Genomic DNA, 57,671 nt, shown 5'->3' with positions numbered 1-57,671 from the left:
CGCGGGTCGTCCGTCCAGGAATCCTCCCAGACGTGCAGTTGCAGCAGGTCGATCGACTCCAGCCCGAGATTGTCCAGGCTCTTGTGCACGTACTCCTCGATGTGTTCCGGAGGGAAGACGTCATCGAGGGTGGAGTCCCGGGTCGATGGCCACCGCATGTCCTTCGGCGGCACCTTCGTGGCCACGTACAGCCGGGTGCCGGGGTTGGCCCGCACCAGGTCGCCGAGCACCTGCTCGCTGTGCCCGCGCCCGTACACCCAGGCCGTGTCGAAGAAGTTGCAGCCCAGGTCTACGGCGCGCTGGAGGGCGGCGAACTTCTCGTCGTCCTCGACGCCGGTCCAACCGTGGAGGCCGCCGCCGACCCCCCACATGCCGTACGAGATCTCACTGACCTGCCAGCCCAACCGACCGAACCTGCGATAGTGCATGGTCACCTTCCTGCTGCGAGGGGATGGTGGGGACGGGTCCGCCCCAGGTCCGCACCGCCTGCCGGTAGTCCGAGCCGTCGATCGCGAAGGCGCGCGTCAACTCGTCGGGGATGCCCACCGGAGGCCGGACCAGGCCCGCCGTCCACCTCGGCTCGGCACCCCGGGCGCGCTTGGCGCCGTAGGTGCCCGAACCGAGGTGCACCAGGGGCAGCCCGCGCTCAGCCGCCAGACCGCGCGGGCGGTACATGGTCAGGTTGAAGTACGAGTACGCCGCCGCCAACTGGTCGAAGCCGGCCGCGCGGACGTACACCCCGTCAGGCCACAGGTAGTTGAGGCTGAACCCGACCACGTCGTCGCCGGCGAACTCCAGGAGCACCAGGCTGTACGCGTCCAGCGCCGGCACCTGGGACGCGAAGTAGCTGTGCATGTCGGCGTCGGTGTCCGGGCCGCCGTACTTGCGCTGGGTCGCGCCGAGCAGTGGCGCGATCACGTCCACGCATTCGGAGAGCCGGACCGTCTCCACCCGGTCCACTGCGTCGTCGTACCGTCGGCGTTCGCGTCGCCACTCCCGGCGGTCCGCCGCCTCGGCGGCCCGGTCGGAGACCTCGCCGCCCGGCGCGGGCAACACCGCCTCGGCCGACAGCATCGCCGCCACCGGACCGCGGCCGGCCGGGCCGACCGCCCGATGCCAGGCCGCCTGGTACGCGGCCAGGTGCTCCGCAGGGGTGTAGAGCAACGCGACACTGGCCGCCCCGAGCCGCCCGGCGAGTGCCTCCACCTCGGCGAAGAGCGCGGTCAGCACGGCGTCCCGCCGGTCGCCGGTCAACTCCCTGGAGATGGCGACAGCGCCGTGGTAGCCGGCCCGCGAACCCACCAGCAACGCGGGCAGGAACACCGCGTGCTCCTCGGCCGACAGCGGCCGGTCCAGATTCTCCTCAGCGATGTGACCCGGGCTGTACGCCAGGTTCATCGACGGAACGCCCGCGCCGGCCCAGAGATAGGTAGCCACCGCCGCCACCGTGGCACCCGTGGCGTCCCGGGCCACCAGATAGGTGGTGACGAACGACGGGTCGGTCTCGGCCCAGGCCATCCACGGGTAACCGAGGTAGAACCCCTCACCCTCGGCGAGGCCGTTCCACACCTGCTCGCCGATCTCGCGGACCGACCGCAGGGCCGTGACCGACACGTCGTCCCTCATCAGCCGTCCTGGTCGCTACCGTCGTCGAGCAGTTCCAGCGCCACCAGGTCGTCGTACGTCTCCCGCCGACGGATCAACGACACCTGGTCGCCGTGCACCAGCACCTCGGCGGGGCGCAACTGGCTGTTGTAGTTGCTGGTCATCGTCATGCCGTAGGCGCCAGCCGTGAAGATCGCGAAGTGGTCGCCGGCCTTCAGCGCCGGCAACGACCGACCCCGGGCCAGGTAGTCGCTCGACTCGCAGATCGGGCCCACCACGTCGTACGTCGTCAGACCCTCGACGCCGGACACGTCACGGGAACTGGGGACCGCCGCCGCGGGTGGCTGCACAGGCCACATGAAGTGGTAGCTGTCATACATAGCCGCGCGGGCGATGTGCGTCATGCCGGCGTCGATCACCGCGAGCTGTTGGTCACCGGCCTGCTTGAGATAGCGGACCGTGCTGAGCAGAATTCCGGCATTGGCGGCGATGGTGCGGCCCGGCTCGAATATGACCTGACCGCCCTGCCGGGTGAACCCGGTGAGCCGGTGCACGATCACCTCGGCGAAATCGTCCCAGCTCGGCGCGGTGCGGTCGATGTACTCGGCCGGAAAACCGCCACCCAGGTTGAGCGTCGTGATCCGGTGCCCGGCCGCCTCCATCCGGGCGACGAGAGCGAGCAGCCGATCCAGGGCGATGGCATAGACCTGCGGGTCGAAGATCGGGCTGCCCAGGTGGATGTGGAAGCCCTCGACCCGCAGCGCCTCGTCGGCGGCGGCACGCGCGAACAGCGCGCCGGCCCGATCGATGTCGACGCCGAACTTGCCGCCCCGGGTGCCGGTGGTCGTCCGGGCCGGGGTGCGCTGGTCAGGCGCGACATCGGGGTTGACCCGGATCGCCAGCCGAGGACGTGCGCCCTCCTCGCGGGCGATCCGGGACAGCAACTCGACCTCGGCCTCGGACTCGACGTTGATGCAGCGGATGTTGCGGCGGACCGCCTCCCGAAGCTCGGTCTCGGACTTGCCCACCCCGGCCAGCACCGTCCGCTCGGGGTCGATCCCCGCCACCATCGCCCGGTGCAGCTCGCCCCCGCTGACCGCGTCGATGCCGGCGCCCTCCCGGCCCAGCAGCCGGAGCAGGTGTACGTTACCCAGCGCTTTCGCTGAGAAGCAGACCAATGGGCTGACCGCGTCGAAGGCCTTGGCGAATCGGCGGTAGTGATCAATCAGGGTGCTCGCGGAGTAGACGTATGTTGGTGTGCCGTACCGCTCGGCAACCGAGGTCAGCGACACCCCTTCACACCAGAGGGAACCGTCGCGATAGGTGAACTCATCCATCAAATCCTCATTCGGGAGATCAGCGCTCAGGATATAGCCCACCCAACGAAGATCTACCCCTTATCTGTACTCGTACAGATCCTTCTGTTCGAGAGCACGAATCCGCTGGTAGTCCTCCTCCAGCCGGCTCGGATCATCCGCGATCAGGTAGAGATGGCCGGGCGAGGTGAACAGGTCGATGGTCCGGTGCACCGGGGTGCCGGGCAGCAGATCCAACGCCGACCCGCAGAAGACCGAGGGGATCTCGGCAAGTCGTTGCGCCGCGCCCTCGGCGACCGCGCCGTCGTAGGGCGCCACCAGGCAGACCACCATCAGGGCCCGCTGCCGCTGGTAGCCGGCGCCGATCCGCCGGGCGAAGCGGTCCGGGTCGGTGTACCGCTCGACGGTCAGCGACAACTGGCTCACCCCGGTGGCCCGCTCGGGCCCGGCCGGGGTGACGCCACCCTCCAGCCGCGCCCCGGACTCGATCAGGACCGGTCCCCGGTCGTCGACGAGCAGCTCGGTGTGCGCCGGGCCGGTACGCACGCCCAGCGCGTCCAGCACCCCCTCGACGAACGGGCGGAGCACGCCTTCGATCGCACCGGTCCCATCCAGCAGGACCTGCCTGTCGTACACCGGGCGGCCGTCGATGAAGAAGCGGTCGTCGCGCCAGATCTCGTGGATGTGGTGGCGGCCGTCGAGGCTCACGCTGTTGACGAAGTACTGCTGGCCGACCAGCTGCTCCTGCACCAGCAACGAGTCGTTCGGCTGGCCCATGGCGTTCGTCGCGCCGAGCAGCTTCGCCGTCGCCGCCCGCGCCTGGGCCTCGTCCGCGCAGAAGTACACCCCTTCCGAGCCGGCGCTGGCGGCCGGCTTGACCACCACCGGCAACACCCGGCTGGTGGCGAGCCAGTCGTCCAACTCCTCGACGCTGCCCACCCGCGCGCCGAGCGGCACCCGCAGACCCGCACGGGCGACCGCGTTCATCATCGCGGGCTTCTCCCGCCGGGGACGGTCCGCCGAGCGGACGTTGCCGGGCAGCCCCAGCAGTTCCGCGAGGTCGTCGGCGACGTTGACGCCCCACTCGCTGCCCGCGATCACCTCGACCGGACGCATCGGTGCGAGCAGTTCGGCGGCGGCGCCGAGGGCCTGCGGGGATTCGCCGCGCACTGTCAACACGGCAAGGAAGTCGTCGCGGCGCAGACCGGCGGCGTACCGCTCGTTGATGGTTCCGGTGAGGACCGCGACACAGCGCCGACCCTGCCGGTTGAAGGCGGGTGCCAGCAGCGCGCCGGTCGAGAACGGGTCGACGATCACGACGACCCCGCCCGCGGCCACCCCGACGCCCGGTGGAGCCACGACGGTCTCCGTGACGAAGGAGGCCCGGTACGGGCGCAGGTCGAGGCCGCGCGCCGGGCTGAGTACGTCGAGCCGCATCGGCAGCGGATCCGCCCAGGTGCCCGGTCGATCCGGTGGCTGGGCGTAGCAGAGGCTCAGCGCCGGCTCGCTGAGCCGTTCGGTGTTGAGGACCAGTTCCGCCTCGTCGCAGCCGTCGTCGTCGGGGTCGAGGTGGTGCAGCGGCACCGGCACGAACCCGAGTCGGCTCTTGAAGGTGAACAGCCCGGCCTGGGCGATGTGGCCGTACAGGGTGGGGTCGGTGCCGAGTGAGATCCAGGCGAACTCACGCCGGCGGGCCTCCTCGAACGCGGCCAGATAGAGCGCCCGACTGATCATCGCCTGGCGGACCTGCGGCCGCGCGGCGGAGAAGGCGATCCGCATGGCCGGGTCGGACGCGGCGACGCGGCAGACGACACCGGCGATCAACTCGTTGCCGGCGCGCGCCGCGACGAGGAAGAAGTCGGCGAGCCCGGTCTCTGTGGCGTCGACCCAGTGCGCCGTCGGCAGGCCGTGCGGCATGGCGGCGATCTGCGCGTCGTACACGGCCAGGAACTCGGCGAACAGCTCCGGGGTGACTCGGGCGTGCACCTCGATGGTGAGCCCCTGCGTGTCGACGTACCGCCGCACGTCCCTGAAGTTGCGGCGCTCCGCCTTGGAGAGCCCGGCGAGGAAGTCCTCCGCGCTGGGCGGGGTGGGTTGCCCCCAGGTCACCCACCGTGGCTTGATCCGGAAGCCGGCGGCCTGAAGACCCGTCCAGTGCTCCCGGGGTGGGTCGGTCACGACGACCACGTCCGCGTCGTCCGCCCACCGTCTGTCCAGTGCCTCCTGCGCCGTCACCATGCATCTGCGCAGGCCGTAGTAATCTTCCGCGCCGTTTCCGGACACGTGTCCCCCCGCTTTTTCCGATCCCCACCCCGGGCGTTCTTCGACCGCGCTGTCCCGTCACGCTCCGCTGTCGGCTGTGGCCAATGAATCGACGTTGCTCAGCGTAGCCCGCATCGACAAGACGGCCGCGAACGCGATCAGGGCGGCCGTCGGGGACAGCAGCCGCGCCTCGGTGGGGCCGAGCCAGCCCAGGACGGCGCCGGCCGCCAGCGTCCCGGCCGCGCTGCCCACCGCCATCATCGTGGCCGCCAGGGCGAACGACTCGTTGATCACCGTCTTGGGCACCAGGCTGCCGAGCAGGCCGAACTCCTCCGAGCTGAGCGCCGCCAGGGGGAGACCCGCGAGGAACAGGCACACCGCGAGCACCGGGACCGACGTGGCGAAGACCAGCGGGACCATGCACGCGAACGCCACCGCCAGCAGTACGAGGTAGCGGTTGACCGGCAGTCGGGTGTGGTGTCGCGCGCCGTAGACCAGCCCGCCGAGGACGCTGGCCGCCGGGGGCAGGGACAGCAGCGCCACGCCGGTCGCCGCGGCGTTCCCGTGCGCCGACACTGTCGCCGGCACTGTGACCTCGAGTACGGCGAACGCCGCGGCCGCCCCGCCGGCAGCCACCAGGATCGCCACCACGCCGGGAATGCGCCACGGCCTCCGCCCGCCCCGGGGATGGCTCTCTCCACCGTCGGTCCCGCCCGGCTCGGCGTCGTCGGCCTCCCTGCGCATCGTCGCCACGGCGGGTGCGGTGCCGTACAGGAGGGAGCCGACAACGAGCATTCCGCCGGCCAGCAGCGTCGTGGTGAGTGCACTGAAGACGCCTGTCAACAGGCCGGTCACTGCGGGGCCGATCACGAAGAAGACCTCGATCAACACCGCCTCCAACGCGTTGGCGGTGTTCAGTGCCGGCCCGGGCGGCAGGATCAACGCCCAGGCCGCGCGGACGGTCGAGCCCACCGGTGCCATGGTGAGCGCGACGGGCGCGACCGAGCCCACCAGCAACCAGGCCGGGCCGCTGCTCGCGACGACGAAGACGGCCAGTGCCACAGCGTGCAGCGCCGCCAGTGTCAGCAGCACCACCCGCAGACCGCGTCTGTCGATCAGCCGGCCGTGCAGCGGCCAGGCGACGGCCAACGCCGCCGAGAAGACGCCGAGGGCCGTCGCGCCGGCCGTGTAGGAACCGGTTTTGGCGCTGATGTGCAGGAATATCGCGAGCGGTTCGATGGCCACCGGTAGCCGGGCGAGCATCGCGGGCAACATCACCCGGGGAACGCCGGGCGTACGCCAGAGTGCGGCGTAACGCCCGACGGCCTCACCCAGCGACATCAGTCACCAGTTCAGACAACGGGGACGGACTCCTTCTGCGTGCGCGGCCGGTAGATGCCGTCGTACTGGTCGATCAGCGAGCCGTTCAACGCCTCGGTGAGCCGCAGGCGTTGCTCGAACAGCTGGTAGTAGGAGAGGTGGTTCGACGGCATCGGCGAGAGGTAGACGCTGATCACTTCCGGCGTCTTCTCGATGTCGAACGATAGTCGATCCGCCTTCTTCCGGAAGTCCGCGGTGCCGGGGAGCAGGGTCCGGTTGAAGACATTGAAGTAGTTTGTGGCCTCGGTGCTCGCCTCGTTGAGCCGGGCTTTCAGCTGCAGGCACCGGTCGAGGTACATGTCGATCATCGCCTGGTCGTCGTCGTCATGCCCGATCAGCATGTTGAAGGTCAGATAGCGGACGCCGAGATCCAGCATCGAGGTGACGATCTGCAACTGCTCCTGGAAGGGCCGCAGCTTGTTGAACTTCTTGGTGGGCTCGTCACCGAGGTACTCGAGCGGGATCTGCACCCGGTAGCAGCCGATCCAGCGGTCCCCGCTGGTGTCGTTCCAGAACAGGGTCTCCATCAACTCCCGGTCGACCTCACCCAGGTCGAGGAACTTGCCGAACTCCAGTCCGTTGGCGAACTCCCAGGAGAAGCCCATCTCGCGGGCCATCCGGAAGATCTCCAGAGTGTCCTCCCGGCCGCTGTCGTGCAGCAGCGTCCCCCGACCCGAGCGCTGGATCCGGGAGAGCGTGTTGTCCTCCTGGAACAGGATGTTCGAGATCCCCATCGACTTCAGGTACTCGAAGTGCCGCCGCACCACCTCCGGCTTCATGTAGCGGTAGTGCCCGCGCATCGGGGTCGCGCAGAACGAGCAGGTCCGATAGCAGCCGCGCGAGGTCTCGAAACAGGTGAACGGGGCCCGCACCGTCATCGGCGGTTGGCCCTCGCCGGTGTCGTCGTACACCGACAGGTCGTCGATCAGGTCGAGCGCCATCGGCGGCAGCTCGGCCAGGTTGAGTTGGGCGCCACCCATGATGACGAGCCCGTCGCCGACCCGTCGCGTCATCACCATCCCCTCGATGGGCTGGCCGGTCGCGCGGGCCTGGATCAGCTTGGCGAAGGTGAGCTCACCCTCAAGCTGGATGACCACGTCGAAGCCGTTGGCCAGATACCAGTCCGGTCGGGCGGTGACGTCCATCCCCCCACCGACGATCAGCGCGTTCGGGTTCACCTGCTTGAGGAACGTGGCGAACTCGGTCACCACCCGGGCGGAGTTGGTGAAGTTGTTGGAGATCCCGATGATGTCGGCGGCACGCGCCTCGTCCGCGTACGCCTCGAACGGGCCGCCGTAGCGGTGGCAGTCGATGGTGCGTGGCCCGTACTGGAACGAGGCGTAGTGCTCAGGTTCGCCATCGTCGACCTGGGTGTCGACGATCTTGAACTCCGCGTCAACCCCCCACTCGCGCAGGTAGGCGCGCGCGCCGGCCGCCAACGTGACGAGTGCGCTCTTGGGGTTGCGGACCCGCACCGGACTGATGGTGGTGTCCTCGTCGCGGAACGACTGCCCGGGGTACGGGGCGTACAACAGGGTGACACGCATGGCCCTAACCTCCTGGTCAGCCCGCGTAGATGCCGTCGTAGAGACGGTGCATCTCGCGATCGTTGAGCATGGTCGTCATCTCGAGACGCTTCTGGTAGATGTCCCAGTAGGTGAAGTGGTCGGTGTTGATCGCCGACAGGAAGATCCCGATGACCTCCGGGTTCTCGTCGATGTCGAACTGGAGCAGGGAGTGCAGGGTGGTCCAGTCCCGGGCACCCGGCAGCAACGACAGGTTGAACACGTTGAAGTACGGCTTGTACTTCCCCCGCCCGACGGCGGTCAGTTCCTCCTTCAACCGCAGGCAGTAGTCGGTGAACATGTCGATGCCCTCGCGGTCGTGCTCGGGATAGCCGATGAACAGGTCGTACGTCTGGTGGCCGACGCCGTGGTCGGTGAGCATCGTCGCCAGCACGTCCACCTGCTCGTCGAAGCCGAGCAGCTTGGGGAACCGGCGCTTCTTGACGTTCATGTTGTCCAGCGGGATCTGCACCCGGTAGCAACCGACCCACCGACCGTCGACCATCTTGCTGCCGAGCAGCGCGTCGGCGAGTTCGTGGTCGAAGCTGCCGTTCTGCATGAACTTGCCGAACTCGATGCCGTTGGCGAACTCCCAGGCGAAGCCGTAGTCCCGGAACATGTGGAACATCGCGAGCACGTCTTCGCGCCCGGAGTCGTACAGGTAGCGGCCGGTGCCGTTCTGTTGAATCCGGGACAGCGGGTTGTCCTCCTGCCACACGATCGTCCTGATGCCGTACTCCTGGAACGTCTTGAGGTGCTTCTCCATCGTCGGCAGGCTCATGTAGCGGTACCCGCCGCGGGACGGGGCCGTGCAGAACGAGCACCGCCACGCGCAGCCGCGGGACGTCTCCCAGCAGATGAAGCTGCCCTGCACGCCCTCCGGCGGCGGCCCTTCCGCCGTGTCCGTGTAGACCGACAGGTCGGGGATCAGATCCAGGGCCATCGGCTCGATCGAATCCATCGGTATGGTCTCGCCGGTGTCCACCTTGGTGGGGATCAGCCGGCCCCGCACCGAGATGTTCGGCACGGTGCCCAGGTCCTGCTTGCGGTTGAGCGCGTCGATGATCCGGGCGAAGGTCAGCTCGCCCTCGCCACGCACCACCACGTCCGCGCCACGGGACAGGTAGTACTGCGGGCGGGCGGTGCAGTCGACACCGCCCACCACGACGATGGCCTTCGGGTTGACCCGCTTGATGTGCTGCGCGAGGTCACTGACGATGTGCGCGCTGTTGGTGAAGTTGCAGGTGATCCCGTGCACCTCGGCCGAGCGGATCTTCTCGTCCGCCTCCTCGAACGGGGTGCCGTACCGGAAACAGTCCATGATCCGGGGGCCGTACGGCAGGGACTTGTACTTCACCCGCTGCCCACCGAGCTGAAGGTCGATGATCTCGATGTCGCAGGAGTAGCCAAAGTGCGGTGCGTACGCCCGCAGCCCGGCGGCGATTGTGGTCAGCGCGCTCTTCGGGTTGAGTGGCCGCTCGGTGTTGATCGGCTCGCTCTCCCCCTGGAAGATCTGCGAGGGGAACGGGGCGTAGTAGAGGTTCACCTTCATGGCGTCTCCTGGGCCGGTCGGTCGCGGTTCACTGGGCTGTCGCGGTGGACAGGTGCGGACGGTTCACTGACAGGAAGGTCCTCGCGAGGCGGTCGACCATCGTGTCGACCAGCACGTCCCGACCCGTGCCCCAGTTGAGGCCGAGGTCCCGAGCCAGCCGGGCGGCGTGGACCGTGTCGGTGCCGACCAAAGCGTCGTGGCACACCCCGGTCAGTGCGTCGGTCGCCGCGGCGCTGCGGGGCCGAAGAACAGCGAGACAGCGGGCTGTCTCGTCATCGCCGACAAGGTCGGCGGCCCGGTCGAGGAACCGGTCGTACGGGACTTCCGGCAGCGCGCCCGCCTCGGCGCGGAGCCGGGACAGCAGCTCGGTCACCGGCACCGACGTCGGCGCCACCACGTTCAGCACGGTGCCCGGCGGCACCGGCTGGTGCGGGTCGGTCAGCGCGGCGACCACCCGGGCGACCAGGTCGACCGGTGTCCAGTCCACGTGCAGGCGGGTCGGTGGCCGTACGCCGAGCCGGAGGCAGAGCCGCAGGATCATGGTGACCGAGGACCGGGGGTTGGCGTGGCCGGTCCGAGAGTGGGCGGCGACCTCGCCGAGCCGGACGACGGCGGCGGGGACACCCTGCTCGGTGGCCGCCCGTAGCAGTTGTTCGCCGACCCACTTGGACTGGCTGTAACCGTCGGGTGGCAACGCCGACCACTGCGGCAGGAACGACTCGGTGAGCGGTGTGCCGGGGGCGTGGCGCACAGTGGTCGTCGACAGCGAGATGATCCGCTTGCGGACGTGGGTGCCGGCGAGGTGGATGAGGGTACGCAGGCCGTGCACGTTTGTGGCCCGTAGGTCGACGTAGTCGCGGAGAGTGTCGACCCGGCCGCCGGCGTCGACGATGGTGCCGACCTGTCGACAGAGCCGCCGCCAGTCGGCGGCCACCAGCCCGAGGTGAGGTTTGTCCAGGTCACCGGCGAGGGCCGACCATCCGATCAGCTCCGCTGGCCCGTAGCCGGCGGCCGACAGCGCTGACCTGACCCGGTGTCGGGCGGCCTCGTCGTCGGTGGCGCGGACCAGGCAGACGATCGTTCGACCACCCTGCGCGGTGAGGGCGGCCAGCACGTGCGAACCGATGAAGCCGGTCGCGCCGACCAGCAGGATCGCCCCCGGGTCGTCGGGCCGTCGGACCCGCACCCGGCCCAGTTCACCGAGGCGCAGATCGTCGGCCAGTTCGTGCGGCGTGACAACGGGCGGGGGCAGCGGGCTGCCTCGGCGGACCAGTTCGGCCTGTGCCGCGATGGTGGTGGAACGGATCAGGTCGCGGACGTCCAACCGGATCGCGAAGGCGCGTTCGAACTCCACAGCGAGCCGGGCCGCGCCGAGTGACGTACCACCGAGGCAGTAGAAGTCGTCGTCGTTGGCGCTGAAGCCCAGCACTCGCGTCCAGATCTCGGCGATCCGCGCCTCGACGCTGCCCACCGGGTAGGCGGCGTCGGTGTCGGCGGCCTTCGGCGCGGCGCCCGCCAGTCGGCGGCGCAGCCGCTCCTGGTCGACCTTGCCGTTGGAGAGCAGCGGCAGGGTGGCGAGTCGGACGAACCTGGCGGGCACCAGCGCGGCGGGCAGCGCGGTCCGGGCGTGCTCGCGCAGCGCCTCCTCGGTGACGGCCCGCTCGGCCGAGTAGAAGCAGACCATTGTCGCCGCCGCGCCGGCCTCGTCGACGATCACCTTCACCTGGTGTACGCCGGGCAGCGTGGTGAGCGCGTGCTCGATCTCGCCCAGGTCGACCCGTATCCCGGCGATCTGGACCTGGGCGTCCCGGCGGCCGCTGAACATCAGCAGGCCGTCCTCGCGCACCCAGCCAAAGTCCCCGGTGCGGTAGAGCAGGTCGCCGGCGACCTCGTCGAACGGGTTCGGGACGAATACCTGTCGGGTCCGCTCCGCGTCGCAGTGGTACCCCGCGCCCAGGCAGACGCCGGCGAGGTGGATCTCGCCGATCTCGCCCCGGGGGGTCGGCTGACCGTGCTCGTCGAGGAGCAGCACTGAGGTGTTGGGCAGGGGCAGACCGAGGGGGATGACCTGGCTGTCGTCGTCCTGCACGGCGTGGAAGACCGAGCCGATCGACGCCTCGGTCGGACCGTAGGTGTTTGTCACCCGGATGTCGGCGAACATCCGTCGGAAGGCCTGCACGGTGTGCGGTTTCGCGGCTTCGCCACCGATGAAGACCTGGCGCATCGACGCCAGCAGGTGCCAGTCCTGTGGCCGGTGTTCGAGGCGTTCGACGAGCAGGTCGAAGATGCTGGGGACGAAGTCCGTCATGGTGACGCCGTGCCGGTGGATCTGGGCCAGCGTCGCGTCGAAGTCGAGGATGCCGGTGCGGTCCGGGATGACCACGGTGCCACCACGGGTCAGCGGCCACAGCAACTGCCAGATCGACGAGTCGAAGGTGTGCGCGGAGTTCTGGAGCACCACCGCACCATCGGCGGCGAACCGTTCGGTCATGGACAGGAAGCGGTTGACCAGCCCGTGGTGCAGGTTGACGGCGCACTTGGGCAGACCGGTGGAACCACTTGTGAAGAAGGCGTAGATGGGGTCTTCCGGCCGGGGTCGGTCGGTGGCGGGCGCGGGGCTGCGGGGTGGGGCCGGATCCGTCCGCACGTCGATCACCGGCAGGGCGGGTGCGCCGCTCGGTGGTGACCCGACGGTGGCGACCGGGTTGAGGCCGTCGAGCATCCGGACCTGGCGCAGCGCCGGCCAGGCCCGGTCGAACGGCACGAACGCGGCGCCGGACCGCATGGTGCCGAGCATGGCGACGAGGAGCCCGACCCGGTCGTCGAGCAGGAGCGCGACGAAGTCACCCCGCCGGGCGCCAACGGCGAGCAGATCGGTGGTGACCGCGTCGGCCAGCCGATCCACGTCCCGATAGGTGAGCGTGCCGGTGGGATGGACGACCGCTGTGGCGTCGGGATGCCGGCGGATCGTCTCGTCGATGAGGTCGACGACTGTCTGGTCGATCGGACGTGGCCGGACCGGCCCGTTGAGGAGAGCGCCGACCTGGGCAGGACTGGGCCGCAGGCGCTCTGTTCTGGTGACGGTCAAGGTTTTTCTGAGGACACCACGGAGGCACCTCTCCCGAGCAGTTCACAATATGCCGTAGCGGCGACACCGTAGGCACGATTGATAGTCCCCGTTGACTGCATCGCATCGTAACTATGACCTTTTGAAATTGTCTATGCATCGATACCGGTGATTTACCACCGAAGAACAGGGCGAAGCGTCAAAATCGGTCAGCGTCGAACCCGCCGCCGGTCGGCCGCCGGTGGCGGGTCCTCGCGGGCGGGCGCGAACGTCCGGCGGCTAGCAGGCAAATCCCAGTGCTGTCAGGGATTCTCACCAACCGGGATCGACAACCTTGGGTGTCGGGCGGGGTGTCGCCGCCCCGTCCGAGCGGACCCGCCGCTCAGTGCCTCTGGATCTAGTCTGCAATCCTGGAATCAGGTACGGTCCCTCTGCCGTCACCCTGTCCTCCCGTTACTTAGAGGAAACAAAGGGGCATAACTGTGAATATCCATAAGCCGTTCCGAGTCATCGGTCTCGTTGTTACTGTCGGTGCGCTTGCCCTCAGTGCCGGATGTGCCAAGAAGGATCAGGGCGAGGTTCAGACCAGCGGGGTCAAGCTCATCAAGGCCGGCACCCTGACCATCTGCACCCACCTGCCGTACCCGCCGTTCCAGTCCAAGGACGCCAGCGGCAAGGTGGTGGGATTCGACGTCGACGTCATGGATCTGGTCGCCAGGAAGTTGGGCGTCGAGCAGGCGATAGTCGACACGCCGTTCGAGGGGATCAAGTCCGGTCAGGACCTGAACACCGGCAAGTGTGACGCCGCCGCCGCGGGCATGACGATCACCGAGGAGCGGCAGAAGGTGATGGACTTCTCCGCCCCCTACTTCGACGCGACCCAGGCGATGCTGGTCAAGACCGGCAAGTCGTACAAGTCACTGGACGACCTGAAGGGCCGGAAGGTCGGCGTGCAGGCGGCGACCACGGGCCGTGACTACGCCCGCAGGTTCGAGAAGGAGAAGAGCCTCCAGCTCGTCGAGTTCGAGGACCTCGCTGCCGAGCAGCAGGCTCTCGCCACCGGGCAGATCGAGGCCGCCATCAACGACCTGCCGGTCTGGGCCGAGTACATCAAGGAGAACCCGGGTGGCTTCGAGGTGGCGGCCGAGTTCGACACCGGCGAGCAGTACGGGATCTCGGTGAAGAAGGGCGGCAACCCGGAGCTGCTCAAGACGATCAACGAGGAGTTGGCCAAGGCGAAGCAGGACGGCACGTACGACGCGCTCTACGAGAAGTGGATCGGTAAGAAGCCGGCCGTCTGACCTGAGCCCCGTCCGCGCCGCCCCCTGGTTGGCGCTCCACCCCGGCCCTGTCCCAACCGGCGGTTGGGTCGCCGGGACCCGTCCGGGTACGTTAGCCTAACGATCGTTTAGGCGGTCGGCGTGCCCGCACGGTAACCGGCCGGGGTGGCGGCAGTAGGGGGTCGGCGTGACGCTCGACGGTGAGGCACTGGAGCAACTGCGCAAGCGGGCCAGGTCCGGCGGCGCGGACAAGTACCACGCTGCCAACGCGGCCAAGGGCAAGCTCTTCGCCCGTGAGCGGGTCGCGCTCCTGGTCGACGAGGGCTCGTTCGTCGAGGACGGCCTCTACGCCAACACGATGGCCGAAGGGTTGCCCGCCGACGGCGTGGTGACCGGCACCGCCACCATCGACGGCCGACAGGTCTGCCTGATGGCCAACGACTCCACGGTCAAGGCCGGCAGCTGGGGCGCCCGCACCGTCGAGAAGATCATCAGGATCATCGAGCGGGCGTACGGCGCCGGCGTGCCGATGGTCTACCTTGTCGACTCGGCCGGTGCCCGGATCACCGACCAGGTCGATCTCTTCCCCGGCCGGCGTGGCGCCGGCAAGATCTTCTGGAACCAGGTCCGCGCCTCGGGCTCGATCCCGCAGGTCTGCGCGCTGTTCGGCCCGAGTGCCGCCGGTGGGGCGTACATCCCGGCGTTCTGCGACGTGGTGGCGCTCGTCGACGGCAACGCCAGCATGTACCTCGGCTCAGACCGGATGGTCGAGATGGTCACCGGCGAGAAGACCACCCTGGAGGCGATGGGCGGGGCGAAGGTGCACACCGCCGAATCCGGCGTGGGGCACTTCCTCTGCAAGACCGAGGCCGACGCGCTCGACGTCGTGAAGACCTACCTGTCGTACCTGCCGGCGAACTGGACGCAAGCGCCGCCGACCGCACCGGCGCTCGCCGCGCCAGCGAAGGCCGACCTGGCCGCGCTGGTGCCGGCCAGCGAGCGGCAGGCGTTCGACATGCGACGGTACGTCAAGGGCCTGCTCGACGAGGGTTCCTTCTTCGAGGTCCAGGCGCTCTGGGCCAAGGAGTTGACCATCGGCTTCGGCCGTCTCGACGGTCAGGTCGTCGGCGTGGTCGGCAACAACTCCATGTTCAAGGGCGGCGTGCTCTTCGTCGACTCGGCAGACAAGGCAACCCGGTTCGTGCAGCTCTGCGACGCGTTCAACGTGCCGCTGCTGTTCCTCAGCGACGTGCCCGGCTTCATGGTCGGCAGCGCTGTGGAGAAACAGGGCATCATCCGGCACGGCGCAAAGATGATCACCGCGATCTCCGAGGCGACAGTTCCGAAGATCTGCGTGGTGGTCCGCAAGGCGTACGGCGCGGGCCTCTACGCGATGGCCGGTCCCGGGTTCGAGCCGGACGCCACCATCGCGCTGCCGACCGCGAAGATCGCCGTGATGGGCGCCGAGGCGGCAGTGAACGCGGTCTACGCCAACAAGATTGCCGCCATTGCTGACGAGGAAGAGCGGGCGGCCTTCGTCGCCGCCAAGCGGGCCGAGTACGAGCAGGACATCGACGTCGTCCGGCTGGCCAGCGAGCTGGTGGTGGACGCCATCGTCGAGCCGCACGACCTGCGCAGCGAGCTGGTCCGTCGCTTCGCGGCGGCGGGTACCAAGGATCGGCACTTCTCCCGCCGTCGGCACGGCGTCACCCCGGTCTGATCACCGACTCAGGCCGCCCGCACAGCGACCCGCTCCCGGCGTCACGAGCGCCGAGGCGGACCGTCCTTACAGGAGGATGAGATGGACTTCCGGCTCACCGACGAACAAGCGGCGCTGCGCGAGAGCGTGCGGGAATTCGCCCGCGAGGTGGTCGCCCCGGTCATCGCCGAGCACTACGAGCAGCACACCTTCCCGTACGAGGTGATCCGGCAGATGGGCAAGATGGGCCTGTTCGGCCTGCCCTTCGGCGAGGAGCACGGCGGCATGGGTGGCGACTACTTCGCGCTCTGCCTGGCCCTGGAGGAGTTGGCCCGGGTCGACTCCAGCGTGGCCATCACGTTGGAGGCGGCGGTCTCGCTGGGCGCGATGCCGATCTACCGCTTCGGCACCGAGGAACAGAAGGCGACCTGGCTGCCCCGGCTGCTCAGCGGCGAGGCGCTGGCCGGCTTCGGTCTCACCGAGCCGGGCACCGGCTCGGACGCCGCCGGCACGCAGACCCGGGCGGTGCTGGACGGCGACGAGTGGGTGATCAACGGTTCGAAGGCCTTCATCACCAACTCGGGGACCGACATCACGGCCATGGTCACTGTCACAGCGGTGACCGGCACGAACCCGGACGGCTCCAAGGAGCTGTCGACGATCATCGTGCCGACCGGAACGCCCGGCTTCACCGTCGCGCCCGGTTACTCAAAGGTGGGCTGGACCGCCTCGGACACCCACGAGCTGACCTTCGACGACTGCCGGGTGCCGGCCGCCAACCTGCTCGGTGCCCGGGGTCGGGGTTTCGCACAGTTCCTGCGGATCCTCGACGAGGGCCGGATCGCGATCGCCGCGCTCGCCGTAGGCCTCGCGCAAGGCTGCGTCGACGAGTCGATCAAGTACGCGAAGGAGCGGCACGCCTTCGGTCAGCCGATCGGCGCCAACCAGGCCATCCAGTTCAAGATCGCCGACATGGAGCTGAAGGCACACACCGCTCGCCTGGCGTACTACGACGCCGCCGCACGGATGCTGGCCGGCGAGCCGTTCAAGCGGCAGGCCGCCATCGCCAAACTGCACGCCAGCACCATCGCCGTGGACAACGCCCGGGAGGCCACCCAGATCCACGGCGGGTACGGCTTCATGAACGAGTACCCGGTGGCCCGGTTCTGGCGGGACTCCAAGATCCTGGAGATCGGCGAGGGCACGAGTGAGGTGCAGCGCATGATCATCGCTCGGGATCTGGGCCTCTGAGTGGTCCAGCCGAACTGATCGGCCGGTCGTCCCGGACGGACTGTCCGTACGGCTGTCGGGTTTCGGCGAGTGGGCGTCAGTAGCCCGACGTTCGACTGCCGACGGTCGGAGTCCATCCGTACTCTTCGTGCCCATGACTCCGGATCATGACTGGTCGCGGAGCCCGGCTGGGCGTACCACTCTGCCGGAGCTGCTCCGCGGGCATCGACGCGCCGCCGGCCTCACTCAGGCCGAGCTGGCGTCCCGGGCCGGGGTGGGTGTGCGTACGGTGCGTGACCTGGAGCGTGGCCGGTCGAGCCGGCCACAACGCACCACTGTCGAGCTGCTCGCCGGTGCGCTGGCGCTGACCGGCACCAGCCGGGCGGCTTTCCTGGCCGCGGCCCGCGGCGCCGGTGTCGAATCGCCCTCGTCGGACGCCACCTCGACGGCGTTCCCGGTCGGCGGCAACGCCGCCTCGGCGGCCGCACCCGCCGACCCGTCGGTAGCGCTCCCGCCACCGGTCGCGTTGATCGGCCGGGAGCGCGACCTCACCGAGCTGGCCGGAATGCTGACCGCGGAGCGGGGACCCCGGTTGGTGAGCCTCGTCGGGTTGGCCGGCGTCGGCAAGACGGCCCTGGCGACATCGGTGGCGCACCTGGTGGCCGCCGCCCACCCGGCCGGTGTTGCCGGGGTGCTGGTGGGCGAGGGCGCGGACGGTCCGGACGTGCTCGCCGCCTCGATGTCGGTGCTCGGCGTGGCGCGCCTGTCCGAACTCGTGGCGCTGCTCGCCGGGCGGCCGACGCTGCTGGTGATGGACGCGGTGGAGCGTTCCCCGGGTCCGGTGGCCGCGACAGTGCACCGGTTGCTCGGCGCACTGCCCTCGCTGCGGGTGCTGGTCACCGGGCGACACCCGGTGGGCCTGCCCGGTGAGCGGGTCTGGCCGGTCGCGCCGCTCGACGTGCCACCACCGGAGGCCGAGCACTCCGGGCTCGAATCGTGGCCGGCGGTCGCGTTGTTCACCGCCCGGCTCGCTCAGGTCCGCCGTGAGCCACCCGTGCCCGCCGAGCTGCCGGCGCTCGCCGCGTTGGTGCGCCGGTTGGGCGGCCTGCCGTTGGCCATCGAGCTGATGGCCGCCCGGGGCCGTCTCCTCGACCTCACCGAACTGCTCGACCGGTACGGCGACCGGGTGCTCGACCTGGCCACTCCCGTCGAAGGGTCCACCCACCCGGCCTGGGACGCACCGGAGGCGCTCGGCAGGCGGACCAGCGGACCCGACACCCGTGCGGCGGTCTCGGTCGCCGTCACACTGCGCGACGCGGTGGCGTTCAGCTACCGCCTGTTGGCGTCGGACGAGCAGGCCGCGCTGCGGCAGCTGGCCGTCTTCGGTAACCGGTGGTCGGTCGAGTTGGCCGAGGAGATGCTCGCCGACGAGGCGGACCGGGACGGCACGGTGGCGATCGACCCGGTTCCACTGTTGGACCGCTTCGTCGAGTTGGGGCTGCTGAGCGTACGCGAAACCGGGTCGTTCCGATTCCGGCTGCTCGACGCGGTCCGCGACTACGCCGTCGAGCAGGCGGCCGGTGGAGGTGAGCTGACCTGTATCCGGCGTCGCCATGCGGAGGTCATCGCGCGGCTGGTGGCCCGTACCGCCAGTGACCTGATCGGCCCACGGTTACCCGACGCGGTGCACCGGCTGGACGAGATGAGCAGTGACATCAGCTCGTCGTTGGCCCACGCGGCTACCGACGACCCGTTGACAGCACTGCGGCTGGCGGCCTGTCTGACCCGCTGGTGGCGGTTCCGCGGACGCGACGTCGCCGGGCGGCAGTGGCTGCGTCGGCTGCTGGCGGACCCGAGGACCGCCGACGCTGATCCTCTTCTGCGTGGCTGGGCCGCTCTCGGGGTCGCCCGGCTCGCGGCGGAGCACGGCGCGGGCGCCGAGGAGTTGTCGACGGCCGGTGCGGCGTTGGACACCTTCCGGCAGGCCGGCGACGTCACCGGGGAGCTGGAGGCGCGAAACGTGCTCGGCACCCTGCTGATCTCCGTCGGGCGGCAGGACGAGGCTCGCGAGCAGGCCGAGGCGCTGCTGCGGTTGGCCGCCCGCAACGGGCGGACCCGGGACCTGGCGGTGGCCCAGAACAGCCTCGCCTGGCACGAGATCCGCGCTGGAGATCTGGCTGCGGCCCGCCGCCGGCTCGCCGCGGTGGACCGACTCGCCGCCGAGAGTGGGGAGCAGCGACTGCGGGTGCTGGGCTGGGCCAATCGCGCCGAGGTCGCCCGGCTGGAGGGCTGGTACGCGGACGCCATCGATCGCGGCCGGCGGGCGATCGCGGCCCTGTCCGAGCTGGGTGACCCCGGGCGTCGCCGTCGGGTGCTCGGGACCGTCGGGCTGGCGCTCGCCCAGGACGGGCGGGTCGCGGAGGCGACCGAGGTGCTGACCGAGTTGCGCGCCGGGAGCGTTGAGGCGCTGCCGGCGCGGCCGACAGTGCCGCGACCGCGCTCAGACGACACGGCGCTGGCCTGGGGTGGGCCGGAGGCCGGGCTCTGTGCGTTGATCGAGGGGAACCTGGCGCTGCACCGGGGCGACCGGGAGTTGGCTGCCGAGTGGTTCGCGGCTGCCGCCGACCATGCGGGGCAGGATCGCCGCGACGTGGTGGAGGCGCTGGTTGGGCTGGCTGCGAGCACTGCGGACCCGTCGGTGCTCGATCGACTGGACCGGGTCTGTGTGGAGGGCGGCATCCGGCTGTTGCCGCAGGAGTCGGGGCTGCTCTACGCGCTCATCGCCGCCCGGGGCGGAACGGCCCAGTAGCCTGTGCCTTTCCGAGCGGATCGCGACGGGAGAGTGGCGCGGGCGAAGAGCCCCCTTTGGTGCTACCCCTCGCTGATCGCCCGCGCCGTCACCCCCCGGTGATCCCCGGTGCAGGAAGCCTGCCACCGGTGCGGTGGCAGAAAGTCGGCTTGGACCGAATCCTCCAACTTGGCTGGGTCAGTTCTGCCGGTCTTTCTGCCGCTGCCGCCGCCCGACGGCGAGGGTTGATCACTGCCGTCGGTTGGCGTTGTCGGTGGCGGCGACCTGCTCCGGGCTGACGTCGTCACTGCCGGCGGTGGCACACGGATGCGCGGCGTCACGGACCCGCCGCAACCCGTCGAGGAGGGCCGCCAGCGCCTCCGGGTCGAGTTGCCCGGTGAACCACTGCTCGATCATCTGTAGATGCCCGGGCAGCGTCTCGTTCAGGCGTTGCATCCCGGAGCCGGTGACCACCGCGTACGAGCTGCGTCGGTCGTTCGGGCAGGCCCGGCGGGTGAGTAACCCGTCGCGCTCCATCCGGTCGACCACCCTGGTCACTCCGCTGGTCGACAGGGAGGTCTGTGCGGCGAGGTCGGTCATGCGTAGTTGGTTGCCCGGTGACCGGGCCAGTCGGGTGATGACCTCGAACTCGACCGCGGAGAGGCCGTGCTCCTCGAGTTGGGCGTTGAACCGGGCCGACAGCCCGGCGTGTGCCTCGAAGAGCAGGCCGACGGCGGTGATCCGGGGATCGTCGAAGACGTTGGTCACCGGTTCATCATACCAGTGCTTGACACGGGGAATGTTGTTGCAGTTATAGTTGCTCAAGCAGTCGTTGGGCTACTAAACAATCTCCTGGAGGACAGCAGCATGACCAGCAGCATCGATGCGGTTACCCGCGACTGGGACGGCCTCACCATCCCGGCGGCCGGCACCTATGCGCTCGACGTGGCGCACAAGCGGGTCGGCTTCGTTGCCCGGCACATGATGGTGAGCAAGGTTCGCGGTGAGTTCAACGAGGCGACCGCCACCATCACCGTCGCCGAGGACCCGCTGCAGTCGTCGGTCGTCGCCACCATTCAGGCCGCCAGCGTCGACACCACCCAGGCCGACCGGGACGCGCACCTGCGCAGCCCCGAGTTCCTGGACGCCGAGAAGTTCCCGACGCTCGAGTTCCGCAGCACCGGGGTCAAGTCCCGTCGCGGCGGTGAGTTCGTGCTCACCGGTGAGCTGACCATCAAGGACGTCACCCGCCCGGTCGAGCTGGAGGTGGAGTTCGAGGGTGTCGGCCGCAGCCCGTTCGGCCAGGACATCTTCGGCTTCTCCGCGAGCACCGAGATCGACCGCGAGGAGTTCGGCCTGACCTGGAACGTCGCCCTGGAGACCGGGGGCGTGCTGGTCAGCCGCAAGATCAAGATTGAGATCGAGGGCGAGGCCGTTCGTCAGGCCTGATCCCCTGGGATCGCCGGAGAGCCAAGGGTTGTCCTCCCGGCGATCCGGCACGCAGGGCCCGCGCCGCACGTCGGCGCGGGCCCTGCGTCGTTCCCGCTCGTGGTAATTGTCACGGGTTGTTCGCAGCGCAATCGGGTCCAGCCGGTCGACGACGGGGTACAGATGGCGCCACGAGCGCGTCCGCCCGGTCGACGTCGGATCATCGCCGTCGGCCTCTGGCCCCGGTCAGGTGGGCGCTCTTACCGTGGATGCTTCACAAAGCGCTTCCGGGACGGCAGGATCCCGACCGCGCCGGCCGTCGGGAGGACACATGGGCAGGGACGTCTCAGAGGGCGCCTTCACCCGGGATGATCGCGTCCGATATCGGCAGAAGGTGCGGCGGTGCCTGGACGTCTTCGCCCTGATGCTGGACGACTTCGGCTTCGACGCCGACCGGCCGATGACCGGCCTGGAGATCGAACTCAACCTGGTCGACTCGGCCGCCGAGCCGGCGATGCGCAACGAGGAGATCCTCGCCGACATCGCGGACCCCCTCTTCCAGACCGAGTTGGGGCAGTTCAACCTGGAACTCAACGCCGAGCCCCGACTGATCGAGGGCACCGGCTTCGCCGACTACGAGCACGACCTGCGCGGCAGCCTCTCCCGCGCCGACGAGCGGGCCGCCAGATCCGACGCGAAGATCGTCCTGGTCGGCATCCTGCCCACCCTCACCGAGGGGCACCTGGTCGAGGACAACCTCTCCACCAACGAGCGTTACCGGGTGCTCAACGACCAGATCGTCGGCGCCCGGGGCGAGGACATCGAGCTGGACATTCGCGGCGTCGAGCAGTTGCGCACGCACACCGACTCGATCGCCCCCGAGGCCGCCTGCACGAGCCTCCAGTTCCACCTCCAGGTCGCCCCGGACAGCTTCGCCGACTACTGGAACGCGTCCCAGGCCATCGCCGGGGTGCAGGTGGCGGTCGGGGCGAACAGCCCCTTCCTGTACGGCCGCCAACTGTGGGCCGAAACGCGGATCGCCCTGTTCCAGCAGGCCACCGACACCCGCCCGGACGAGCTGAAGGCCCAGGGCGTACGGCCGCGGGTGTGGTTCGGCGAACGGTGGATCACCTCGATCTTCGACCTGTTCGAGGAGAACGTCAGGTATTTCCCGCCGCTGCTGCCGATCTGCGAAGACGAGGACCCGGTGGAGGTCCTGCACGCCGGCGGTGTGCCGCAGCTCGGGGAGTTGCGGTTGCACAACGGCACCGTCTACCGGTGGAACCGTCCGGTCTACGACATCATGAACGGCCGCCCCCACCTGCGGGTGGAGAACCGGGTGCTGCCGGCTGGTCCGACTGTGGTCGACATGCTCGCCAACGCGGCCTTGTACTTCGGGCTGGTGCGCGGTCTGGCCGAGGCCGACCGACCGATCTGGAGTCAACTCACGTTCAGCTCCGCCGAGGAGAACTTCCAAGCCGCCGCCCGACGTGGCCTCGACGCCGTGCTGCACTGGCCCGGCCTCGGCGACGTGCCGGTCACCAAGCTGGTCCTGGACCAACTGCTGCCCATCGCCGCCACCGGGCTGGACGGGTTCGGTGTCGCCCCGGCGCAGCGGGACCGGCTGCTCGGCATCATCGAGCAGCGCTGCCGTACCGGCCGCAACGGCGCCGTCTGGCAGACCGAGACGGTCTGGGCGGCGGAGCGGCACCACGGCATGGACCGGGCGGCCGCGCTACACCACATGGTCCAGCGCTACGCCGAACTCCAGCGCACCAACCAACCCATCCACACCTGGCCAACCAACTAACCCCCACCCCCACCACCCACCCCCACCACCCACCCCACCCACCCACCCCCACTCGCGTTGATCATGAAGTTATTGCCATGACACGCCGGTCAAGGTGGCAATAACTTCATGATCAACCGGGGTGGGGTCGGCCCTGGGGTGGGGGGTGGGGGTTAGTTGGTGGTGCGGCGGGAGGGGCGGGTGCGCCGGCTGTCGGGGGTCGGGGCCTCCGCTGCTGCTTCGGTGGGACGGTCTGGGTCCGTACGGGGGGCCGGCACGTGCGGTGCGGCGGTGGCCTCGCCGGGCAGTGAGCCTGCCCTGGGCGCCTGCGGTGCGGCGTCGGCCCTCCTGCGCCGCGCTGCGGTGCCGGCCGTCGACGCTGCGGTGCTGGCCGTTGACGCTGAGGTTGTGGTCGCCGAGCCGGAGACCGGTGGTGTGGGCTCGGTCTCGGCGACCGGGGCCGGGTCGGCAGCCGCGTCCCGAGTGACCGCACCCCGATCGGCCGGACGGCTCTGCTCGGCCGCGTGGCTCCGTTCACTTCGCTCGCCGAGGCGGGCGGCCAGCACCGAGCCGCCGATACCGGCGATCACCGCGTACGGGGCGATCAGCTGGGTGGACAGCTGCGCGGGGCCCAGCGTCGACCAGTGCGGCAGGGTGGTCAGGTAGGCGAGCGCGACGAGCACCGGACCCGCCGCGCCGGAGGCCGCCGCACCCACGCGGTGCCCGACCGAGCGGGCGGACCGCCGGGCTGCCAGTACGCCGATCAGCAGCGCGGGCACCAGTGCCAGCAGCGCGCCGGGCCAGTAGAGCTGGCCCCCGATCCAGTACCGGGCGTGGTCCGGGTCGAACTGCCAGGTACCGAGTTGCGCGCCGGTCAACCCTCGTCCGACGCGTACCCCGTCGATCACGGAGATCACCGCGAGCAGCCAGAGCCAGGCGGCCGTGGCGGTCACGTTGACAGCGGCGGCGCGGGAGCGAAGCGCCCAGATCGCGACGAGGACGCCGATCAGGATGCCCAGCGTCGCCTGCACGGCGGCAGTCCGTTGCGGAGCGCCGGTGTCCGCGCCGGTGGCGACCCGCGCGGGTACCGCGATCAACAGCACCGTGACCAGCCCACCCAGCCCGGCGCCAAGGGCCAGGGCCACCCGGCGCAGCAGGCCATTGCGATCGTGGACCGGCGGCTCGGCCGCCGGTGGTGGCGTGCCCGCCACCTGCGGGCGGGCGGTGTCGACGGCGTCGTCGCGTTCCGCAACAACGAGTCGGTGCGGTGAGGGCCCGTCAACCGGACTCTCGTGCTGCGGCCTCCGGTCGTCGAGCTGTGGGCCCTCGTGGCGGGCACCATCGTCGAGCGACGTCTCCGGAAAGATCACTGTCTTCGCGGGGGCGTTGCGCTGGTGCAGCCGCTGCGCGCAGACCGCGCCGAGGACCGTCGAGCTGGCGGCGAGCCAGGTGGCCCAGGCGAGGCCGTCCGCCCAGGCTGTGTCTGTCGCACCGGCATCGGTGGGCGTCCAGGTGATGACGCCGAGCCCGTAGCCGAAGCCCAGTTGTGCGGCACCGGCGCCGGCAGCGACCCCGATCGCCGTCGCGATCGATACTCCCCAGCCCTGTCTGGCCATGCCGGGCAGCGTAACGTCCCGTCGTCGGCGCGGCGAGTCGCAAAGACCCGCCGGTGTGGACCGCCGGTGCGGGCGGGTTGGGCGGCGGACGGTACGGTCGCCGGTGATGAGGCGGTGGGCGTTATGACGGATACGAACACGGGCCAGCAGAATGCCGCCGGTGGCGGTGCGGGCCGGGCCAGCGTCGTGCTCGGTGGTGGGTTGGCGGCGGTGCTGCTCGCCGCCGTGGGTGCGACCGGCGGTTGGTTGCTGGCCGGCGAGGACGACGCACCCTCTGGTGATCCGCTGGCCGTCGCGACCACTGCTGGCGCGTCGACCACCCGGGCCACCGCACCCCGACCGAGCACCGGGCGGCCGACACCGTCGGCGGTCCAGACCTCCGCCACCTCGACCAAGGGGGCCGGCCTGACCGTGCCGCCGGTGATCGGCGACGACTTCGAGCAGGCCCGGGAGACGCTGCGCAAGCAGCGGCTGGGTTGGCGGCTGGTCTTCGGTGGTGGCGTCGGCCGTACTGTCGAGAGCACCACACCGGACGTGGGCACCGAGGTCGTCCGGGGGACGACTGTACAACTACAGGTCGCCGGGCCGGCACCGGCCGCCGAGGTGCCGGACGTGGTCGGCAAGAGTTGCGCCGACGCCGCCGACGAGTTGGTCGACGAGGGCCTCTACCCGCGTTACCTCAGCGGACGTACTGGAAAGGTGAGCCGGCAGGAGCCCGCCGAGGACGGCCCGGCCCGGTGGAACGACCAGGTCAGCATCTGGTGTGGCTCCGACGGCCAGCCGACCACGAAACCCACGCCCTGATTCCAGGCCGGCGGGTTCGAGCCTCTGGGCCCTTGCCCGCCGCACGGTCTCGCCGACGGCCGGCGCGGCTCGGCACGCTGATCCCCACCGATGGCGGTGTGGGCGACTAGGTTGGCGGTCGAGGGCCATGACGCCCGTCCGGGTTCGGGAAAGGACGTGCGATGAGCGACGACCGCCAGGAGCCTCCCGCCGACGATCACGACGACGACCGGACCCGACCGCTGCCCTCCGCCGCTGACCGGTCGGCCCCGACCGGGCCCGCCGTCGGCGGACCGGACGAAACGGCACCGATCGACCGGACTGTTGCGGCTCGTCCTGTTCTTCCGCCCGACCAGACCATGCCGATCGACCGGTCCGCCGGCATCCGACCGGGTCCGCAGGCCGACCGGACCGCGCCGATACCACCGGCCTGGTCCGGTCGGGCCGAGGTGCGCTCGCCCCGACCGGATGACGCCGGCGGTGAGTGGTACGTCGAGGAGCAGGGTGGTCGGCGGTGGTGGTCGCCGATCCTCTGGGGCGTACTGGCGCTGCTGCTCGCCGGCCTGCTCGGTGGCGCGCTCTGGGTGGTGCTCGCTGAGCGGGATGACGACCGGGACGATCGTGGGCCCACCCCGTCCCCTCCGCCGACCAGTGCCCCCAGCGCCCTGCCGACCAGCGCAGCCCCGACATCGGCGGCGCCCACCAGTGAGTCGCCGAGCAGTTCGCCGACCACTGACGCGCCGGCCGAGCTGCCGGTGCCACCGCTCGCCGGCCTGCCGCAGGCCACCGCCGAAGGGTTGTTGGCGCGGCTCGGCCTGGCCTACCGGGTGGTGTACCGACCGTCGGAGCTGCCACCGGGGACGGTGGTGGGCACCGAGCCGGAGGCGGGCACGTCGGTGTCGACCGACGACGAGGTGTTGTTGATCATCTCGCAGGCCGAGCCGCCGACCGGGGCGAGCCCGACCACACCGAGCCCCACGGTGACGAGCACGTCGTGACCGCTGGTCACCACATTCGGCGGCGGGTGCCGACGAGGCCGATGCCGGCCAGCGAGATGGCGAGGCCGAAGATGCCGGACCAGAAGAGGGAGCGGCGGATGTCGGTGGCGCTGCGCCCTGCCGGAGCGGCCTCGGTGAGTTCCTGACGGCCGTCGGACTGGCCGCCGGCACCCAGGCCGGACACCGGCCCGGTCGGGTCGGGTCCACCGGCCTGGTCGGCCGGGGAGCCGGTGTCGATCCAGCCAGGTTCCTCGTAGACCGACTGGCCGTCGCCCGTCGGCGGGTCCGAGTCGAGCACGGTGATCTCCGGTGCGGGCACCGGTGCGGTCAGCCGGGTGGACGACATCGCCGGGTCGCGGACGAGGACCAGGAGTGCCGCCATCGCCCCGAGGAGGGCGAGGAGTCCGAAGGCGTAGGCGATACGGGAGCGGTGGTGCCGCCGCAGGGCGGGCTGATTGACCATGACCATCCCAGGGTCAGGGTCCTGGACGAGCGGGTGGAACGGTGCCGGGGTGGGCGTACCAATTCTATGGCGACTGCACGCCCACCGGCGGCGGTTCGGGTCGGTCAGCCCACCCGGAGCGGGGTACGCGCGACCGGGCGGCGGGCCCGCACGGTGTGCGGGCGGGGTTCGGGGGCGGCCTGCAGTTGCTGCAGCCCTTCCCGCTGGACGAAGATCGACCGTCGGGTGACAGCGTCGCCCGCGGCGTTCAACTCGTAGCCGTCGAGCCAGAGCCAGCCGTCATAGGTCGGCCAGTCGAGCACCCGGATCACCCGGAACTTGATCGGCCTGAGGAACTGGACACTCGCCGCGCGTGTCACGTGCAGTACGTCACCGGTGCGGGGAAGCACATGGGCTCCTGGGGAGGATCGGCCGGCGGTCGCGCCGGCGGTGCCTGAACGGGGGACGTCTCGGCCGGTGACGGGGTCGTGCCTCGTGGACCGGTGGTGCGGATGGCGGTGGTCGGGCCGTAACCCGCTGGTGACGTGCCGCCACCCGACCACCACCCGGTTGCTTCCGGGAACCGCGCCCGCCGCCGCAGCTTGCCGGCTTGCAGCGGCGGGGTCCTTACCCCGGAGCAGGTCGCGTTGTCGTCGGCCGGGCCCGCGCCGTGCCCGGCGTCCCCGCGGCGGTGGGGTCACCACTGCGAGGGACCGAACGGAGACGCTGAGTGATCCGTGCCATACGGACAGAGTGCATCAGGGACGTGCTTCATGCAAGTTGCACGTCGACTTTTGCCGATACGTGAGCGTGTCGCGCGAAAGGCCTATTGAAGCCATCCGCGTCCGGGCGGCAGACTGGGGGCCGGTTTCGCCCGTCGCGGCCGGCCGAGGACCGGCACCACCCCCTTCGTCGCGAACGCTCGCCGGTCGACGGTCGCGCCCCCGGCGGGTGTCACCCAGTGGCGCGTTACCGGAGGTAGCCCGAGTGGGGTCGAGCAGCCAGCGGCGGGGACCAGTGACTCACGGGTTGCGCGATGAGTGAGCGGCGCAGTCCCACCATCAGACGGCGACGGCTCGGGGCCGAGCTGCGTCGCCAGCGGGAGTCCGCCGGGATCACCATCGAGGTGGTCGCCGAACAGTTGGAGTGCTCGGCGTCGAAGGTCTCCCGGATCGAGACCGGGCACACCACTGCCACGCCACGCGACGTGCGGGACATGCTGCGGATCTACGGCGTGGTCGGCGCCGAGAGCGACGAGCTCGTGCAGATCGCCCGGGAGGCCCGCCAGAAGGGCTGGTGGCACCCCTACAGCACGGTGCTCGTCGGCGCGTACGTCGGTCTGGAGGCGGCGGCCAGTTCGATCCGGGCGTACGAACAGCAGGTCGTTCCGGGCCTTCTGGAGACCGAGGAGTACGCCGGGGCCATGATCCGTGCGGCTCGGCCGGACTTCACCGCCGATCAGGTGCATCAAAGAGTGCGTGTCCGTTTGGGCCGTCAGTCGTTATTGACCCAGGACGATCCGGTCGATCTGTGGGTGGTGCTCGATGAGGCGGTGGTAAGTCGGCCGGTGGGCGGGGACGAGGTGATGCGCGGCCAACTCAAGCGGTTGGTTGAGGTGGCCGAGTTGCCGAACGTGACGCTGCAGATCCTGCCCTTCGAGGTGGGTGCGCATGCCGGCATGGACGGCACGTTCACGATCCTCAGCTTCCCTGAGCCCGGTGATCCGGATGTTGTGTACGCGGAGAACGCCACGGGTGGGCTCTTCCTCGAGAAGAGCGACGAACTACAGAAGTACAGCTTCATCTTCGATCACATCCGCGCTGCGGCCATACGTCCGGAGGAGTCCGTCGCACACATCGCAAAACTGGCAGAGGAGCCGTTGTGGAAATGGCGACCAAAGGGTTCCCCGTGGACCTGACGCAGGCAGCATGGTTCAAGAGCTCGAAGAGCGGGCCGAACTGTGACAACTGCGTGGAGGTGGCGTACGTGACGGGGGCGGTCGGAGTGCGGGACTCGAAGGACAAGGCGGGCCCCGCCCTGGTCTTCGCACCGGGTGACTGGCACTCCTTCGTCGCCGGCACCCGGGGTGGTGTGTTCGGCACGGTCTGACCGACTGGTCAATGGAGTCCCCGTCCGGTTCGCCGGACGGGGACTCTGTCGTCTCCGCGGTCGGCGCGGCCGACTGTCGCGGCGCGGCGGTGACCGGCGAGGTTCCGTCGGGATTCCCGTCGCCAGAGCGTCCCCGTCTCGTTGAACCGGTCGGTACGGCACTGGTCGACGACCAGCCGCACCGACCCGCAACCGAGCGAGTAGGCGAGACGAATGACGACGATCGGTTCAGACAACCTCACCACCGGTCCGGCGAAGCCGGAGCGGTTCGGTGGCAAGTACCGCGGCGCTCGTCGGGACACGGTTCTGACCGAGGTGGTCTCGACCGACCAGGAGTTGAGCGGGCGGGAGGGTGCTTCCGAGACGACGGATCCTCCGCTCTCGCTGCCCTCACTGGACCCGAACCCGCTGATCGAGCCGTCGTTCCCGCCGACGGGCTGGCCGATGGAGCGGCCCGAGTCCCTGGCGGACCACCCGTTGCTGCGTGGTCTGCTGATGGAGTTGCCGCCGAAGGGCGCCGTGCCCTCGCAGGACTGGCTGGACCGCTGGTTCGAGGCGACCCGGTCGATCCTGGAACTGCTATACGTGCAGAGCGCCAGCGGCCCGCGTTGACCCTGCGACGGCTGGCTGGGCCCGTTCCGCGAAGCGGTTGTGCCGCAGTGCGTGCCGGACCCCGATGGCGATCACCGCGAGCGCACCCACTGTGATCGCCGGCCCGGTGACGCCGGGGTCGGCTCCGAGGTCGGTGCCGGCGGCGGCGATCAACGCCGGCACCGTGGCCAGGGCGGTGACCTGTAGTGGCAGCCCGACGAGCGGGTGGGCCGCCGCGGCGCGCAGCCCGTGCGGCGCGGGGGTGGCGGGGGCACTGGCGAACGCGCCCGCGCCGGCCCACAGCCGGCGGATCCGTCGTACCGAGCAGACAGTCGCCACGAGCGCCGGGCCGGCGGCCAGGCTTAGCCCGGCGGCGGCCCGGTCGACCGGGTCGGTGCCGGCGCTGAGCAGCCCGCCGCCGAGCACGGCCGCGGTGAGCGCAACGCCGCTGAGGACCAGCACCAGCAACCATCCGGTACGCCGGCGCAGCATTCGGGTGTTGCGCAGCCGGGGAAGGCCGTCGGCAACGACGCCGGCGGCCAGCCAGACGGCGGCGACCGGGAGCAGGATGGTGAGCTGACTCTCCATGTTCGAGAGTCTTTCCCGGATCCCGGCGAGGCGAATCCGGGCGCGTCCCCCGTTCGCCCCGGACGCCGGGCCCGTAGGGGGTCATCACTTGAAGGTTATGGCCGTTTCGACATGTTCATCTGCCCGACGGCTGACTTACCCTCAGCTAGATCGGCGAGTGTCGATTGATGTTGGGACCGGTGGTCACGTTCCACTGCCGGTCAGAGGGAGGTAGGAAATGGGTCTTCCACGAAGGTCCGTACTGATCGGGGTGGCCGCGGCGACAGTGCTGGCCGTCAGTACCCCGGCCCTGGCCGCCGAACCCGTGGGTGTGGTTCGGGCCGCCGGCGGAGCCACCGCCGTGCCGGACAGCTACATCGTCGTACTCAAGGACAGCGCCGTGGCCCGGGACCGGGTCGGCGACACCGCGAAGCGGCTCTCCGGCCGCCACGGCGGCAGTGTGGCCCGCACCTACGGCGCGGCGCTGCGCGGCTTCGAGGTCACCGTGAACGCGAGCGCGGCGGCGCGGATCGCGGCCGACCCGGCTGTGGCGTACGTCGAGCAGAACCACACCGTCTCGATCTCCGGCACGCAGGCCAACCCGCCCTCCTGGGGCCTCGACCGGATCGACCAGCGCAACCTGCCGTTGGACAGCTCCTACACCTACCCGAACACGGCGAGCAACGTGCACGCCTACATCATCGACACCGGCATCCGGTTCTCCCACAACGACTTCGGCGGCCGGGCCACCTCCGGCTACGACGCCGTGGACGGCGGGTCGGCCGACGACTGCAACGGGCACGGCACGCACGTGGCCGGCACTGTCGGCGGATCCACGTACGGGGTGGCCAAGGGCGTCCAGCTCGTCGGCGTACGGGTGTTGAACTGCTCCGGCAGCGGCACCAACGCCGGTGTGATCGGCGGCGTCGACTGGGTCACCGCGAACGCGATCAAGCCGGCGGTGGCGAACATGAGCCTCGGCGGCGGCGCGAACAGCTCACTGGACAACGCCGTCCGCAACTCGATCGCCTCGGGCGTCACGTACGGCCTGGCGGCCGGCAACGACAACGGCGCGAACGCCTGCAACACCTCGCCGGCGCGTACCACCGAAGCCATCACCGTGGGCTCGACGACCAGCTCGGACGCCCGGTCGTCGTTCTCCAACGTGGGCACCTGCCTGGACATCTTCGCCCCCGGCTCGTCGATCACCTCGGCCTGGTACAACAGCAACACCGCCACCAACACGATCAGCGGCACCTCGATGGCAACCCCGCACGTGGTCGGCGCGGCGGCCCTGGTGGCCAGCGCCAACCCGAGCTGGACCCCGGCTCAGGTCCGCAACCAACTGGTCGCCAACGCCACGCCCAACGTGGTGAGCAACCCCGGCTCGGGCTCGCCGAACCTGCTGCTCTACGTGGGCACCGGCAGCACCCCGCCGCCGCCCACCGGCTGCACCGGCACCAACGGCACCGACGTGTCGATCCCGGACGCCGGCTCGGCGGTGACCAGCTCGATCACCATCTCCGGCTGCGGTCGTAACGCCTCCTCGGCCTCCACGGTGGCGGTGAACATCGTGCACACCTACCGCGGCGATCTGGTCATCGACCTGCTCGCCCCGGACGGCAGCTCGTACCGGCTGAAGAACAGCAGCACCTCGGACAGCGCCGACAACGTGAACGCCACGTACACGGTCAACGTGTCAGGTGAGGCCGCCGACGGCATCTGGCGACTCCAGGTGCGGGACACCTACTCGGCCGACACCGGCTACATCAACACCTGGACCCTGACCGTCTGACCGGTCCCTGACGACCGAGGCCCCACCCGGGCACGCCGGGTGGGGCCTCGCGTCGTACAGGTCGGGCTCAGACCGAGAAGGTGGCCGGCCGCTCGGTGGCCGGGGCCGGCGGGCGGGCCTTCCACAGGCCGATCTTCTGCGCGGCGAGCCGGCTCAGGTATGCCGGGTTGAGGATGACGTAACGACGCCAGAGCCGCTTCGGCTCCAGACCGAGACGCCAGAACCACTCAAGACCGGCGCGCTGCATCCACGCCGGGGGCTGACGCAGCAGCCCGGCGTGGTAGTCGAAGGCCGCGCCGACCGCCATCAGCGGCATGTCGAGCAGCGGCCGCATGGCGTACGCGAAGACCTCCTGGCGCGGGCAGCCGAGCCCGACCAGCACCAACCGGGCGCCACTGGACCGGATCCGGTCGGCGATCTCGGTGTCCTCACCGGGCTGGACGGCACGGAACTTGGACGGCTCCACCCCGGCGATCTTCAGCGCCGGGAACATCCGCTCCAGGGCCGGGATCAACCGGGCGAGGGTCTCCTCGGTCGAGCCGTACAGGTAGACCGGCAGCCCTTCGTCGGCGAAGCGCGACAGCACGTGCAGGGTCAGGGTCGGCCCGTACACCCTGTCGCTGAGCCCGGCGTGGTGCAGCAGGTTGAGCGCCCACCGCACCGGCTGCCCGTCCGGCGTGACCACGTCGAAGGAGTTGAGCCGCGCGTTGTGCGCGCTGTCGAGCACCCCGGTCATCACACCGTGCACCGCCAACGCGGTCAGCGCGAGGGGACGCCGCTCGTGTGCCGCCGTCACCACCGCATCGGTCGCCGTGGCGTAGTCGGTGGCGTCGACGAGGACGCCGAGCACGTTGCGCTTCGTCCGGGCGCTCATGGCTGGGCCACCCACTTGTCCACGTTGGCCTCGTAGATCTCCCGCAGGATCATCGGCACGTCGTAAGTGATCTTCCAGTCCGGATACTGCGCCTCGAACCGGGCCATGCTGCTGACGTACCACTGGTGGTCGCCGGTGCGGTTCTGCTCGACGTAGTTGATCCGCGCCTCGCGGCCGGTGATCTCCTCAGCGATCCGGAACGCCTCGATGTGCGAGGTGTTGGAGTGCCGGCCGCCACCGAGGTTGTAGACCTCGGCGGATCGCGGGGCCCGGAAGAACGCCTCGAAGGCGGTCAGCACGTCGTGCGAGTGGATCGCGTCCCGGACCATCTTGCCCTTGTAACCGAAGAGGTTGTACGTCCGGCCCTCCATGACGCAGCGCATCAGATAGGCCAGGAACCCGTGCAGCTCGGCCGCCGAGTGCGCCGGGCCGGTCAGCGTGCCGCCCCGGAAGCAGGCGGTCTTCATGTCGAAGTAGCGCCCGTACTCCTGGACCATCACGTCCGCGGCGACCTTGGAGGCGCCGAAGACCGAGTGCAGCGAGTGGTCGATCGACATCTCTTCGGTGATGCCCTGGTACCAGCGGTGGTCCTCGGGCAGCTCGTACCGGGTCTCCAACTCGATGAGCGGCAGGCTGTTGGGCCGGTCGCCGTACACCTTGTTGGTCGAGCAGTGGATGAACGGCGCGTCGATGGCGTGCCGGCGGGTGTTCTCCAGGATGTTGAGCGTGCCGCCGGCGTTCACGTCGAAGTCCGTGTACGGCTCCTTGGCTGCCCAGTCATGGCTCGGCTGGGCGGCGCTGTGGATCACCACGGCGATGTCCTTGCCGTACTTCTTGAACACCTGCTCCAGGCCGTCCCGGTCCCGGATGTCCACCGCGAAGTGGGTGTACGCGTTACCCAGGTCACGGCCGAGCCGTTCCAGGCTCCACGAGGTGGAGCCGTCCTCGCCGAAGAAGTACCGGCGCATGTCGTTGTCGATGCCGACGACATCCAGACCGAGGCCGGCGAAATGCCGAACCGCTTCGGAGCCGATCAGACCACCCGACCCTGTCACCAACGCGACACTCACACGCCACTCCTGGTCCATTGGAGGCAGAATCCATCGGAGCATAGCGTGACGTCCAGCACGCCCCGATATGACGGAAGGGCCCCGCATGAAGCGGAGCCCTCGTCGTTGGTGGGGATGGGGGGAGTTGAACCCCCACGCCCTTTCGGGCACACGGACCTGAACCGTGCGCGTCTGCCATTCCGCCACATCCCCGTGGCACAACCCGGAACACTCTAGCCGCCCGGCCCCGCCGTCTCCAACGGGCCTCGGGAATACTACGCTGTCCCTGACGCTCGCCACGAGCGATTACCGTTCGTGGCGGACGAAAGATTAGCACGACAGTCCCGGCCCTTCCGAACGGGTCGAGACCAGCCGGCCGAGCGGCGTGTGAGCTGCGCGCGCGCCGGCCGGATACCATCATGTCCTCGGGACCCGAGGAGGAGCCGGTGAGCGTGCTGCAACGCTTCGAGAAGCGTCTGGAAGGCCTGGTCGAAGGGGCCTTCGCCAAGGTCTTCAAAGGGGTGGTCCACCCCGTGGAGATCCTCAACGCCATGCAGCGGGAGGCCGAGGCGCACAAGGCGATCCTGGCCGGTGGGCGCACGTTGGTGCCCAACCGCTACGTGATCGATCTCTCGCCGTTCGACCACACCCGGCTGGCGCCGTACGCCGCCGCGCTGGCCCAGGAGTTGGCCCAGTCGCAGGCGGAGTTCATCGGCGAGCAGGCGTGGACGGTCTACGGCGACGTGATCGTCGAGATCGAGCGAGGCGAGGGTCTGGACACGGGCATGTTCCGTGTCACGGCCGAGGTCTACACCGGCGGCGAGGTCGCCCCGGTGTCGGCGCCCGGCTATGACGCCGGCCCGCCCGCCTACCCCGCGTACGACCAGGGCGGTGGCTACGGCCCGCCGCCCGGGCACGGTGGCGGTCGCAACGTGCGGCTGGTCTCCGGCGACGGTCGCACCTACCCCCTCCAGATGGGGTCGACGGTGATCGGTCGCGGCGACCAGGCCAACCTGCGTCTGCCCGACGTCGGCATCTCCCGGCGACACGCCCGGCTGGATTTCGACGGGGGCCAGGTCGTGTTGACCGACCTGGGTTCGACCAACGGCACCATGGTGAACGGGCAGCGGGTCTCCGCCGTCGCGCTCAACCCCGGTGACATGGTCCAGCTCGGGACGACGACGCTGACCTTCCGCGTGGACGGCTGACCCGCCTTGCCGGAACTGGTCATCACCGTTGCCCGGTTCGGGTTCCTGATCCTGCTGTGGATCTTCGTGTTCACTGTGGTCGGCGTGATCCGCCGGGACCTCTTCGCGGGCGCCCGGTCGGGTCGTCTGGTGGCCGCGCCACGCGCGGTGGGCGCCTCGACGGGGCAGGCGGCCAAGCCAGCGAAGGTGAAGCGGGGCAGAGCGGCGCACCAGCTGGTGGTGACGGCCGGTCAGCTGGCCGGCACCAAAATCACTCTCGGTGAAGCGCAGATCACCATTGGTCGGGCTGAGGACTCCACCCTGGTCATCACCGACGACTACGCCTCCGCGCGACACGCCCGGCTCGTGCCGCGTGAGGGGCAGTGGTACGTCGAGGACCTCGGCTCGACTAACGGCACGTACCTCGATCGCGCTAAGGTCTCCGGACCAACCCCCGTCCCCCTCGGCGTGCCGATCCGGATCGGCCGCACTTCCCTCGAATTACGGCCATGACTCTGACCCTGCGCTATGCGGCCCACAGCGACCGCGGTCTGATCCGAGACGGCAATCAAGACTCCGTCTACGCCGGGCCGCGGTTACTCGCCGTTGCCGACGGCATGGGCGGTATGGCCGCCGGTGACGTCGCCAGCAACATCGTCATCGGTGCCATGGCGCCGCTCGACGAGGACGTCCCGGGGGACGCTCTCGTCGATGCGTTGCGTTCGGCAGTGGGCACCGCCAACCAACAACTCCGCGACACGGTGGACGCCAACCCGCAACTGGAGGGGATGGGCACCACGCTGACGGCGACCCTCTTCACCGGCAGCAAGCTGGGCATGGTCCACATTGGCGACTCGCGGGCCTACCTGCTGCGCAATGGCGAGTTCGCGCAGATCACCAAGGACGACACCTACGTCCAGATGCTGGTCGACGAAGGCCGCATCAGCGCCGAGGAGGCGAGCAGTCACCCGCAGCGGTCGCTGCTCACCCGCGCCCTCGACGGTCGGGACATCGACCCGGAATACTCGGTCCGCCAGGTCATGCCCGGTGACCGGTACCTGATCTGCAGCGACGGTCTGTCCGGTGTGGTCAGCGCCGAAACTATCGGCGAGACCCTGCGGGAGTACACCGACCCGCAGCAGTGCGTCGAGCGGCTGGTGCAGCTCGCGCTGCGCGGCGGTGGGCCGGACAACATCACGGTGATCATCGCCGACGCCACGGACCAGGACATCGTCGAGGCGACCCCGATCGTGGGCGGCGCCGCCGCCCGGGACCGGGGCATGGCGACCTCCGCCGACGACTCGACTCCGGCGGCCCGAGCCTCGGCGCTCTCCGCGCCGCGTCCGGCCGCCCCCGAGGAACCGGCGGCCTCCGACGATGACGCCGACCGGCCGAAGCGACGCCCGGTCCGGACCGCCGCCATGGCGCTGGCCCTGCTGGTGATCGTCGGCGGTGCGGCGTTCGGTGGTTGGACGTACACCCAGCGGCAGTACTACGTGGGAGCCACCGAAGAGGGCCAGGTTGCCGTCTTCCGCGGTGTCCAGGGTCAGATCGCCGGAATGGATCTGTCCAGCGTGCACCGCCGCAGCGGCACCCGCCTGGACGACCTCACTGTCGCCGCGCAGGACACCGTCAAGGTCGGCATCCGGGCCAAGAGTGAGCCGGACGCCGAGCGTCAGCTCGCCGAGCTGACCAGCGACACGCCGAGCAACCCCAACCTGAAGCCGCTCTGCCCGCTCGACCCGACCGCCGCCGGGGTCAACACGCCGACGCCGACGCCGACCCCGGTCGGCTCGACGCCGACCCCGAACGGCAGCCCGAGCGCCAACGCGTCGCCGACCCCCAACGGGGTTGTCAGCGCAAGCCCGACCGCCGGTGCCACCACCGCACTCGGTGGGGCCGGCGCGACCACCACACCCGACGTCACGCCCTCCGACTCGGCCACGCCGGCGCTCGACCCGGCCGGCTGCCGGTCTCCTGAGTGAGCGTCGGCTGAGATCCTGAGGACTCCACCCGTGACCGTAGCGGCCACACCGGCACCCTCGCCCGCCACCGCGGGCGAGCAATCCGGCGTACGCCTGGCGCGGTCGCGCCGCAACGCCGAGCTGTACCTGCTGTTGCTCGCGATGGTGCTGGTGGCCGCGTACGGGGCGACCGTCGAGGCGAACCTGCTGGACACGGTCACCTCGGACTTCTGGATGCCGGCCGCCGCGCTCGGCGCGGTCTTCCTCGGCCTGCACCTGGTCATCCGGTTCCTCGCCCCGTTCGCCGACCCGGCTCTGCTGCCGGCGGTGGCCCTGCTCAACGGGCTCGGGGTGGGCTTCCTGCGCCGGATCGACCTGGGCGACGCCCCGGTGGCCGAGCGGGAGAGCCTGGCGACCTTCGCGGGGCAGGGCGGGCGCCAGTTGGCCTGGACGCTCCTCTCGGTGATTCTTGCCGCCGCTCTGCTCGCCATCATGCGCGATCACCGTTCGGTCTCCCGGTACGCGTACACCCTGGGGTTGGCCGGCATCGTGCTGGTGATGCTCCCGGCGGTGCTGCCGGCGAGCATCTCCGAGAAGAACGGCGCCAGGCTGTGGATCGATGTCGGCCTGTTCTCCATCCAGCCGGGTGAGTTCGCCAAGCTGGCGCTGCTTGTCTTCTTCGCCTACTACCTGGTCCGCAAGCGCGAGGTGCTCTCGCTGGCGAGCCGGCGGTTCCTCGGCATCGACTTTCCGCGCGGGCGTGACCTCGGCCCGGTGGTCGGCGTCTGGCTGATCAGCCTGCTGGTCCTCGTCTTCGAGAAGGACCTGGGCACCTCGCTGCTCTACTTCGGCATGTTCGTGGTGACGCTCTACATCGCCACCGAACGGGTCAGCTGGCTGCTGATCGGCCTGGTCCTCTTCTTCGGCGGCGCGTACCTCGCCTACGTCCTCGGCTCCACTGTCGGTGGACCGTTCGCCAACTTCTACCTGCGGGCGGAAATCTGGCTCGACCCGTTCGCCGACCCGACCGACAAGGGCTACCAACTCGTGCAGGGCCTGCTCGCCCTGGGCACGGGCGGGCTCTTCGGCGCCGGGCCGGGCGGTGGCCAGCCGGAGATCCTGCCCGAGGTGCAGAACGACTTCATCTTCGCCGGCATCGGTGAGGAGATCGGCCTGTTCGGCCTCTCCGCGCTGCTCGTCGTCTACCTGCTCATCGTGGAGCGCGGGCTGCGCGCGGCACTGGCGGTACGGGACTCGTTCGGCAAGCTGCTCGCCGGCGGTCTCGCGTTCACCCTCGGCCTCCAGGTCTTCGTGATCGTGGGCGGGATCAGCAAGCTCATCCCGCTGACCGGTCAGACCACCCCGTTCCTGTCCGCAGGCGGGTCGTCGTTGATGGCCAACTGGCTGCTCATCGCGGTGCTGCTGCGGGTCTCCGACGGCGCCCGCCGACCGGTGAGCGGAGGAGGCGGCGGCAAGGCGGCCCGTCCCAGCGGTGGCCCGCCCGAGCAGCTGCACGGTGCTCCCACGGAGGTGATCAAGCCGTGAACGCACCCCTGCGCCGCGTTGGCGTCGTCGTCATGGTCCTGTTCGGTCTGCTCTTCGCCAACCTCAACTGGATCCAGGCCTACAAGGCGGATGAATACCGGACCAGCGACTACAACGGTCGGGTCCAGGTCGCCGAGTACGACCGTAAGCGCGGCAACATCGAGGCTGGTGGCACGGCGGTGGCCACCAGCAAGGAGACCACCGGCAACCTGAAGTTCCGGCGCACCTATCCCAGCGGCGCCAAGTACGCCCACGTGCTCGGCTACAAGCCGGTCAACCTGGCCGACCAGGGCATCGAGCAGGTGGAGAACGACTTCCTGGCCGGCACCAGCGACCAGTTGATCGGCGACCGGTTGAAGGACATGTTCACCGGCGACGACACCGGCGGCGGCAACGTGCTGCTCACGCTCTCCAAGCGGGCCCAGGACGTGGCGTACGACCAGCTGCGCAACAACGAGGTGGGCGCGAAGCGGGGCGCGGCGATCGCCATCGACCCGCGGACCGGTGCCATCCAGGCGCTGGTCTCCATGCCGAGCTTCGATCCGAATCCGCTGGCCAGCCACGACACCAACGAGGCGGCGGCGGCGTACAACAAGCTGGAGAAGGACCCGGAAGGCCCGCTGAAGAACCGGGCGCTCTCCGAGACGCTGCCGCCGGGCTCCACCTTCAAGATCGTGGTTGCCGCGGCGGCACTGGAGAACGGCGTCACCAAGAACACCCAGATCCCGGCCGGTCCCAGCTACACCGCGCCCACCTCGGGCACTCCGATCCGCAACGCCGATCCGTCGATCTGCCCGACTCGGCAGGTCACCCTGCTGGAGGCGGTCACCGAGTCGTGCAACACCGGCTTCGCCCAGCTCGGCGTGCGGCTGGGCGCGGAGACTGTCAAGGAGAAGGCCCGGCAGTTCGGCTTCGAGCAGGAGGACCTGACCGTCGGCCAGCTCGGCGAGGGCGGCCTGCCCACGGCGGCCAGTCGGACCGGGACCATGCAGAACCAGGACGGCAGCACCGACCCGGCCGCGCTGGCCCAGTCCTCGATCGGGCAGAACAACGTTCGGATGACGCCTCTCGAAGGCGCCATGATCGCCGGCTCGATCGCCAACAACGGCAGCCAGATGCGGCCGTACCTGGTCCGGCAGCTACTCGCTCCGGACCGGACCACCAGCTACTACACGGCGAAGGCGCGGGAGCTGCGCCAGCCCGTCGAGCCGCAGGTCGCCGCCGACCTGCGCGAGATGATGGCCAGCGTGGTCCAGAACGGCACCGGGCGGAAGGCCGCGATCAACGGCTACACGGTCGGCGGCAAGACAGGTACCGCCCAGTCCGCCCCGGACCGGCCCGACCACGGCTGGTTCATCGGCTTCGCCCTGGACAAGAACGGCAACCCGGTCTCCGCGGTCTGCGTGATGCTGGAGCAGGCCGGCCCCGGTGGCAGCGGCGAGGCCGCCCGGATCGCGGGTCAGATCATGCGGGCCGCCATCGCCGACCCAGGGGGTCGCTGACATGCTCAGCCCCGGTGTGCAGCTCGGCAACCGCTACCGTCTCGACGAGCGGATCGCCAGCGGCGGCATGGGCGACGTCTGGCGCGGCACCGACCAGGTGCTCGGCCGGACGGTAGCCGTGAAGAGCCTGCTCCCCGCCCTGCTCGACGACCCCGACTTCGGCGAGCGGTTCCGCGGCGAGGCCCGCACCATGGCCACCATCAACCACCCCGGCGTGGTGGACGTCTACGACTTCGGCAACGACCAGCAGATCGCCTTCCTGGTCATGGAGTACGTCGAGGGTGACGCCCTGTCGTCCACGTTGAGCCGGGTCGGCCGGCTCACCCCGGCGCGGACGATGGCCCTCGTCGCGCAGGCCGCCGACGCGCTGCACGCCGCCCATGAGAAGGGCATCGTGCACCGCGACGTGAAGCCGGGCAACCTGCTGGTCCGGCCGAACGGCACGCTGGTGCTGACCGACTTCGGCATCGCCCGCTCCGACATGGTCGGCCAGCTCACCGCCGCCGGTTCGGTGCTCGGCACCGCCTCGTACATCTCGCCGGAGCAGGCCACCGGCGGTGTGGCCACCCCGGCGTCCGACGTGTACGCCCTCGGCGTGGTCGCCTACCAGTGCCTGGCCGGTCGGCGGCCGTTCGAGGGCGACAACCCCCTCGACATCGCGATGCGGCACGTCCGGGAGACGCCCCGGCCACTGCCTGCCGACATCCCCCCGCAGGTGCGCGCCCTTGTCGAACGGGCGTTGGCGAAGGATCCGGCCGCCCGCTGGCCGAGCGCCGCCGCACTCGCCGGGGTCGCCCGTCAGCTCAAGGCCGCGCTCTCCCAGCAGGCCCGGGCCGCCGGCAACTCCGGGCCGGTCTCCGCGGCGCCCGCCTCACCCGCCGCGCCCGGTCGGGCCCAGGTGCCGCAGGCACACCAGATGCGTCCGCCGACTGCCCGCCCACCGCTGGCCGGAGCGAGGCCGACAGCGATCGCACCCGCCCAACAGCCACGCCCCACCGCCGTCGCGCCGGCCGTCCAGCCCGTCCGGCCGCAGGGTGCCCCGAACGGCTACCCACGCGGTGCGGCAGCGGTGCCGTCCGGGCCACCCCGGCAGGAACACCCGCCGGCGTACGTCCGGCAGGCCGGCCCGGCGACACCGTCACCACAGCCCCAGCGGTCCCGGCCTGGAATGGTGCTCCTCGCCATCCTGTTGGCCGTGCTGGTCCTGCTCTGCTCTGGCGTGATTTCCTACAACCTGCGGAAGCAGTCGCAGGCCGGTGTATCCGCCGGGCTGGCGCCGCGCACCGTGACGTCCGGCGCGCTACGACTCGACGGGCGCGACGATCCGACCCGGACGTCGTACCGTCGGGAGGTACGACTCCAGCCGGGCGACGGCGGGGCGACGACGAGCGAAGGACGACAGACGCGATGACAGCGCAGGCCCGCCTGCTCGGTGGCAGGTACCAGGTCGGCGAGCTGCTCGGCTATGGCGGCATGGCCGAGGTGCACCGTGGTCGCGATCTCCGGCTCGGTCGGGACGTCGCGATCAAGATGCTCCGCACCGATCTCGCCCGGGACGCGACGTTCCAGATGCGGTTCCGCCGGGAGGCGCAGAACGCCGCCTCGCTCAACCACCCGGCCATCGTGGCGGTCTACGACACCGGCGAGGAGACCGCGCCGACCGGTGAGACGCTGCCGTTCATCGTCATGGAGTTCGTGAACGGGCGGACCTTGAAGGAGGTCCTCGGCGCCGAGGGGCGACTGCAACCGCGCCGTGCGCTGGAGATCTGCGCCGACATGTGCGCCGCCCTGGAGTTCAGCCACCGGCACGGGATCATCCACCGGGACATCAAGCCCGGCAACGTGATGCTCACCCAGACCGGCCAGGTCAAGGTGATGGACTTCGGCATCGCTCGGGCGCTGGCCAGCGGGGCGACCACGATGACCCAGACCAGCGCGGTCATCGGCACGGCCCAGTATCTTTCACCCGAGCAGGCACGCGGCGAGGCCGTCGACGCCCGCTCCGACGTGTACGCGGCCGGCTGCGTGCTCTTCGAGCTGGTCTGCGGGCACCCGCCGTTCGTCGGGGACAGCCCGGTCAGCGTCGCGTACCAGCACGTGCGGGAGACGCCACCGACGCCGAGCGACATCAACCCGGACGTCACCCCGGCCGTCGACGCGATAGTGCTCAAGGCGCTGTCGAAGAACCCGCTCAACCGCTACCAGAGCGCCGGCGAGATGCGGGCCGACCTGCTCCGCGCCGCCGCCGGCCGGCCCGTGCTGGCCACCCCCGTGCTGCGCGAGGCGGAGACGGTGGCGATGGCCCCGGCCGGCGGTGGGGGCGGCTATCCGCCTTCCGGCCGTGGGCCGCAGACCGGGCAGATCCCGGCCCGGGTGGGCGACCCCCGCCAGCGCAAGGCGTCCTCCTGGCTGATAGCGATGTTCAGCGCGGTCGGCGTACTGGCGGTGATTGCCCTGGTCGCCGCCCTGCTCTGGAACCAGCAGAAGGGCAACGACCTGAAGTCGGTGCCCACCCTCACCGGCAAGACCCGGGACGTGGCGATCGCCGAGATCCAGAAGGCCGGTCTGTCCGCACAGGTGGGCGACCCGGTGCTGGCCAGCGACTGCACCGAGGGCACTGTCGTTCAGCAGAACCCGCTGCCGACCACCCAGGTGAAGCAGAACGGCACTGTCACCATTCAGATCTGTGGCGGCAAGCCCGAGGTACGGGTTCCGGCCGGGCTGAAGGGCAGTAAGCGGGAGAGCGCCATCGCCCGGCTCACCGAGGCGAAGCTCAAGTACGACATCAAGACGGTGGACGACGAGGCGAGCCAGGAGGAGGTTCTCAAGGTCGACCCGCCCGAGGGCGAGAGCGTTCCCGAGGGCACGAAGGTCACACTCACGGTCTCGAACGGCAAGGTCCGCGAGGTGCCGGACGTCGTCGGGTTGAGCCAGGAGGAAGCCACCCGCGTCCTCCGGAACGCCGGATTCACTGTCGTCGCGGAGGACGGGCCGGAGGTGCCGGCCGCCCAGGCTGGGAAGGTCACCGACCAGAGCCCGAACGGCAAGGAGAAGAAGCCGACCGGGACGAGAGTGACCATCGAGGTAAGTCAGCCCGAGCCGGAGACCGACCCGACGCCCACCGTGACGCCCACCGTGACGCCGACGGGCACGCCGACAACTCCCGGCAACGGGGGCGGCATCGGTCTGCCGTTCCCGCCCCCGCCGAGCCGGCCCCAGGACTAGGCCACCCGCGGGCACCTGCATGACCCAGGCCGAATCACCCCCGGTCGCGGCGGTACGGCGGTGGCCTCGCCGCCTCCGCCGCCTGGCCGTCGCGGGTCTCGTCGTGCTGGTGCTCGCCAGTTCCCCGTGGCTGTGGACGACGCTCGCGGCACGCGGGCACGTGCACGACGTCGCCGACGCGCCGGCCGCCGATGTGGTGATCGTCCTCGGCACCGAAGTGGCACCCGATCGGCAGCGGCCCGGGGATCGTCTCGCCGGCCGCCTGGACACCGCCGCCGAGCTGGTGAACAGCGGGCGGGCCACTGTCGTCCTCGTGTCCGGCGACGGCGGAGGCGCGTCAGGTGACGAACCGGCGGTGATGACGACGTACCTCGCCGAGCGCGGTGTCGACAGGCGTCGGGTGGTGGCCGACCCGTTCGGCCTGGACACCTACGACAGCTGCGCGAGAGCGCGGGAGGTGTACGGCGTCGAGCGGGCCCTGATCGTCACCCAGTCGTACCACCTGTCGCGGGCGGTGACGCTGTGCCGGCGGCTCGGCGTCGACGCCGACGGGGTGACCGCCCGCTGCGATGGTTGCGGCGCTGCCCTGCTCGCCGAGAAGTCGGTTCGGGACTACTTCGCCAGCGGCAAAGCGGCGTGGGATGCGGTGCGCGCCCGACCGCCAGCGGTGCGTTCGCCTGCGAATTCCGCTGTCCGGGACGCGCTGCGAGGCTGACCCGACCGGCACCGGCTCCCGACGATCCGGTGACCGGGCTCTGACGTCCGGTCCTCAGGCGGTGGCGAAGGCCGCCAGACGACGCGCGTCCACCTCGGCGGCCAGGGCAGGTGCCCGCTCCAGCGCCTCGGGGTGACCGCAACTGGCCAGCCAGTTGGCCAGCATCAGGTGACCGCCCTCGGTGAGCACCGACTCCGGGTGGAACTGGACGCCCTCGATGGGCAGCGTCCGGTGCCGCATCGCCATCACCACGCCGGAGCCGGTCCAGCCGGTGACCTCCAGCTCGTCGGGGAGCGTCTCGGGCAGCACGGCGAGTGAGTGGTACCGGGTGGCGGTGAACGGGTCGGGCAGACCGGCGAGTACGCCGACCGAGTGGTGTCGTACCTCAGAGGTCTTGCCGTGCAGCAACTCGGGGGCGCGCGTCACTGTCGCCCCGAAGGCCTCGCCGATCGCCTGGTGACCGAGGCAGACGCCGAAGATCGGCAGCTGGCCCGCGTACTCCCGGATGACGTCCAGGCAGATGCCGGCCCGATCCGGGCTGCCCGGACCGGGCGAGAGCAGGATGCCGTCCGCGCCAACAGTGCCCACCTCGGCGACGTCGATCTCGTCGTTGCGACGGACCTCGCAGTCCACGCCGAGCTGGCCCAGATACTGCACCAGGTTGAAGACGAAGGAGTCGTAGTTGTCGATCACCAGGACGCGCATGGTCACCTGCTCGGGGAGGGGGGCGCGGGGTTGTTCTGGTCGGTGTCGTACGGCAGTTCGTGATCGTCGCCGGCCGGGGTCTCCCCGGTCACCGGGTCGCCGCCGCCACCCGTCTCGGCGGGTACGCCGGACTCGACCTGCACGTCGTCGAAGGGCAGCAGGGGCTCGGCCCACGGGAAGGCGACGTACCACAGCAGGGCCACCGTGGCGGCCACCAGGAGCACCGAGCCGGTCAGCTTTCCGACCACTCCGAACGGCAGCTTGCGCCAGATGAACGCGTACACCGGGTCAGCCTCCCAGCTCCGCCGGACGGCCCGCGGACTTGGGTTGGGTGCGGTCCAGTTCGGCGTGGATGATCAGGCGCTGGTAGTTGTCGAACTTCGGGTTGCACGTGGTGAGGGTGAGCATCCGCTTGGTCGCCTTCTTGTTCGGCTCGCCGGGCACCGGCGCCACCACCTCGACCTGGGTTGGCCGGACAATCCGGGACTGCGACACCCGGTAGACGTACCAGTCGGTCTTGCTCTCGACCACGATCGGGTCGCCCTCGTCCAGCTCGTCGAGCCGCCAGAAGGTGGCCCGGTTGCGGTGGCCGGCGACGGAGAAGTTGCCCACCTGGCCGGGGAGCGCGCTGGTCGGGTAGTGGCCGGGGGCGAAGCGGATGTCCTGCTGAGTGACGCCCTCGACGACTACCCAGTTCTTGTCGAGCTTGGGGATGTAGAGGCCCGCGAGCGGCTTTCCGCGTACCGGTGGGGACGGTTTGACGCTCGGGCCGGCCGACGGGGCCACCGTCGGGTCGTCGGTCGGGCCCCACACCTGGGCCAACTGGTTGTTCAGCTCGTTCTGGTGGGCGTCGACGATTGCCGACTTGCCCCAGACCTCGTAGCCGGCGAAGAGCAGGACCACCAGGCCGAAGGTGATCAGGATTTCGCCGGTGACGCGGACCCCGGTGCGCAGTCGCGAGCCGAACGACGGACGGGTCAGCTCGGAGTAGACGCTCTTGTAGCCCTCGCCGGTCTGGTGCGGCCGGAGTTGCACCACCCGCTCGCCGCGTCGGGGTTGGGGAGGTTCGGCGGAGTTGGCGCCGGCCGGTTCATCCGGGACAGCGGTGCGGGGGACGGCACCCATCAACGCGGTCGAGTCCATGGTCGGCGGCCTGCTGGCAGGAGTGGCGGGCACGGCCGGAATCAACGCGGTGGCGGCCGGATCGTCGCCGCGATCCCCGCCAGCGCTCGGCGGGACCCGGCTCGGCCCGCTCGGCGGGACCCGGCTCGGCCCGCTCGGCGGGAAGCCTTCCGGTCCGGGCGCTGCGACGCGGTCGGGGGCGGCCGGGGAGACCGGCGCGGCCGGGGAGCCGGTGGGTCGGCCGGGCCGAGCGGTGACCTGCGGAATGTACGCGGTCGGCGAGTCGGCCAGCGGCGGCGTCGAGGGCCCGGAGGAGACAGGCCGGCTCGGTGTGCCGGAGGCCGCCGGCCGGGTCGGCAGCGGCATCCCGCCGGGCGTGGCCGGGCGGGTCGGTGCGGCACCTGGCGGGTTGCCGGTGGTCGGCGGGCGGGTCGGTGCGGCCCCTGGCGCGGTCGGTCGGGTGGACGAGGCGCTGGGCGCGGGGGGTCGGGTCGGGGCGTTGCCGGGGGCAGCGGGCCGAACCGGGCCCTGGTTGCTGGCGGGTGGTCGGTCGGGGGCGGTCGCGGGGGGAACCGCGGGACCGCCGTGTGAGCCCGGCCCGGCGGCTGCGCTGCCCGGCCAGGGCGGCGGCGCTTCGGCACCCGGGCGGCCCGGGGTTCCGTTCGGCTCGGGTCGGGCGGCGCTCGGCGGCGGATGCTCGGCTCGCGGCGGCTGCAGCACCGGCTCGGGCCAGTTGCTGGCCGGGGTCGGTCGACCAGGTGCCGGCTCGGGCCTGTCGAACTTGGGCAGAAAGGCGGTCGGCTCGTCGGTCTGGTCCCGGTGTCGCCCGTCGCGTCGCTCGTCCGGCCCGCTCACTTGGGCACCGTAGCCGAGCGCAGGGCGGTGGAGTCCTCAAATGCGGGAACTCGCACCGTGGAGGCCGTCTCGTTGTAGCCAAGCTGGTAGTCGTCGACCGCGTCCTTGAACAACCGGACTCCCTGAGAGCTGGCGAGGGCCTGCTGGAGGGCAGCGGGATCGCCGATCGCTACGATCTTGAACGGTGGGGAGTACACCCGGCCGTGCAGTAGCAGGGTGTTACCGACGCAGCGTACCGCGCTGGTGGTGAGCACGCGGACATTCATGATTGACATGGCCTCCGCTCCGCCGGCCCAGAGCGCGTTGACCACCGCCTGTACGTCCCCCTGATGCACCACCAGGTCGTCGTTGCTGGCGTCCGACTGCGTCTGGTCGAGCTGGGGCGCGTCGTTCAGCTCGACGGTGACCCCGGGCCCGCTGAGGGCGGTGAACCCGGCGTCCTGGAGGCTGCCCTGGGCGCGATTCTGCTGAGCCTTGATCGGCGCGTCCGAGCCGGCCAGCGTGTTGGTCCGTTGTTCGACCTCGCCACGCAGCGTGGCGGCGCGGCGCTCACTGGCGGCGACCTGTTCGCGGCGGTCCTCGATGAGCTGGTTGAGCTGGGGTCGCCGGTCCTCGCGGAGAGCGGTGCCGCCCGCGGTGGTCGCGGTGGTGGTGAAGAGCAACCCGGCCGCCGCGGCGATCAGTGGCACCCCGATCGACCAGCCCGGACGGCGTTGGCGCGGTCGCCGGGGCAGCAGCCCGGCGGCGGCCCGTCGGAGGACCTTCTGCCAGGAGGTTGCGCCGGATGTGTACTCCACCGAGCGTTCCTTCCGCGTGTCGGGGATCGGTCCGTGCCGGCTGGGCCGGTGATGCGAACAGTCCCGCCTCTTTCGGTCACTCCGTGCACCGGCCTGACCCCATTCGTGGTCCAGGCGGCCAATCGGGACTACGCTAGCTCTCGAACATTATTGGCCATGGACCGTCGCCCCCGCGCCCGGTTGTCAGGCCGGACGAGGTCGTCACCCCTCTGGAGAGCGCCGTGCCCAAGTCTCAGGTCCGTAAGAAGAAGGTGTACACCCCGCCGACGGACGTTCGTCCGACGACGACGGCGTCGTCGCGCAAGCCTAGCCCGGTGTGGTTGCCGATCACCGCGGTCGCCTTGATCGTCGTCGGGATCGGCTGGCTGGTTCTCTACTACCTGTCCGAGCAGGAGTACCCGGTCATGGCGTGGGGTTACTGGAACCTCGCCGTCGGCTTCGGTGCGATGGTCGCTTCGCTGGCGTTGCTCTCTCGCTGGCGCTGATCCGGGCGGCCGCCGCGTCGGCGGTCCCACGTCACCCCGTCGAGCCCCTGCCCGGCAGGATCGGGTGGGGCCCCCTATGGTGTGCGCAGGCAGCGCGGCCTACTGCGAGATGACTCACGTTACCGCTGGGTAACCTTCGCGTAGGCTGCACTGCATGACCGAGCAGGGCGAGGTCATCAGGCAGCAGACCGGGGAGGCCAACTCGATGGGCAGCGTCCAGATCGTCACCACGATCCTCGCAGCCGCCATCACCGCCGTGGCGGTGTGGCTTGCGGTGCGTGCGGTCCTGAAGATGGTGGCAGTCATCCGGCTCGGGCAACCCGCGCCGGAGCGGTTCTCCGACAAGGTCGCCCGCGCCAGGACGATGCTGGTGGAGACGGCCGGCCATACCCGGATGCTCAAGTGGGGCGTGGTGGGCGCCGCGCACTGGTTCGTGATGGTCGGTTTTGTCGTGCTGTCGCTGCTGGTGCTCGAGGCGTACTTCGAGGTGGTCACCACCGACGGCGGTCTGCCGATCATCGGGCACTGGACGATCTTCGGTCTGGTCACCGAGATCATCGGGGTGCTGGGTCTGGTCGGCATCCTGGTGCTGATGGCGATCCGGCTGCGCAACCGGCCGACCCGTCCGGGTGGGCGGTCCCGGTTCACCGGCTCGACAATGTGGCAGGGCTACTTCGTCGAGTGGATCGTGCTGCTGGTCCTGATCTTCGGCTTCGTGATCCGGGGCTTCAAGGTCGCCACCGACCACTTCGAGTTCCCGTTCTGGGCCACCCCGGTCAGTCACGCGGTCGGTGCGGTGCTGCCCGACTGGGCGGACGGCGTCAGCGTCGCCGCGGCCATCAAGATCATTATTTCGATGACCTGGCTGATCGTCATCTCCTTGAACGTCACGATGGGCGTCGCCTGGCACCGCTTCCTGGCGTTCCCCAACATCTTCTTCAAGCGGGAGCCGGCCCGGCCGGCCGGCTCCGGTCTCGGCGCGCTGCGCCCGATGACGAGCCAGGGCAAGCCACTCGACTTCGAGGAGGCCGACCCGGAGAAGGACCAGTTCGGCGTCGCCCACGTCGAGCAGTTCAGCTGGAAGGGCCTGCTGGACTTCAGCACCTGCACCGAGTGCGGTCGCTGCCAGTCGCAGTGCCCGGCCTGGAACACCGGCAAGCCCCTGTCGCCCAAGCTGCTCATCCTGAGCCTGCGCGACCACGCGTACGCCAAGGCGCCCTACCTGCTGGCCGGCGGCGGCAAGGACCTGACCGGCGAGGAGAAGGCCACCCAGGCCCAGCTCGCCCACCTGGACGTGCTGGCCCTCGCCGAGGCCGACAAGCCGTTGATCGGCACCGCCGAGGAGGGCGGTGTCATCGACCCGGACGTGCTCTGGTCCTGCACCACCTGCGGTGCCTGCGTCGAGCAGTGCCCGGTGGACATCGAACACGTCGACCACATCGTCGACATGCGCCGCTACCAGGTGCTCATCGAGTCGAGCTTCCCCTCCGAGGCCGGGGTGATGCTGCGCAACCTGGAGAACAAGGGCAACCCGTGGGGCGCACCGCAGAACACCCGCGAGGACTGGACCAAGGGCCTGGACTTCGAGGTGCCCCGGGTCGGCGAGGTGGACGACTTCGAGTACCTGTTCTGGGTCGGCTGCGCGGGCGCGTTCGAGGACCGGGCCAAGAAGACCACCCGCGCGGTGGCCACGCTGCTCAACGAGGCGGGCGTGAAGTTCGCGATCCTGGGCGAGGGCGAGACCTGCTCCGGCGACCCGGCGCGACGGATCGGCAACGAGTTCGTCTTCCAGATGCTCGCCCAGCAGAACGTGGAGACGTTGAACGAGGCCTTCGAGGGCCGGGACAAGGCCAAGCGCAAGATCGTCGCCACCTGCCCGCACTGCTTCAACACACTGGGCAACGAGTACGGGCAGCTCGGCGGGGAGTTCGAGGTGGTCCACCACACCCAACTGCTCGCGCACCTGGTCGCCACCGGCAAGCTCACCCCGGTGCAGCCGGTCGACGGCGGCGTCACCTACCACGACCCCTGCTACCTGGGTCGGCACAACCGCGTCTTCGCGGCCCCCCGAGAGGTCCTCGGCGACGCCATCGCGGGCGACCTGACCGAGATGCCGCGTAACAGCGAACGCTCCTTCTGCTGCGGCGCCGGCGGCGCCCGGATGTGGATGGAGGAGAAGATCGGCAAGCGGATCAACGTGGACCGCGTCGAGGAGGCGATGGCCACCGGGGCGAAGACGGTCGCTGTCGGCTGCCCGTTCTGCTCGACCATGCTCAACGACGGGGTCAACGGCAAGGGTGCCGGCGAACAGGTCGAGGTGATCGACGTGGCCAGCGTGCTGCTCCGCTCGGTCAAGCCCGAGCAGCCGCAGGGCGGCAAGGAGACCGCGCCGATCGGCGGCTGAGACGCGTACCCCCGGGTTTTTTTCATCGACGGCGGCGGCCCCTGAGGGCCGCCGCCGTCGTGCAAGAATCTCGCCGAGGTGAGGCGACATCGACGGCCTGCTCTTGATGACGCTGTTGCCCCTGGTCGGCTTCGTAGCCCTGACCGCGGGCAACGCGTTCTTCGTCGCGGCCGAGTTCGCCCTGGTCACTGTCGACCGGGCGGAGATCGACAGGCGGGCCGCCGCGGGCGACCAGGCCGCCCTGACGGTACGCACAGCGTTGCGCGAACTCTCCTTCCAGCTCTCCGGGGCGCAGCTCGGCATCACCATCACCGCGCTGCTCACCGGCTACCTGGCCGAGCCGGCCCTGGCCCGGCTCTTCACCCCGCTGCTGCGCCCGCTGGCCGGAGACAGCACCGAGCGGCTCACCCCGTTCATCGCGTTGGCGCTGGCCACGCTGATCTCCATGCTCTTCGGCGAGTTGGTGCCGAAGAACGCGGCGCTGGCCCGGCCCATGCCGGCGGCGCTGGCCACGGCCGGCCCGATGCACACCTTCTCCCGGACGTTCGGTTGGGTGATCCGCGGGTTGAACGGCTCGGCGAACCGACTGGTCCGCGCGCTCGGCGTCGAGCCGCAGGAGGAGTTGGCAAGCGCCCGCTCACCGGAGGAGTTGGGCCTGCTGGCCGGCATCTCGGCGCGGGCCGGCGCGCTGCCCACGGACACCGCGATGCTGCTGCGTCGCACCATCCGCTTCGGTGACAAGCGGGCCGCTGAGGCGATGACCCCACGGGTGGACGTGGTCGCGCTGCGCTCCACGGCCACTGTGGCGGAGCTGCTGGAGCAGTCGCGGCGGACCGGGCGGACCCGGTTCCCGGTGTACGAGGAGACCCTGGACCTGGTGACCGGTGTGGCCGGCGTGCCCGACGCGTTGGGCGTGCCGCTGGCCGACCGCGCGTCGACCCGGGTCGGCTCGGTGGCCCGCGAGCCGGTGTACGTGCCGGAGAGCCTGAACCTGGACGGTGTGCTGGCCGCCCTGAAGGCGGCCGGGGCCGACCTGGCCATCGTGGTCGACGAGTACGGCGGCACGGACGGCGTGGTGACAGTCGAGGACCTCGTCGAGGAGTTGGTCGGAGAGATCGCCGACGAGTTCGACCCGGCGAGCGTGGACGACAACGGGTCGGCCGAGCTGACAGTGCCGGGCGGTGAACGGACAGTGCTTGTCGACGGTGTGCTCCGCTCCGACGAGGTGGCCGAGCAGACCGGCTTCCGGCTGCCCGAGGGGCCGTACGAGACGTTGGCCGGGTTCCTGATGGCCCAGCTCGGGCACATCCCGCTCGCCGGCGAGACGGTCGAGACGGACGGCTGGGAGTTCACGGTGGTCGAGGTGGAGCGGCACCGGATCGAGCAGGTCCGGGTGTTGCGCCCGGCGGATCCGGACGACGATGACTGAGCTGCTGGTGACGGTGCTGTTGCTGCTCGGCAACGGGTTCTTCGTGGGCAGCGAGTTCGCGCTCATCGCGTCCCGTCGGACGGTGATCGAGCCGCTGGCCGCCGGGTCGAAACGTGCCCGCTGGGCGTTGTCGGCGATGAACCAGATCCCCCTGATGATCGCTGGCGCGCAGCTCGGCATCACGGTCTGCTCGTTGGGTCTCGGCGCGATCGCCGAACCGGCGCTGGCTCACCTGCTGGAGCCGCCGTTCCACGCGGTCGGCCTGCCGGAGCGGGCGGTGCACCCGGTGGCGTTCGTGCTGGCACTGGGCGTGGTGGTCTTTCTGCACACGGTCGTCGGTGAAATGGTGCCGAAGAACATCACGCTTGCCGGTCCGGAGGTCTCCGCGCTCTGGCTCGGCCCGGCGATGCTGGCATTCTGTGTGGCCACCAAACCGTTGTTGCTCGCGATGAAATGGGCGGCCCGGCGGGTGCTCGCGTTCTGGCGGATCGAGGCGTCCGAGGCGGTGAAGACGGTGTTCACCGCCGAGGAGTTGGCCGGGTTGGTGTCCCAGGCGCGCACCGAGGGGCTGCTCGACGCGGAGCAGCACGCGCGGATCACCGGCGCGCTGGCCCTGCATGCCCGGACGGCGGCGGACGCGCTGCAACCGTGGTCGACGGTGGTGACGGTGGCCGAGGACGTCTCGCCGGCGTCACTGGAGGTGCTGGCGACCCGGACCGGCCGGTCCCGGTTCCCGGTGGTGCAGCGGTCGACCCGCCGGGTGCTCGGCTTTGTGCACGTCAAGGACGTGCTCGGGTATGCCGGGCAGGGTCGCCGGTCCCCGGTGTCGGCCGATGTCTACCGGCCGCTGGCGGTGGTGCCGCCGGACCGTACGCTGGCCGATCTGCTGCTGGCCATGCGTCGCGAACGGCGGCACATGGTGCTGGTCAGCGACGGGCGGCGGCCCCTCGGCGTGGTCACTCTCGACGATGTATTGACCGCAATCGTTGGGTGATGAACCAATACCCTTGGTGTGCAAGCGGTTGCACGACAGTGATGGTTACCGCGCTCGCCTTGATTACCGCCCGCAGCTTCCCTAATGTGGGGCACCGACCGCTGTGGGTCGTCTGCCTCGGCCCTTCCCTCACGCGAGGCGCCCGGCGGTCGGTTGCAAAGGAGTCGGTGCCGGTGGCAACCATGCCCCCTCATCGTCACGACCTGAATGCGTCTGCTCGCTCTGGTGGCCTGCGTCGCGTCGCGCACCGGGTGCTGATCCTGGTCGCCGCGGCGGCTGTCGGCGCCGGTCTGCTGACCGCGCCGGCACACGCCGCGCCCACGGTCGACGAGATCGAGGCTCAGATCGACAAGAAGTGGGAGCAGTTGGAGCCCACCATCGAGCAGTACAACAAGGTCCGGGCGCAGCTGAAGGTCAACCGGCAGAAGTCGGCGAACCTGCAGAAGAAGATCGAGCCGCTGGCGCTGCAGAGCGAGCTGGCGCTCAACCGGGTTGGCGACCTCGCCTCCCGTTACTACATCTCGGGCCCGTCGCACGACATCGGCGCGCTGCTGGTCAGCGCCAAGCCGGACACGCTCACCGAGCAGCTCACCATCCTCGACCGGCTCGCTTCGCAGGAGCGCAAGGAGGTCGAGGGCGTGCTGGCCGTGCGGGCCAAGTACGACGGCGAGAAGCAGAAGCTGGACGCGCTGATCGTCACCCAGACCAAGCAGCAGAATGATCTGGCGGCCAAGAAGAAGCAGATCGACGCCGAGATCAAGCAACTCGAGGCGTCGATGCCCAAGACCACTGTCAAGACGGCGGCCTGCCCGACCATCAACGGGGTGGTCAGTGCGGCGGCCCGCACCGCGATCCGGACCGCCTGTGGCAAGGTCGGCAAGCCGTACGTCTGGGGTGCCACCGGCCCGAACTCGTTCGACTGCTCGGGGCTGACCCAGTACGCCTACAAGGCGGCCGGGATCTACCTCACCCACCACACCGGTGACCAGTGGAACGAGGGCAAGGCCATTTCGCGGGGCGATGCCCGCCCCGGTGACCTGGTCTTCTTCTTCTCCGGCCTGAGTCATGTCGGGCTGTATCTGGGTAACAACCAGATGGTGCACGCGCCACGTGCCGGCAAGCCGGTGCAGGTGTCCAGCATCAACACCATGCCTGTCGCCGGGTTCCGCAGACCCGGCTGATCCACCTCGCGCCACACGACGGCCCCCGGTCACCGACCGGGGGCCGTCGTGGTTGTCAGCGGGGAGCGCCCACCGGAGACGGCAACAGCTGCACGTCGGCGAGGTCGACGTACATGATCCGGTGGCCGAACTGGATCTGCGCGTACCGGTTCTTGCCGCGGATCACCGTCCAGTCGCCGGGTGATGAGCCGTCGAACGTGCTGGCCCGGTAGTACTCGCCGGCCAGCACCGCGCCGACGGCGTACCGCTGCCCGGCGGCCAGGGTGTACTGGAGCGGCGAGATCGCCTGGTAGGGCACCCCTTCCGGGTACGCGGACTGCTCCGGGTACGCCCGTCCGTAGACCGGAACGGTGGTCCGGCCGGGCTTCGGCGTGGCCACCACGCCGACTGTCCAGCTGGCGGTCGGCGCGGACGCCGGGTTGTGGAACCAGGCCCGCTGCCCGAGGTACCAGATCGCCGTCCAGTCGCCCTGCCGCCCGGCCAACGCGTACGTCTGCCCGGCGGACGCCCGGGCCCCGTGGTCGGACACGGACATCGTGTTCGGGCTGCCGTCCGGGCGCAGCGCGATGTCGTTCACCAGCGGCGCGTCCGCTGACGGCGCGCTGCGCAGCACCACGGCCGAGGAGCCGCGTGGCGCGCAGGGCACGCCGGCGGTGACGCAGTCGGTGAACGCCGGCTGGTTGGTGGCGTAGTCCGGGTCGATCCGGACCAGCCCGGTGGCCGGGGTGCCGGTGTCCAGTCGAGGCGCGTGCAGCAGGTCGAAGTAGTGCGTCCAGTCCCAGTACGGGCCCGGATCCCAGTGCATCCCCCGCACTGTCGAGGGAATGGTGCCGGGCACGTTGTCGTGGCCGATGATGTGCTGGCGGTCCAGCGGAATGCCGTACCGCAACGCCAGGTGCCGGACCAGCTTCGCCGACGTCCGGTACATCGCCTCGGTGTACCAGGTGCCCTGCGCCGCGAAGCCCTCGTGTTCCAACCCGATCGACTTCGCGTTGACGTACCAGTTGCCGGCGTGCCAAGCGACATCCTTGGTCTTCACGTGCTGGGCGATGTGCCCGTCGACCGAACGCAGCGAGTAGTGCCAGCTCACGTAGGTCGGATCCTGGACGAGTTGCAGGGTGGTGGCCCAACTCGCCTCGGTGTCGTGGATGACTATGTACTCGATCTTCTGCCGTGCGGGCCGGTCGGAGAGGTCGTGGTTGCCGTAGTCACCGTCGCCGAACGCCTCGTAGGGCGCCGGGATCCACTCACACGAGATGGTGCGCGGGCACTCCACCCCGTCCGGGCGGGCCAGGCGGCGCAGGCCCAGTCGGTCCAACCAGGAACGCTCGGGCCGCACCGCGCGGGCCGGCAGGCTGACCCGCTGGCCGTCGTCGGTCACCCGGGCTTCGCCCGCGCCGATGGTGGTGAAGACCTCGTCGGCGAAGGCCGCGGCGGCGTCGGCGCTGTCCGCGCCGGAGTAGCGGGCCACCGCGCCGTACCAGGCCGCCGGGTCGGTGTCCGCGCCGACCGGTGCGCCCAGATCCCTCTGGTACGCGCTCAGCAGCGCGGCCCCGCCCCGGATGTTGAGACCCGCGTCGGTGCGCAGTGCCTCGGGGGTGGCGCCGGTCAGCGTGGCGGCGGCGTCGACGGTCTGCAACGCGGCGGTGGACGGCGCGGGTGCCTCGACCGGTCGGGGCGCGGGCACCAGTGCGGGACGGGAGTCGTCGCCGCGCGGGTCCTCGGCACCGGCGTCGTGGTGGCCGCGCCCGGGGAGGGCGGCCACGTGCCGCGCGTCGGTCAGGTGCATCGGGCCGTAGCCGCCACTGGTGCTCGGTGTGCCGGCGTTGGTGTCCCAACGGGACTCCAGGTACGAGACGCCGAGCAGCACGACGGCCGGCACGCCGTACTCGCTGGCCGCTGCGGCGTACTGCTGCTGGCGGTCGGTGGTGGGCGCGGCTGCGGCCGGGCCGACGGAGAGTGGCACCGTGGTCGCGGCGGCTACCACAGTGGCGGCGAGCAGTGCGCGCCAGCCGGTCGACAGGGTTGGATGGTGCATCGAACCCCCTAGATTCTCGCGGAGTGAGGTCAGGTCACCATCGCGCCGTCCGGGAGGTCGCGTCAATACCTTTCCATCTATCGAAGCAGAGGGAAAGAATTCTTCACACACTGTCGGTGACCTCGTCCAATCGGTACGGAGTGTCACTGCCGCACGGGTTGCGGATTGGTAACAGGCGTCTCTACTCTGGTCATTCGTCGGGCCGACAGCAGCTCCGCCCAGCCCGGGCGGTAACGGACCGACACCGCCGAGTCGTTTCCGAGCGAACCGGGGACCCAGGTCCCTCGGGGTGAATCCGCAGCCACTGCGGTAGGGCGCCGACTTCCCGCCCGAACCCGTCAGCTAACCCGGTAGGCGGTCAGGAAGAAGGAGTACGAGACCCCGGTGGCACTCCATGCCCCGCGGCCGTCGTCCGAGCGGTCGGCGTCAGCCGGCCCGACGCCGATAGTGCCGCGCCCACGCTGGTCCCGCTTCACCACCGCTCTCGCCGCGCTGGCGGGCATCGCCGTCGTCCTGACCGGCAGTGCCACGGCGGCCCACGCCGACCCGTCCGTCGCCGAGATCGAGCGCCAGATCGACGCCGACTGGAACAAGCTCGAACCGATCATTGAACGGCACAACGCCACCCGCACCGACCTCGCCGCGAAGCGCAAGCAGGCAGACGCCCTGGCCGCCCGGATCACTCCGCTTGAGCGCCAGGTCGACGCCGCGATGGACAAGGTCAGTGCCCTTGCCGTACGCGCCTACAAGGGTGAGAACGTCTCGACCGTCAACGCGGTGCTGGGCAGCCGGTCGCCCAGCGAGGTGGTCGGCCAGCTCGAAATGCTCGACCGCTTCGCGCACAACCAGCAGAAGGACGTGCGCCAGGTGGCCGACCTGCGCGACCAGTTGGCCGCGCAGAAGGCCCCGCTGGACGAGATGGTGGCCCAGCTGACCCGCACCGAGGCTCAGCTGGCGGCGAAGAAGAAGCAGATCAACGAGGAGATCGACCGCCTGCAGAAGCTGCGCCTCAAGGTGTACGGCAACGGTGGCGGCGGTCCGCTGCGTCCGGCGCCCTGCCCGGGTAGCTACCCAGGCGGCGCCGCGGGCACCGCTGTCAAGTTCGCCTGCGCGCAGATCGGCAAGCCCTACGTCTGGGGTGCCGAGGGACCGAACTCGTACGACTGCTCCGGGCTGATGCTGGCCGCCTGGGCGAAGGCCGGCGTGTCACTGCCGCACAACGCCGCCGCGCAGAGCCGGGTCACCAAGAACGTCAGCAAGGGCGACCTGCGCCCCGGCGACCTGGTCTTCTACTACAGCGACATCCACCACGTCGGCATGTACGTCGGCGGCGGCTGGGTGGTGCACGCCTCGCAGGCCGGTCAGCCGGTCAAGATGAAGAAGGTCGACGACGGTCCGATCCACAGCTACGGCCGTCCCGGCTGACTCCGGACGATCGAAGGGCCCGTCGCGAACTGTCGCGGCGGGCCCTCGTCGTCGTGGTCCTAGCGGGTTGGCCAGGTGCGCCAGTGCTGCCAGGCGCGGCTGGGTGTCGGCCCCCGCTGGCCCTGGTAGCGCGAGCCGTAGACCACCGAGCCGTACGGGTGCTCGGCCGGCGAGGAGAGTCGGAAGATGCAGAGCTGCCCGATCTTCATGCCCGGCCACAGGGTGATCGGCAGGTTCGCCACGTTGGAGAGTTCCAGCGTCACGTGACCGGAGAAGCCCGGGTCGATGAAACCGGCTGTGGAGTGCGTGAGCA

47 protein-coding genes, 1 tRNA gene and 1 riboswitch (2 of these 49 running past the window's edge) are annotated in these 57,671 nt (G+C 70.2%); of the genes, 26 read left to right on the top strand and 22 right to left on the bottom strand.

Annotated features, from left to right (window positions below; translation table 11 throughout):
* The 8 genes in view from AB0B94_RS03815 to AB0B94_RS03780 are tightly spaced (at most 60 nt apart) and all read right to left on the bottom strand, a layout consistent with a single transcriptional unit that may run on beyond the window.
* Positions 1–428, bottom strand: partial view of an aldo/keto reductase gene (locus AB0B94_RS03815; protein ID WP_357267975.1) — the 5' portion only. 556 nt of this gene lie to the left of the window's left edge; 428 of the gene's 984 nt are visible here — the first part of the coding sequence; the start codon lies at positions 426–428; its stop codon lies beyond the left edge, outside the window.
* Positions 385–1,626 carry a GNAT family N-acetyltransferase gene (locus tag AB0B94_RS03810; RefSeq protein ID WP_357267973.1) on the bottom strand — a complete coding sequence of 414 codons (1,242 nt, stop codon included), beginning with the start codon at positions 1,624–1,626 and terminating at the stop codon, positions 385–387. Before AB0B94_RS03810 ends, AB0B94_RS03815 begins: the two co-directional genes overlap by 44 nt.
* Positions 1,626–2,942, bottom strand: coding sequence for a diaminopimelate decarboxylase (lysA, locus tag AB0B94_RS03805; protein WP_357267971.1), 1,317 nt, complete (start codon positions 2,940–2,942; stop codon positions 1,626–1,628). The genes AB0B94_RS03810 and lysA overlap by 1 nt, the downstream gene beginning before the upstream one ends.
* 60 nt (positions 2,943–3,002) lie before the next feature.
* Positions 3,003–5,204 carry a GNAT family N-acetyltransferase gene (locus AB0B94_RS03800; RefSeq protein WP_357267969.1) on the bottom strand — a complete coding sequence of 734 codons (2,202 nt, stop codon included), beginning with the start codon at positions 5,202–5,204 and terminating at the stop codon, positions 3,003–3,005.
* 57 nt (positions 5,205–5,261) lie between these two features.
* Entirely contained in the window at positions 5,262–6,524 is a 1,263-nt protein-coding gene (locus AB0B94_RS03795) for an MFS transporter (RefSeq protein ID WP_357267967.1), read from the bottom strand.
* 11 nt (positions 6,525–6,535) lie between these two features.
* Complete coding sequence (locus tag AB0B94_RS03790) at positions 6,536–8,110, bottom strand: cobalamin-dependent protein (protein ID WP_238669686.1); 1,575 nt, start codon at positions 8,108–8,110, stop codon at positions 6,536–6,538.
* A gap of 16 nt (positions 8,111–8,126) precedes the next feature.
* The gene (locus tag AB0B94_RS03785; protein WP_357267964.1) at positions 8,127–9,680 is read right to left on the bottom strand and encodes a cobalamin-dependent protein; all 1,554 of its coding nucleotides are present in this window, start codon (positions 9,678–9,680) and stop codon (positions 8,127–8,129) included.
* 28 nt (positions 9,681–9,708) lie between these two features.
* Positions 9,709–12,768 (bottom strand): amino acid adenylation domain-containing protein, encoded by a 3,060-nt coding sequence (locus AB0B94_RS03780; RefSeq protein ID WP_357267962.1) that lies wholly within the window; start codon positions 12,766–12,768, stop codon positions 9,709–9,711.
* A gap of 461 nt (positions 12,769–13,229) precedes the next feature.
* Between AB0B94_RS03780 and AB0B94_RS03775 the strand changes: the two genes are divergently transcribed.
* The 4 genes from AB0B94_RS03775 to AB0B94_RS03760 all read left to right on the top strand — a co-directional run bounded on the left by AB0B94_RS03775 (position 13,230) and on the right by AB0B94_RS03760 (position 19,765).
* A complete protein-coding gene (locus AB0B94_RS03775) occupies positions 13,230–14,048 on the top strand; it encodes a basic amino acid ABC transporter substrate-binding protein (protein WP_357267960.1) in 819 nt (272 codons plus the stop codon).
* A 166-nt stretch (positions 14,049–14,214) separates the two neighbouring features.
* Positions 14,215–15,747 (top strand): acyl-CoA carboxylase subunit beta, encoded by a 1,533-nt coding sequence (locus tag AB0B94_RS03770; RefSeq protein ID WP_357267958.1) that lies wholly within the window; start codon positions 14,215–14,217, stop codon positions 15,745–15,747.
* 81 nt (positions 15,748–15,828) lie between these two features.
* Positions 15,829–16,977, top strand: coding sequence for an acyl-CoA dehydrogenase family protein (locus AB0B94_RS03765; protein WP_357267956.1), 1,149 nt, complete (start codon positions 15,829–15,831; stop codon positions 16,975–16,977).
* 133 nt (positions 16,978–17,110) lie between these two features.
* On the top strand, positions 17,111–19,765 hold the full coding sequence (locus AB0B94_RS03760; RefSeq protein ID WP_357267954.1) for a helix-turn-helix domain-containing protein: 2,655 nt from the start codon (positions 17,111–17,113) through the stop codon (positions 19,763–19,765).
* A gap of 228 nt (positions 19,766–19,993) precedes the next feature.
* Here the strand turns inward: AB0B94_RS03760 and AB0B94_RS03755 are convergent, their stop codons facing one another.
* Entirely contained in the window at positions 19,994–20,512 is a 519-nt protein-coding gene (locus AB0B94_RS03755) for a MarR family transcriptional regulator (RefSeq protein ID WP_357267952.1), read from the bottom strand.
* A 99-nt stretch (positions 20,513–20,611) separates the two neighbouring features.
* Here AB0B94_RS03755 and AB0B94_RS03750 point away from each other — a divergent pair, with 99 nt between their 5' ends.
* Together AB0B94_RS03750 and AB0B94_RS03745 are read left to right on the top strand one after the other, a co-directional pair.
* On the top strand, positions 20,612–21,193 hold the full coding sequence (locus AB0B94_RS03750) for a YceI family protein (RefSeq protein ID WP_091396394.1): 582 nt from the start codon (positions 20,612–20,614) through the stop codon (positions 21,191–21,193).
* A 310-nt stretch (positions 21,194–21,503) separates the two neighbouring features.
* Positions 21,504–22,982 carry a glutamate--cysteine ligase gene (locus tag AB0B94_RS03745; protein WP_357267950.1) on the top strand — a complete coding sequence of 493 codons (1,479 nt, stop codon included), beginning with the start codon at positions 21,504–21,506 and terminating at the stop codon, positions 22,980–22,982.
* A gap of 152 nt (positions 22,983–23,134) precedes the next feature.
* On the opposite strand, the gene AB0B94_RS03740 is transcribed toward AB0B94_RS03745, so the two are convergent.
* Positions 23,135–24,577 carry a hypothetical protein gene (locus AB0B94_RS03740; protein ID WP_357267948.1) on the bottom strand — a complete coding sequence of 481 codons (1,443 nt, stop codon included), beginning with the start codon at positions 24,575–24,577 and terminating at the stop codon, positions 23,135–23,137.
* A 123-nt stretch (positions 24,578–24,700) separates the two neighbouring features.
* Here AB0B94_RS03740 and AB0B94_RS03735 point away from each other — a divergent pair, with 123 nt between their 5' ends.
* Together AB0B94_RS03735 and AB0B94_RS03730 are read left to right on the top strand one after the other, a co-directional pair.
* Positions 24,701–25,381: a PASTA domain-containing protein gene (locus AB0B94_RS03735; RefSeq protein ID WP_357267946.1), complete on the top strand. Its 681-nt coding sequence runs from the start codon at positions 24,701–24,703 to the stop codon at positions 25,379–25,381.
* A gap of 161 nt (positions 25,382–25,542) precedes the next feature.
* Positions 25,543–26,358 (top strand): PASTA domain-containing protein, encoded by an 816-nt coding sequence (locus AB0B94_RS03730; RefSeq protein WP_357267944.1) that lies wholly within the window; start codon positions 25,543–25,545, stop codon positions 26,356–26,358.
* 7 nt (positions 26,359–26,365) lie between these two features.
* On the opposite strand, the gene AB0B94_RS03725 is transcribed toward AB0B94_RS03730, so the two are convergent.
* Together AB0B94_RS03725 and AB0B94_RS03720 are read right to left on the bottom strand one after the other, a co-directional pair.
* Positions 26,366–26,827 carry a hypothetical protein gene (locus AB0B94_RS03725; RefSeq protein ID WP_357267942.1) on the bottom strand — a complete coding sequence of 154 codons (462 nt, stop codon included), beginning with the start codon at positions 26,825–26,827 and terminating at the stop codon, positions 26,366–26,368.
* Between the two features lie 98 nt (positions 26,828–26,925).
* Positions 26,926–27,210 (bottom strand): hypothetical protein, encoded by a 285-nt coding sequence (locus AB0B94_RS03720; RefSeq protein WP_091396374.1) that lies wholly within the window; start codon positions 27,208–27,210, stop codon positions 26,926–26,928.
* 626 nt (positions 27,211–27,836) lie between these two features.
* Between AB0B94_RS03720 and AB0B94_RS03715 the strand changes: the two genes are divergently transcribed.
* The 3 genes from AB0B94_RS03715 (at position 27,837) to AB0B94_RS03705 (ending at position 29,521) form a co-directional block, all read left to right on the top strand.
* The gene (locus tag AB0B94_RS03715; RefSeq protein WP_091396372.1) at positions 27,837–28,718 is read left to right on the top strand and encodes a helix-turn-helix transcriptional regulator; all 882 of its coding nucleotides are present in this window, start codon (positions 27,837–27,839) and stop codon (positions 28,716–28,718) included.
* On the top strand, positions 28,688–28,909 hold the full coding sequence (locus AB0B94_RS03710; RefSeq protein WP_357267940.1) for a DUF397 domain-containing protein: 222 nt from the start codon (positions 28,688–28,690) through the stop codon (positions 28,907–28,909). Before AB0B94_RS03715 ends, AB0B94_RS03710 begins: the two co-directional genes overlap by 31 nt.
* Positions 28,910–29,122: 213 nt before the next feature.
* Positions 29,123–29,521 carry a hypothetical protein gene (locus AB0B94_RS03705; protein WP_357267938.1) on the top strand — a complete coding sequence of 133 codons (399 nt, stop codon included), beginning with the start codon at positions 29,123–29,125 and terminating at the stop codon, positions 29,519–29,521.
* Here the strand turns inward: AB0B94_RS03705 and AB0B94_RS03700 are convergent.
* Positions 29,489–30,088 carry a hypothetical protein gene (locus AB0B94_RS03700; protein WP_357267936.1) on the bottom strand — a complete coding sequence of 200 codons (600 nt, stop codon included), beginning with the start codon at positions 30,086–30,088 and terminating at the stop codon, positions 29,489–29,491. The genes AB0B94_RS03705 and AB0B94_RS03700 overlap by 33 nt on opposite strands.
* A gap of 217 nt (positions 30,089–30,305) precedes the next feature.
* Between AB0B94_RS03700 and AB0B94_RS03695 the strand changes: the two genes are divergently transcribed.
* Positions 30,306–31,862, top strand: coding sequence for a S8 family serine peptidase (locus tag AB0B94_RS03695; protein WP_357267934.1), 1,557 nt, complete (start codon positions 30,306–30,308; stop codon positions 31,860–31,862).
* A gap of 67 nt (positions 31,863–31,929) precedes the next feature.
* Here AB0B94_RS03695 and AB0B94_RS03690 read toward each other — a convergent pair whose 3' ends face one another.
* From AB0B94_RS03690 to AB0B94_RS03680, 3 genes are all read right to left on the bottom strand, one after another.
* The gene (locus tag AB0B94_RS03690; RefSeq protein WP_357267932.1) at positions 31,930–32,736 is read right to left on the bottom strand and encodes a WecB/TagA/CpsF family glycosyltransferase; all 807 of its coding nucleotides are present in this window, start codon (positions 32,734–32,736) and stop codon (positions 31,930–31,932) included.
* The gene (locus tag AB0B94_RS03685) at positions 32,733–33,848 is read right to left on the bottom strand and encodes an NAD-dependent epimerase/dehydratase family protein (RefSeq protein ID WP_357267930.1); all 1,116 of its coding nucleotides are present in this window, start codon (positions 33,846–33,848) and stop codon (positions 32,733–32,735) included. The genes AB0B94_RS03690 and AB0B94_RS03685 overlap by 4 nt, the downstream gene beginning before the upstream one ends.
* 64 nt (positions 33,849–33,912) lie before the next feature.
* Positions 33,913–33,998 (bottom strand) — tRNA-Leu (locus AB0B94_RS03680).
* A gap of 206 nt (positions 33,999–34,204) precedes the next feature.
* On the opposite strand from AB0B94_RS03680, the gene AB0B94_RS03675 reads away from it, so the two are divergent.
* The 8 genes from AB0B94_RS03675 to AB0B94_RS03640 are packed head-to-tail and all read left to right on the top strand — an operon-like array spanning position 34,205 to position 43,923.
* A complete protein-coding gene (locus AB0B94_RS03675; RefSeq protein WP_238669705.1) occupies positions 34,205–34,993 on the top strand; it encodes a DUF3662 and FHA domain-containing protein in 789 nt (262 codons plus the stop codon).
* A 6-nt stretch (positions 34,994–34,999) separates the two neighbouring features.
* Positions 35,000–35,485, top strand: a complete 486-nt coding sequence (locus AB0B94_RS03670; RefSeq protein WP_030487599.1) for an FHA domain-containing protein — start codon at positions 35,000–35,002, stop codon at positions 35,483–35,485.
* Positions 35,482–36,957: a PP2C family serine/threonine-protein phosphatase gene (locus tag AB0B94_RS03665; RefSeq protein WP_112583979.1), complete on the top strand. Its 1,476-nt coding sequence runs from the start codon at positions 35,482–35,484 to the stop codon at positions 36,955–36,957. Before AB0B94_RS03670 ends, AB0B94_RS03665 begins: the two co-directional genes overlap by 4 nt.
* A 30-nt stretch (positions 36,958–36,987) precedes the next feature.
* Positions 36,988–38,481 (top strand): FtsW/RodA/SpoVE family cell cycle protein, encoded by a 1,494-nt coding sequence (locus tag AB0B94_RS03660; protein WP_357267927.1) that lies wholly within the window; start codon positions 36,988–36,990, stop codon positions 38,479–38,481.
* Complete coding sequence (locus tag AB0B94_RS03655; protein ID WP_357267925.1) at positions 38,478–39,983, top strand: penicillin-binding protein 2; 1,506 nt, start codon at positions 38,478–38,480, stop codon at positions 39,981–39,983. The genes AB0B94_RS03660 and AB0B94_RS03655 overlap by 4 nt, the downstream gene beginning before the upstream one ends.
* Position 39,984: 1 nt before the next feature.
* The gene (locus AB0B94_RS03650) at positions 39,985–41,394 is read left to right on the top strand and encodes a protein kinase (RefSeq protein WP_357267923.1); all 1,410 of its coding nucleotides are present in this window, start codon (positions 39,985–39,987) and stop codon (positions 41,392–41,394) included.
* Positions 41,391–43,208: a Stk1 family PASTA domain-containing Ser/Thr kinase gene (gene pknB / locus AB0B94_RS03645; RefSeq protein ID WP_357267921.1), complete on the top strand. Its 1,818-nt coding sequence runs from the start codon at positions 41,391–41,393 to the stop codon at positions 43,206–43,208. The genes AB0B94_RS03650 and pknB overlap by 4 nt, the downstream gene beginning before the upstream one ends.
* A 19-nt stretch (positions 43,209–43,227) precedes the next feature.
* On the top strand, positions 43,228–43,923 hold the full coding sequence (locus AB0B94_RS03640) for an ElyC/SanA/YdcF family protein (protein ID WP_357267919.1): 696 nt from the start codon (positions 43,228–43,230) through the stop codon (positions 43,921–43,923).
* A gap of 54 nt (positions 43,924–43,977) precedes the next feature.
* Here AB0B94_RS03640 and AB0B94_RS03635 read toward each other — a convergent pair whose 3' ends face one another.
* From AB0B94_RS03635 to AB0B94_RS03620, 4 genes are read right to left on the bottom strand one after another with little or no spacing between them, the layout of a single operon-like run.
* Positions 43,978–44,628: an aminodeoxychorismate/anthranilate synthase component II gene (locus AB0B94_RS03635; RefSeq protein WP_091397512.1), complete on the bottom strand. Its 651-nt coding sequence runs from the start codon at positions 44,626–44,628 to the stop codon at positions 43,978–43,980.
* A 2-nt stretch (positions 44,629–44,630) separates the two neighbouring features.
* Complete coding sequence (locus AB0B94_RS03630; RefSeq protein ID WP_238669712.1) at positions 44,631–44,912, bottom strand: hypothetical protein; 282 nt, start codon at positions 44,910–44,912, stop codon at positions 44,631–44,633.
* A 4-nt stretch (positions 44,913–44,916) separates the two neighbouring features.
* Positions 44,917–46,605, bottom strand: a complete 1,689-nt coding sequence (locus AB0B94_RS03625; protein WP_357267916.1) for a class E sortase — start codon at positions 46,603–46,605, stop codon at positions 44,917–44,919.
* Positions 46,602–47,402: a DUF881 domain-containing protein gene (locus tag AB0B94_RS03620; RefSeq protein WP_357267914.1), complete on the bottom strand. Its 801-nt coding sequence runs from the start codon at positions 47,400–47,402 to the stop codon at positions 46,602–46,604. The genes AB0B94_RS03625 and AB0B94_RS03620 overlap by 4 nt, the downstream gene beginning before the upstream one ends.
* Before the next feature lie 221 nt (positions 47,403–47,623).
* On the opposite strand from AB0B94_RS03620, the gene AB0B94_RS03615 reads away from it, so the two are divergent.
* From AB0B94_RS03615 to AB0B94_RS03595, 5 genes are all read left to right on the top strand, one after another.
* Positions 47,624–47,887, top strand: coding sequence for a cell division protein CrgA (locus tag AB0B94_RS03615; RefSeq protein WP_238669715.1), 264 nt, complete (start codon positions 47,624–47,626; stop codon positions 47,885–47,887).
* Between the two features lie 205 nt (positions 47,888–48,092).
* Positions 48,093–50,291, top strand: a complete 2,199-nt coding sequence (locus AB0B94_RS03610) for a (Fe-S)-binding protein (protein ID WP_357268422.1) — start codon at positions 48,093–48,095, stop codon at positions 50,289–50,291.
* A gap of 106 nt (positions 50,292–50,397) precedes the next feature.
* On the top strand, positions 50,398–51,720 hold the full coding sequence (locus AB0B94_RS03605) for a hemolysin family protein (protein WP_357267912.1): 1,323 nt from the start codon (positions 50,398–50,400) through the stop codon (positions 51,718–51,720).
* On the top strand, positions 51,713–52,714 hold the full coding sequence (locus AB0B94_RS03600) for a hemolysin family protein (RefSeq protein WP_357267910.1): 1,002 nt from the start codon (positions 51,713–51,715) through the stop codon (positions 52,712–52,714). The genes AB0B94_RS03605 and AB0B94_RS03600 overlap by 8 nt, the downstream gene beginning before the upstream one ends.
* A gap of 167 nt (positions 52,715–52,881) precedes the next feature.
* Entirely contained in the window at positions 52,882–53,895 is a 1,014-nt protein-coding gene (locus AB0B94_RS03595; protein ID WP_357267908.1) for an NlpC/P60 family protein, read from the top strand.
* Positions 53,896–53,950: 55 nt separating this feature from the next.
* Here AB0B94_RS03595 and AB0B94_RS03590 read toward each other — a convergent pair whose 3' ends face one another.
* Positions 53,951–55,933: a peptidoglycan recognition family protein gene (locus AB0B94_RS03590; protein WP_357267906.1), complete on the bottom strand. Its 1,983-nt coding sequence runs from the start codon at positions 55,931–55,933 to the stop codon at positions 53,951–53,953.
* A gap of 235 nt (positions 55,934–56,168) precedes the next feature.
* Positions 56,169–56,304, top strand: a riboswitch (cyclic di-AMP (ydaO/yuaA leader).
* Positions 56,305–56,317: 13 nt separating this feature from the next.
* On the opposite strand from AB0B94_RS03590, the gene AB0B94_RS03585 reads away from it, so the two are divergent.
* Positions 56,318–57,358 (top strand): NlpC/P60 family protein, encoded by a 1,041-nt coding sequence (locus AB0B94_RS03585; RefSeq protein ID WP_357267904.1) that lies wholly within the window; start codon positions 56,318–56,320, stop codon positions 57,356–57,358.
* Between the two features lie 59 nt (positions 57,359–57,417).
* Here AB0B94_RS03585 and dcd read toward each other — a convergent pair whose 3' ends face one another.
* Positions 57,418–57,671, bottom strand: the 3' portion of a protein-coding gene (dcd, locus tag AB0B94_RS03580; RefSeq protein ID WP_030332009.1) for a dCTP deaminase. It continues 325 nt past the right edge of the window; the window shows 254 of its 579 coding nt (coding positions 326–579); its start codon lies off the right edge, out of view — the gene reads right to left on this strand; the stop codon is at positions 57,418–57,420.

Origin of the sequence: Micromonospora sp. NPDC048986, assembly GCF_040649335.1 — a bacterium.
Classification (GTDB): domain Bacteria; phylum Actinomycetota; class Actinomycetes; order Mycobacteriales; family Micromonosporaceae; genus Micromonospora; species Micromonospora alfalfae.
This window is presented reverse-complemented; position numbering and strand designations above follow the sequence as displayed.

Bases quoted from the DNA above. Each gene is read 5' to 3' on its own strand.
- AB0B94_RS03810 (WP_357267973.1), bottom strand. From the start codon at position 1,626: ATGAGGGACGACGTGTCGGTCACGGCCCTGCGGTCGGTCCGCGAGATC.
- lysA (WP_357267971.1), bottom strand. From the start codon at position 2,942: ATGGATGAGTTCACCTATCGCGACGGTTCCCTCTGGTGTGAAGGGGTG.
- AB0B94_RS03795 (WP_357267967.1), bottom strand. From the start codon at position 6,524: ATGTCGCTGGGTGAGGCCGTCGGGCGTTACGCCGCACTCTGGCGTACG.
- AB0B94_RS03790 (WP_238669686.1), bottom strand. From the start codon at position 8,110: ATGCGTGTCACCCTGTTGTACGCCCCGTACCCCGGGCAGTCGTTCCGC.
- AB0B94_RS03785 (WP_357267964.1), bottom strand. From the start codon at position 9,680: ATGAAGGTGAACCTCTACTACGCCCCGTTCCCCTCGCAGATCTTCCAG.
- AB0B94_RS03765 (WP_357267956.1), top strand. From the start codon at position 15,829: ATGGACTTCCGGCTCACCGACGAACAAGCGGCGCTGCGCGAGAGCGTG.
- AB0B94_RS03760 (WP_357267954.1), top strand. From the start codon at position 17,111: ATGACTCCGGATCATGACTGGTCGCGGAGCCCGGCTGGGCGTACCACT.
- AB0B94_RS03750 (WP_091396394.1), top strand. From the start codon at position 20,612: ATGACCAGCAGCATCGATGCGGTTACCCGCGACTGGGACGGCCTCACC.
- AB0B94_RS03745 (WP_357267950.1), top strand. From the start codon at position 21,504: ATGGGCAGGGACGTCTCAGAGGGCGCCTTCACCCGGGATGATCGCGTC.
- AB0B94_RS03740 (WP_357267948.1), bottom strand. From the start codon at position 24,577: ATGGCCAGACAGGGCTGGGGAGTATCGATCGCGACGGCGATCGGGGTC.
- AB0B94_RS03735 (WP_357267946.1), top strand. From the start codon at position 24,701: ATGACGGATACGAACACGGGCCAGCAGAATGCCGCCGGTGGCGGTGCG.
- AB0B94_RS03730 (WP_357267944.1), top strand. From the start codon at position 25,543: ATGAGCGACGACCGCCAGGAGCCTCCCGCCGACGATCACGACGACGAC.
- AB0B94_RS03725 (WP_357267942.1), bottom strand. From the start codon at position 26,827: ATGGTCATGGTCAATCAGCCCGCCCTGCGGCGGCACCACCGCTCCCGT.
- AB0B94_RS03715 (WP_091396372.1), top strand. From the start codon at position 27,837: ATGAGTGAGCGGCGCAGTCCCACCATCAGACGGCGACGGCTCGGGGCC.
- AB0B94_RS03710 (WP_357267940.1), top strand. From the start codon at position 28,688: ATGGCGACCAAAGGGTTCCCCGTGGACCTGACGCAGGCAGCATGGTTC.
- AB0B94_RS03705 (WP_357267938.1), top strand. From the start codon at position 29,123: ATGACGACGATCGGTTCAGACAACCTCACCACCGGTCCGGCGAAGCCG.
- AB0B94_RS03700 (WP_357267936.1), bottom strand. From the start codon at position 30,088: ATGGAGAGTCAGCTCACCATCCTGCTCCCGGTCGCCGCCGTCTGGCTG.
- AB0B94_RS03695 (WP_357267934.1), top strand. From the start codon at position 30,306: ATGGGTCTTCCACGAAGGTCCGTACTGATCGGGGTGGCCGCGGCGACA.
- AB0B94_RS03690 (WP_357267932.1), bottom strand. From the start codon at position 32,736: ATGAGCGCCCGGACGAAGCGCAACGTGCTCGGCGTCCTCGTCGACGCC.
- AB0B94_RS03685 (WP_357267930.1), bottom strand. From the start codon at position 33,848: ATGCTCCGATGGATTCTGCCTCCAATGGACCAGGAGTGGCGTGTGAGT.
- AB0B94_RS03675 (WP_238669705.1), top strand. From the start codon at position 34,205: ATGTCCTCGGGACCCGAGGAGGAGCCGGTGAGCGTGCTGCAACGCTTC.
- AB0B94_RS03665 (WP_112583979.1), top strand. From the start codon at position 35,482: ATGACTCTGACCCTGCGCTATGCGGCCCACAGCGACCGCGGTCTGATC.
- AB0B94_RS03650 (WP_357267923.1), top strand. From the start codon at position 39,985: ATGCTCAGCCCCGGTGTGCAGCTCGGCAACCGCTACCGTCTCGACGAG.
- pknB (WP_357267921.1), top strand. From the start codon at position 41,391: ATGACAGCGCAGGCCCGCCTGCTCGGTGGCAGGTACCAGGTCGGCGAG.
- AB0B94_RS03640 (WP_357267919.1), top strand. From the start codon at position 43,228: ATGACCCAGGCCGAATCACCCCCGGTCGCGGCGGTACGGCGGTGGCCT.
- AB0B94_RS03635 (WP_091397512.1), bottom strand. From the start codon at position 44,628: ATGCGCGTCCTGGTGATCGACAACTACGACTCCTTCGTCTTCAACCTG.
- AB0B94_RS03610 (WP_357268422.1), top strand. From the start codon at position 48,093: ATGGGCAGCGTCCAGATCGTCACCACGATCCTCGCAGCCGCCATCACC.
- AB0B94_RS03605 (WP_357267912.1), top strand. From the start codon at position 50,398: ATGACGCTGTTGCCCCTGGTCGGCTTCGTAGCCCTGACCGCGGGCAAC.
- AB0B94_RS03600 (WP_357267910.1), top strand. From the start codon at position 51,713: ATGACTGAGCTGCTGGTGACGGTGCTGTTGCTGCTCGGCAACGGGTTC.
- AB0B94_RS03590 (WP_357267906.1), bottom strand. From the start codon at position 55,933: ATGCACCATCCAACCCTGTCGACCGGCTGGCGCGCACTGCTCGCCGCC.